We start from the raw sequence: 57,671 nt of genomic DNA on the forward strand, positions 1-57,671 counted from the left end.
GAAAAATGGACATGGCGTGACAACTGTCCCATTAGATTTTGGAGACTACACATTAGTAGAAACTAAAGCACCAGAAGGGTATGAATTAGATCCAACACCAATACCTGTAAGTGTGGTTGAGGGTAAAGAAAGTAATGTAATGACAGTAGATGTAGACAACCGACAATTACCAGGAGAACCTGTAATACCAGGGTTACCAGGAAAAGGAACAATTGAGGTTATCAAGCATGATTCTGTAGATAAAGAGAAGCTATTAGCGGGTGCAGGATTTGATATCATGGATAGCGAAGGTAATTTTATCGAGCATATTACAACTGACGTGACAGGACATGCAGTATCAACAACTCCCTTAGATTTTGGAGATTACACGTTAGTAGAAACAGAAGCACCAGAAGGGTATGAATTAGATTCAACACCAATACCTGTAAGTGTGGTTGAGGGTAAAGAAAGCAATGTGATTACAGTTAATGTTGATAATCGCAAATTACCAGGCGAACCAATTATTCCAATGATTCCGGGTAAAGGAACAATAGAAGTGATCAAACATGACTCAGAAAACTTAGAGAAATTATTATCTGGTGCAGAATTTGATGTTAAGGACGCTGAAGGAAAAGTTGTAGATCATATTGTTACTGGTGAAGATGGTCATGGCATGACAACTGTACCAGTAGATTTTGGAGACTACACATTAGTAGAAACTAAAGCACCGGATGGTTATGAACTAGATACAACACCAATCAAAGTGAGTGTAGTTGAAGGTGAAGAAGATAATGTGACAATAGTTGACGTATTGAATACAAAGCTGCCAGAAAAACCAACAGAACCAGGCAAACCAACAGAACCAGGCAAACCAACAGAACCAGGAAAACCGGGAAAACCAACAGAACCAGGAAAACCTAAAGTACCAGATACAACTAACCATAATAAACTGCCACAAACAAGTGAAGCTAATTCAAGTTATTTAACACTTATTGGTAGTGTATTATTAATTGGTTTAGCCTTTAGCCAAGTTCGACGTTTTAACTAATAAGAAAAGACGCTAATCATTATGATTAGCGTCTTTTTTAATTGACTCTATTAGAACTATCGTTAGTTGTGACAACATCGTAAACTGCATTTAAACCACCAGCAACTAAGTTTTCAACGGCTGTATCAGTATAGAATGCAATGTGTGGTGTAAAGATAACATCTTCTCGATTGACAAGTTCTTTAAAGGTTGCATCTTCAATTTCTTTTCCAGTAAAGTCCTTAGTAACATAAGGCATTTCGTTTTCATAAGTATCAAGTGCCGCACCTGCTAATTTACCACTATCAAGTGCTCTTAAAAGTGCAGCAGTATCGACAATCATGCCGCGCGCTGTATTAACTAAGAAAGAGCCATCTTTCATAAGACTGAATAAGTCGTCATTAAACAAATGATGGTTGTCTTTAGTTGCAGGCATATGAATTGAAATTAAGTCAGCTTCTTTTACAACATCTTCAACACTGTCTTTATAAGTTAAAAATTCTTTGGCGTCATCATTTTGATAAAGGTCGTATGCAATAATTTCAGCACCAAAGCCTTTTAAGATTTGAGCAGTGATACGTCCGATACGCCCAGTTCCAATGATACCAACTGTCATTGAACGGATTTCACGGCTAATCATATCTTTTGCCCATCTAAAATCTTGTTTAGCCATATTAGCTTGAATTTTATTTAGTTGACGTACAGTTGCTAACGCTGAAGTAACTGCAAATTCTGCAATAGCATTTGGTGAATATTCAGGAACATTTGTCACGATTAAACCTGCTTCAGTTGCGGCTTCTAAATCATACATATCATACCCAGCTGATCGAGTTGCGATTTGTTTTATCCCTAGGTCAGCAAGTTGTTGATACATTTCTTTTGGTAATCCCATAGTTTGTTGAAGCGCAATACCATCTTTTCCTTCTACTAAATGAAGTGTATCAGGACTTAAAAAGTCATTGGTAATTTCAAGATCTATTTTATTTTCTTTAGCCCATTTTTCAGCAAAAACACGTTCATCTTCTCTAGCACCCATCATAAGTAATTTCATTTTATATTCCTCCTAGAATTTTATTAGTTTTTATTAAAAGTAAAGACCTCAGGTTGATAAAGCTTAAAGACTTTTGTACATAAGAAATCAGCGATTAAAGCTGAAATCAGTGGAATAACAAAGAATGCAAGCCCCGCAATAATCAGGTTCATTGTTGGAGAGCCAGTCATAAATTTCATCGCATTAATGGGTCCAACTAACCCAGAGAACCCAAACCCTGCTGAAGCAGCGGTCCCTTGAATATTAAGTAATGATCCTGTAATACCTGTTAAAGTGGACGCAATAACAATTGGGATGGCGATGATAGGGTGTTTGATAAAGTTAGGCATCATCATCTTCATAGCACCTAGACCCACAGCCCATGTCACCCCAGATTTGTTAACTTTTCTAGAACTGACAACTAGTAACATAGCGCAAGCGCAAATACCTAAGTTAGCAGCACCAGATGCTAAACCATCAAGTCCAATTGCAGTAGCAATCGCTACGGTTGAAACAGGTGAAATGATAATAATACCAAAGGATATTGAAATTAAAATTGACATAATAACAGGTTGTAAATCAGTGAAACTATTAACCCCAGTTCCAATAGCAGCCGTAAACTGGCTAACAAAGGGTAAAGTCAGAACCCCAATCAGACCAGCACCACCAGCAGCAATTATTGGTAATAAAAGAATGGTCATAGATCCCAGTTTATCGTGAACTAAATAAATGATAATAATACAAATGGCAGCTGTTAACATCGTATTAATCAAATCACCAATGCCGACTAATACAAATTTACCATCAATAACTTTGTAAGCACCGGATGCTGCAAAGGCGGCACTACCAGTGATAATTGCTTCCATAGCAGTTAGTCCGAATTGAAGAGCAATAAGCACGCCTACAATAATAGGGACTGTAAATTGGATAGCTTGTACAATAACGAGAGGTGTTGTAAAAATATCATTTTTGGTGATTAAAAATTTAAACAATTCACCAAGTATAGCGTTAGGTATTAGTCCGACAACAATACCGACTGCAGTACCAGATAAAACTTTATTGAGAAATACTTTAGGGGTTAGGTCTTTTGGAAAGGCCTGGGAAAAAGTGTTTGCCATAATAGTTAGCTCCTTTTAAATCGTTATCAACTTTTTGTGTTATTATTCACAAGTTCGTTGTACCAGTAGATTATCATACTCATTTTGTGAAGTAAACTACTAAGTCTGTTTAAAAACGAGAGGGTCCTTATTTAAACAGGAATTCCTTTGATATACCAATATTTCCCAATTTTTGCCGAATGAACGCAATTTTTGACAGAGGATTTTCACAAACTGTAGAGAATGTGAAAAAGGATTAATTAATATAAGTATCTACGTGAATAAAGCCCAAATAAATGGAACTATTTGAGGTATAATAGAGGAGATATGATGATGTAAGAAGTAGGAGAGGAAAATAGAAATGAAAAATATAAAATTGACAATAGAGTATGATGGTAAACGTTATTTAGGGTGGCAACGATTAGGCGATTCTGATAAAACAATTCAGGGTAAAATTGAGGCGACATTAAGTAAAATGACGGGGGAAGAATTAGAAATAGTTGGATCGGGTCGTACGGACTCAGGTACACATGCTAGAGGTCAAGTTGCAAATTTTAAAACAATGTCAACGATGACACCTGAAAAGATGATGAACTATTTAAATAATACTTTACCGCGTGATATAGTTGTTACAAAAGTGGAAGAAGTACCAGAACGTTTCCATGCAAGATATAATGCAGCGGGTAAGCAGTACAGTTATTACGTTTGGAACAAAGAAACACCTTCAGCAATTGAACGTAATTTTAGCTATCACTGTTCTCAAAGTCTAGATATCAAAAAGATGCAAGCCGCTTGTGATAAATTAGTAGGAGAACATGATTTTATAGGTTTTTCGTCTCTTAAAAAGAATAAAAAATCAACAGTTAGAACACTAAATTCGATAACAATTGATAAAAAAGGAGACTTAATCCAATTTAAATTTATAGGAGAAGGTTTCTTATATAACATGGTTCGTATTATGATGGGAACGATACTTGCTATTGGATCGGGTGAGATGGAGTTAGAGGTTATTGATGAAGTATTTGATAAAAAAGTAAGACAAACTGCTGGGGAAACAGTTCCAGCTCATGGTTTATTTTTGGATGAAGTTTATTATAAGTAATAAAAAAGCATGATGTGTTGTAATCAACACATCATGCTTTTTTCTATTGATTTCGTTTAGAGAACATTCTGCTGAAAAATGATTTCTTTTCTGGATCTTCATGAGGTGCATCTTCTCTAGGAAATCTACCTAACTCACGTTCTTTTTCTTCTAATTTCTCTTGTAGTTCTTTTAATTCAAGAGAGTACTCATCATCTGTATAAGTTTCTTTTGTTTTAATAGGCTCTTCTTCGGGTTCGTCTTCGTGTTGTACAAAATCATCTTTAGATTGTGTAACATCCTCTTTATCAGGTTGTACGTCACCAGTTAATTGTAACTGCAACTGTTGAATTTGTTTGTTGCTTTGTAAGGTTAATTGTTGCTGTTGATTAAGAAGATTTTGATTTTCTTTTAGGCGCTCTTCTAATCCAGAAATAATACTGTATAAGTTTTGTTTATCACGGCGTAATTCTTCAACCACAGTGGCAGTTGACATGCCGTCAAGGGGTATCTCTATTGTCTCATTTTGAGAGGGTGAATCTTTTGGTGTATCTGCTTCAACTTCTTTTTTATCTTTAGTTTTTTCAGGCTTTACTTCTACCTCTTTTTCTTTGTATAAATTCTCAAAGCCTGTATCTAATTCATCTAAACAACCGTCAACTAACGACTTTTCAGTTGTAGGGTCAGGTTCGACATTAGTGTCAACTTTATTTTCATTAGGGTATTTTTCTTCCAAAAGTGCAACTGTTTCTGGAGAGATGACATATCTACCGTCCACTTTTTTTGGATGATTTTCTTTAGGTAGTGATTTGATTCTTTTTTGAATGGCTTGTCGGCTAATTCCCCATTCCTCTGATAATTCACGTACTGTCTTATAATTCATTCTATTCACCTCTAGGATTCTTTATATGATTTACTTTTATTAATGATTATGCGTTCTTTTGCAAAATGCAACCTTTTGATTAGTTGGTCATTTTATAGGTACACCAGTTTCAACAGGTCAGTTGAAGTTGATGATTTGAATAACTTGTGATAGCTACTTATTATTATACTAGATACCGCAAGTATTTCAATAACACGACGCACCTAAACTTGTGTTAGTAGGTAGCTTGGTATTTGAACATAGATAAGTATTCTTGAAATATTGTTAGTTGGGTAAGTTATGTATTTTATTAAGTCTAGCATAAAGAGGAGAACTATGGGTTCGAAGAGTGAGTAAGAAGCATTAATTAAATAAATTAAAGTTAACTGCAAATGATGATTTTCCATTTAGAAAGTAAAATTACATATAAAGTTTCGATTTTTTTTCTACTTAATTTAATAATTGGATTAAAAGGTTTACTTTGGAATATAAAATCATAAGAGATGTATTGTATTAAAATAAACTAGTGAATCTATTTGCTTATAAATATTAAAATATAATTAGCGGTTTCAAAAAGCGGCCATTAATGAAAACGTTGACAATCAGAGGATGCTTTTTTATACTTAAAGAACGTATTATGTTTAATGTGTCTATTTTATTTTTGTTAGGAGGAGATGGAAATAAAAAAAATAAAAAGACTTACGGTATGTTTAGTGAGCATTTGGTCATGGGGAATTTGTTTTAAGAGTGTCCTAGCGGATGAGATATTGGAACAAGAAGAAATAGTAACACTAACGTCAGAAATATTAAATGTCGAGAGTACGATAGAAATCGTTAATGATGATAGTAGTGAAGGAACAAGTACTGAGGAACTGAGATTAAGTGATTCAGAAGAGACATCCGTTTCGCAGGAAAGTATTGAAGTAAATCAGAGTGAATTTGAAAATACAACTCGTGATATAAAATATAATGAGCGTAAGGATAAAATTGATCATGAAAAACATCAATCTGGTTTAAAAGAGTTCGCTAAAAGTCTTGTTCATGAACCTTTAATAAATAACGAAGGTTCAAAAGAGTTAGTGTTTGGTGGATTGGAACCTTTCATGCAAACGCTACTTAATGATAAGAGAGTAGTATTTACTCCCCAAACAACTACGCAGCGATTTAGACTTCCAGAGAAGCTGAGCTATGACCTAGCTCGGCTCCAAACAGATTTACCTAAAAATAAATTTGGCGATGCCGGGCGCTTTACAATTCATCCATCCATGGGGAATATGTCCATTGTTATAGTGGGAGACAATAATTACCCAGATAACGAGAAGTTGGTTGTCGCTATTGATGACGAGGTCTTGGTTGGTGGGCATCCATTGATTATGAATCTGAGTGTTAATGGTGAAAATATCGGTTCAGCAAGTGAATATTTTGACCTAACAGTGTCACCTATTCAAGGTGATAGGACTCAATGTGAGTTCGCATTAACGATTAAAAAAGAAGGGTTAAAGCTTAAAGGTGACCAATTGAGTTTATCATTTGAGTTACCAACATACACTCGTTTTGATGCAACCTATTCAGGCAACCCTTTTTCTATAACAAAAGATAATTCTAAAGATATGGTGAGTTTGATAGTTCCTTTTCGAATCGATGCAGAAGAACCAATAGTTGAACTGGATAATGAGACACTAACTCATATTGTAGATTTGAAAACACCTGGAATAGACCGAACATCTGCGGTTGCATCTGGTGTTTCCAACTTGACACTAAAGAATGCTCAAACTGAAGGATATAAACTTGTCGTGAAGAGAAGTGCTGATGTAACTCCAACAACATTTATACCAGATAAGTTGTTCTATAAGGATAAGTTATTGACAACAAATAGTCTTCAAGAGGTCTATGAAACTGTCAATCGTCAATCAGTGGTAACTTTTCCACTTCATGAACTACTACAATTCCGTGAGTTGTCAAATGATGATTTGGTTACGATTTATGAAGGAAAAAATAGTGTCGCGCTGGATTGGATTATTCAGCCAAATACAGATAGTTTAACTTCTGTCGAGAGTTTATAAGGAGGATAAAGATGAGAAAATTAGCAATAGTATTAGGTTTGCTGTTTTTAATCAGTCTAAGCCCCTTAAAGGTATTTGGCTCGGCAATGACTTCAGTTAACAAAGTTGAAATCAATTTAGGGAAATGGGAGCCTAGTGAAGAGTATCCCCCTAGCGTTCCGAAACCTCCAGAAGGTGAAAGTGTGATTGAGACTATAGAACAAAAGAAGTTGCCCCAAACTGATGAAAAAGCAGGAATAGGCTATGTATTAGCCGGGTATATGGTGATAGTAGTGGCTAGTATAGCCATTTATTATAATAGAGTAAAATACAATAAGTTAACTTAAAAGGAGAATAATGATATGAAAAAGACAGTTTTAGGGATGGCATTGGTAGCCACAACAGTATTAGGAAATGTAGCGATGGCAGAGGAAAATGATTCATCGGCGTCTTCAACTAACACAGTAACAATCATCCCTGGAGATGGCGCGGCTAAGATTACAGCTGCACCAAGTTATAATTTTGGTGACATTAAACCAGAAGATATAAAAAAAGGTTTTAAAGACGTAACAGTAGAGGAATCGGCAGATGGCCAAACATTAGATTTTACAAATGATACATTTAAAGATATCACTATCTCAGTTACAGCAAGTGATTTAGTAAAAGATACAATGATAACAGAATTCGACGTTACTTATACAGGCGGGACAGAAGTAATTGACACGCCTTCAACTTTTACCAAAGGTAACGAAGTTTCAATAAGTGAGTTTAAAGTGGTATCAGATAGTAAGGTATCAACACCTTTAATCATTAAGAATCCTGCGGCTTTAGGCAATCACAAAATAGCATTTGCAAGTGCGACAGCTAATTTTAAATTTGATGAATCAAAAGCATCAGCTACTGCACAACGTGAGTTTACTCAAAAGGTAACATGGACATTGGGCGAAAATGGCGAACAAAAAGTAGCTGAAAATACGTTATAAAAAAAAGACTCCTAGGAGTCTTTTTTCATGTAAAGGAGAAGAGCAAATGAAACGATTAATAGCGGTAATGATAGGGGTATTTGGATTGTTAGGAAGTGTTTCAGAAGCTGCTGACTTTAACGTTCAATTGGTTCATCCATCTGAACAAAAAGACATAAGTGTAGGCTACCTGGATATTCCGGCCGTAAAAGGTGAAACAATCACCTATCAAGTTAAGGTGAAAAATAATGAAGAAGAACCTATCAAGCTGAGTGTGACATTAACGAATGCCAATAGTTCTACTAATGGCGTAATTGATTACGGGTTCAGCCGAGAAATTAGCCAGTCTAGGCAAGCACCATTTGATATAACGGAAGTCATTCATTCTGATTTAAAAGAAAAAGAGCTTAGACTAGAAGCTGGAGAAGAGCGTTTTATTAACTATACAGTTTCGGTACCAGAACCATTTAAAGGGGTTATGGCAGGGGGGATGAATGTAAAAGAATTGCCAGATGACACTCAAAAAGGAGTGGTCAATCTAATTCAACGAACCATTTCTATTTTCTTACATGGTGAAAAAATTGAAAACCGTAAAGAATTAACACTAGATAAAACAAGTGTGAGTATGGTTAATAGGGTGCCCGTTCTTTCTGTGACTTTAGATAATGCTAATGGTTTATTTATTAAATCATTTGATATGTCCGCAAAAATTACTTCAAAAGAGAATGATGTACAAGTAAAAAGTAATCCCTTAAAGGAAGAGAGTTTGTATAATATTGCGCCATACACCAAGACAACTTTAGAATTACCTTTAAATGAAGATGAGATGAAAAAATTAGAACAAGGAGATTATCCCGTCGATATAACGGTTAGGACTGAGAAAAACAAGTGGAAATTTAATTCTGAAGTAAAAATTAAGGATAACTTATCTAAAGAAATAGCTAGAGAAGAGAGCCTAAAAAATGTCAAAGAACCTTTGGATAAAAAAATATTAGTAATTATTGCTTTAGGTATAGTGGTAGTTTTATTAATAGTATTGCTAATTAAGGGAAGAGCTTCTAAGTAATAAGATGAAAATGATAATCTTTGAGATTGACTATATATTCCATGTATTTAGTTATGTTTTAATTTTATGAGTTAGTAATTTTCAAATATCATAATATGTTTACTGTAAACTCGTATTATGAGTGCCATTAAATTCTCAAGTTCGGTTAAAGAGTTAGTATCAGTAAAGGTGAATAACTCAAAATGTTCGGATAAATTATGGATATAATCGGTAGTAATAATATCAGCATCATAGGAGTTAAAGGTAAAGATAAGGACATCTTCAGAGAAAATCTGACGTAGGCTAGTGCGTAAAAATTCTTCAAAAGAAAGATTATAAATAAAGTCAAAACTTATGGAAACGGTAGTACTTCTGTAACGTCTAATAGCTGAGTATGTAGAATCAATAAATAAGTTTTTATTGGAAAGGACAGACAATTGACTTTGAAAGGTTAGATGAGAGAAATTATTGGGCATTTCGAAGTAGTTTTTTAATGCGAGATAGATAGGCTGTGTATTAGTTTTGCTGTAAAGTGATTCTTTGTCCGTTAGTTTGAATAGTGTTTTGAAATCTGTACCGAATAATCGAATATAAATTAAGTGGAGATGAGCACTATAAATAAATTCATAGTAATCATAAGTATTAACACTCATTGGGGAAATAAAATTTGAAATAAGATCGTCAACGAGACACTTCGCATCTTTTGCAAGTTTAGTTTCAGATTCAGCTAATAATAGTCCGATTTTATTTTTTATTTCGTTGTTTTCGAGGTGAGCTGAGTTGAGTCGAATGAGTAGGCTAACGAATAAACGCACATCAAGAGAAAGGGAGTACTCATCTGAGGCAGCTATGAATATGTCTGATTCTAAAAGCATGATAGTTAAACTAGCTATAAGTTCGGGATCGGTTATTTTTATGGTGTTCAAAGTGCTACTGCGTTTTTTTAATACATGATGTAGCTCATTTATACGATTGAGATGGATATCATTTAAATTGAGAGTATTGTAAACGTGGATGACTGTATTTTTTCCGGATAATGGAGGTATGTCTTGGTAATCAAGTATACCAATTTTACTTAAAAATTGACGAACTAAAAATTCAAAGTATACGATGTTAATTTCCTGACCTACTAAGTATATTTTTTTTCTTTTTTGACAGATTCGAACATTAGTAGAACAAAAATAATTATTGATTTGTTTGATAATTTTATTAAAGTAACTTTGTGAGATATTCAGCGATTCAATCAAAACATCTGTTTCTTGAATATTTTGAAGTAGCAATGCATTGATTGTTTGATAAGTAGTAGAGTCATGGAAATAGTTCATCACTATTTTATGAAAAAGTGTATGTGTAAAAGGGGTTGGAGCATCAGATAGAAATATTTTTTCTGATGTAGCGTTAATTATAATGGACTGATTAGAATCAAGTTCAATTAGTTCGGCATTAATATTTCTAATGTATCGATTTAAAGTAGACAATGTTATATGATGATCAGATTCAAGAGCCGACTTATTTATTTCTTGATTCTTTAAAAGAGCCTCCATGATAAGGAGTTGTTTGTATTCATTTTTTTTCAATAATAACTTTAACATAGATAAAACCTCCATTATTTATATAGTTTAATTCAATTATAGGTTGTCTGTAATTAAATTGAACTACCCAAAAATAAATACAAATATACAAAAATAGATCAATAAGTTGTTTTACTATGTAAAAAAATGACGAATGAGTATAGGGAGTTTATTTCAAGGGGATGACTGGCACTCAAGAATTGATAACGATGGAATTATTTAAGGTGTTTAGTTTTGTTTTAAAGAAGATAAGGGTAATATAACCCCTAAACTAAAATCGATTGATATGGATAGAATACCAGAAGATACTAAAGTATTAGGTCAATAATTTGTAGAGTCTATGGCTAAAACTAAGATAGCACAGTTGAAAACAACAGCAAATTAGTCATTAAAAGACAAAAAATGACATAAATGAGAAAAATTTAGGTATTGATGGAAGTTATCCGATAAAAAAAAGAGGGTAAGAATGTCATTATTGAAGTAGAGGCGCAAAAGTTATTTTTTGACGGCATGAACAAATGTAAAAACACTTATTTTACAAATGGAAATAAAAATGTTATGATAAAGACAATATTAAGAGGAGGTCATACATTATGACATTAGCAAGTTATTTAGATCACACAATTTTAGCAGCAGCAGCAACAGAGGCTGACGTAGACCGCGTTACAGCTGAAGCAAAAGAACATGGATTTGCGACAGTTATGGTTAATCCTTACTGGGTATCTCGCGTATCTAAAGCTTTGGAAGGTACGAATGTTAAACCTGCGTGTGTTATTGGTTTCCCTCTAGGAGCTAACACAACAGCAATCAAAGTAGCAGAAGCTAAACAAGCAATTGAAGATGGTGTTGAAGAATTAGATATGGTTATCAACATCGGAGAATTAAAAGGTAAAAACTACGAAGCTGTTCAAAATGATATCAATGCAGTAGTTGAAGTATCGCATGCTTCAAACAAATTAGTTAAAGTTATTATCGAAACAGCCTTACTTACAGACGAAGAAATTGCTAAAGCGAGTGAGTTAGTAATGAACTCAGGTGCAGAATTCGTTAAAACATCTACTGGTTTCTCAACAAGTGGTGCTAAATTAGAAGACGTTAAATTAATGAAAGCGACTGTTGGCGATAAAACAGAAGTAAAAGCTTCAGGTGGGATTCATAATGCTGAAGAAGCAAATGCCTTCATCGAAGCTGGTGCAACTCGTTTAGGTACAAGTGCAAGTATCAAAATTATTGGGAAATAGTTTGAAAGAGTGAGAGGCCTAGTGCCTCTCTTTTTTTTGGTTTAAGGGTTATATGATATAATAAAAACGAGAGAAATAGGAGGAGGGATCGTTTGACGAACGCATCTAAAAAGAAAATACAACAAGCGGTTCAAGTAGCCAAATATTATTACCAAAGTAATTTAGATCAAAGTGAGATAGCTAAAGAAATGTCATTATCAAGACCAACTGTCTCACGTTTATTACAATTTTCTAAAGACGAAGGATATGTTCAGATTAGCATTATGGATCCTTATAATGACTCCAAACAATTAGAAGAGCAATTACAAGAAAAATACGGTTTAAAAAAAGTTATAATTGCTTATAGCCATTCAACTAATGAAGGAAATATCCTTCAAAATATTGGCCAAAAAGCTGCGGAGTACATACAAGATATTGCCGAAAATGATGCGATTATTGGGATTGGTTTTGGTAAGACGATGTATGCTGTGGCAAAAGAGTTAAAGGAGTTTCCTTTAGAAAATACTAAAATTGTCCAATTAAAAGGTGGGGAATCACACGCCTCTGTTACTAATTATTCTCATGAAGTGATGAGTTTATTTACACAAGCATTTCATGCGAAATCTGAAATTTTGCCTCTACCTGTTATTTTTGAGCAACAGGAAACCAAAGAGTTGGTGATGAGTGAAAGCCATATTAAGTATTTGATGGATGAAGGCAGAAAAGCAAATGTAGCAATCTTTACAGTAGGAAGTGTGGAAAATAACGCGATGTTGTTTCAGTTGAATTATTTTGATGATCAAGAAGTAACGGCTATTCAATCAACGGCTGTTGGGGATATTTTGTCGCGTTTTATTACAGTAGATGGTAGTATTGCGAATGAAGAAATCAATAATAGAACGATAGGAATCGAACTATCGGAATTAAAAGATAAAAACGATACGATTTTAGTTGCAGGTGGGAAACATAAGGTAGCCCCAATTCATGCAGCGCTCGTAGGTGGATTGGCAAATACATTGGTAACAGATATTCACACAGCTACAAAATTAATAGAACGACAGAAATAATGAGAGATAAGGGTGGAGACTTAACTCGTTATAATTAGAAGTTTGATAGAATAGGGTAGCTTTACCATAAGGAGAACAGAAATGACGAAGAAAAAAATAACAATTAAAGATGTTGCCAAACATTCTGGAATGTCGATTGCGACAGTTTCTCAGATTTTAAATGGTAAAGAAAGCAGCTTTAATCCAGATACAGTTAAAAAAGTAATGGCATCTAGAGATGAATTGAATTATAAACCTAATTATTTTGCACAAAGTATGATTGGTAAGAAAAGTAAAACAATCGGTGTGTTAGTGCCAGATATAACAAACCCTTTCTTCTCTAATCTAATTAGAGGCATCGAGAGTGTCTTGTATGATAAAAATTTCATTACAATGCTCTGTAATGCCGATTTGGATGAAGAAAAAGAAAATGAATATCTAGAAGAATTAAGCAGACGTGGTGTTGATGGTTTTATTATTGCGAGTTCAGCTATTTCAAATAAGGCGATTAGAGAAAATTTAGAGATGAAAAATTTACCTTTTATCGTACTTGATCAGAAGAAAGCAGAAGGCTTTTCAGATGCTGTTTTTACTGATGATTTTTTAGGAGGCCAACTGGCTGCAAATCATCTTAAAGAGTTGGGGCACAAAAAAGTAGCCGTTGTAATGCCTGTGTGCACCACAGCGAATATTAAAAATCGTTTAGAAGGATTCCGCTCAGTTTATCAAACCAATTTAATTGTAGTAGATACGGAGTTATCAAAATCAGGTGGACGAGAGGCGGTAGATCGTATTCTAATGACCGATGCAACGGCAATATTTGCGATAAATGATGAGATAGCGTTCGGGATTTATTTTGGTTTGAGCGAAAAAGGAAAAAGAATACCAGAAGATTACAGTGTGATTGGCTATGATAATGTTGATATGTGTGAATACGTCTCACCGAAACTGACTACAATCGCGCAACCTATTGTAGAATTAGGAAAAGTGACAGCAGAAATTTTACTTGAGAGAATTGAAACACCAGGAAAAGATCGTGTTGAAAAAACACTACCTGTAAAATTAATAAAAAGATTTTCGACAACACACTTGAAATAGCTTTCATTGTGTGTTATCTTTTTATTGTCCTATTAAAACGTTTTAATAATAAATAAAAGCGTTTTATATATTTTTTAGGAAGAAATTAAAACGTTTTAATTTTTTTAATCTTAAATAAAAGCGTTTTATATATTTTTTTCAACCTGATTAAAACGTTTTAATAACAAAGAGAACATATAACTTATCAAAAAATATTAAGGAGTGGTTTAAATGAATACGATTACAATAATTGGAAGTATCAACCTAGACACAACATTACGAGTGAAAGATATGCCAAAACCTGGTGAAACAATCCACGCGATTGAACATTTCACAGCTGGTGGCGGAAAAGGGGCTAACCAAGCGGTAGCAGCTAAGCGTTCAGATGCTAACACTTTCTTTATCGGTGCTGTTGGTAATGATGGCGCAGGTTCTATGATGACAGATTTAATGTCTCAAGAAGAAATTGATATGACGGGTGTTGCGACTTTAGATAATGAATCAACAGGTCAAGCTTTTATCATGGTAGATAATCATGGTGAAAATAGTATCATGATTTACTCAGGTGCTAACAACACCTTTACGCCAGAACACGTTGAAAAAAGTAGCGATTTAATTAAAAAGAGTGACTTTGTCATTGCGCAATTTGAAAGTGCGATTGATAGCACGATTGAAGCATTCAAGATTGCACGTGCTAATGGCGTTAAAACAATTCTTAATCCAGCACCGGCTCTTGAAAATGTACCAGAAGAACTACTAAAAGTAACAGATATGATTATTCCTAATGAAACAGAAACAGAAATTTTAACAGGAATTGAAGTAACGGATGAAGCTTCATTGAAAGAAGCAGCGGATCATTTACATGGGTTAGGAATTGAAGCTGTTATCATTACGATTGGTAGCAAGGGTGCTTTCTTCGACGTAAATGGTAAAAATGGTATTGTACCAGCCTTTAAAGTTAAGGCAGTTGATACAACAGCAGCAGGTGATACATTCATCGGTACTATGAGCAGTATTTTAAAACCTGACTTCTCTAATTTAGAAGAAGCAATTCTTTACGGTAATAAAGCATCATCATTAACGGTTCAACGATTTGGTGCACAACCATCTATTCCATTCAAAAAAGAATTAGTTTAAATCACTTATAAAGGAGAAATTTAAAATGAAAAAAACAAAAGTAATCAATTCAGATATTTCACGCGTTATCTCACAAATGGGGCATTTCGATAAATTAAGTATTGGAGATGCTGGTATGCCAGTTCCAATGAACGTAGAAAAAATCGATTTAGCAGTGACACATGGTTTACCAACATTCATGGATGTTTTAAAGAACGTCTTAGAAGAATTAGAAGTACAACGTATTTTCTTAGCAGAAGAAATCAAAACAGCTAACCCAACGGTTTTAGCTGAAATTAAAGAAACATTACCAGATACAGAAATCGTCTTCTATCCTCATGAAGACATGAAAAAAGATTTAAATAACTGTCATGCCTTCATCAGAACAGGTGAAGTAACACCATATGCAAATATTGTGTTAGAAAGTAATGTTGTGTTCTAGATTCATTATTATAGAAGTAAGACGTCAATAAAATGAGAATTATAATAAAATATTAGGAGTGACATAGATGAACGTTACAGCGTTATTAATTGGCTTAGGGCCACTACTAGGTTGGGGTTTATACCCAACTATAGCTTCAAAAATTGGTGGAAGACCAGTTAACCAAATTTTAGGGTCAACATTAGGAACATTTATCTTTGCTTTAATTTTTGCAATGGTAAAAGGTATTGGTTTGGCAAGTGGTATGGATTTAGTTTTTGCTATTTTATCTGGTGTGGGTTGGGCATCTGCTCAAATCATCACCTTCAAATCATTCGGTATGATCGGGTCATCTCGTGCAATGCCAATCACAACAGCTTTCCAATTATTAGGAGCATCACTTTGGGGTGTTATTGCATTAGGTAACTGGCCTGGTGTGACTGCTAAAGTCCTTGGTGGTTTAGCATTAGTTTTAATCGTTATTGGTGCAGCTCTTACTGTATGGTCAGAAGAAAAGAGTGAAGAAAACGCATCTGTTCTTAAAAAAGCAGTTATTTACTTAGCAATTGGTGAGATTGGTTACTGGGCATACTCAGCAGCTCCTCAAGCGACAAACTTAGATGGGATGCAATCATTCTTACCACAAGCAATTGGTATGTTATTAGTAGCTATCATCTATGCAGCATTCTTATCAACAAAAGAGAAATCAGCATTTACTGAAGCTGTTTCATATAAACATATTTTTTCTGGATTCTTCTTTGCTTTTGCAGCATTAACATATTTAATTTCTGCACAACCAGATATGAACGGGTTAGCAACAGGATTTATCTTATCTCAAACATCTGTTATTTTAGCAACACTTACAGGTATTTGGTTCTTAGGTCAAAAGAAAACACCGAAAGAAATGCGTGTGACGATGTTAGGTTTAGTTTTAATTATCGTAGCAGCAACAGTTACTGTTTTAATATAATATATAGATAAAGCACTCGAGAAATCGGGTGCTTTTTTTATTTTAAAAAATAGAAAATACGGATAAATTAGAGATTTAAAATATGTTAAAAGCTTGAATATGACTTAAAAATGAATTTTTTCTTATTTTTTTATTTATTATATGATAACAAAAAAAAGAAAAAGCCTAATTTTCTGTTTTTTGATGATAAGGGTATATAGTTATTTTATAATTATTCACAAATTATTTATATGTCTTTTATAAATAGAGCTAAATATTTTTTTTTAGACGATACCGTCAGAAAGAGAATGAAAGACTTGCGATAATGGCTTTTTTATAGGGAATTCATACTATGTCTAAAATATACAAAAATATCAATCATGCTACAATGATGCTTGTTGGCCTAGTGAAGAGAACGTGTGATATATCAAGTGATTAATAATTTTATATAAAATTATATAGTAGATTATCATTGTAGTAGTAAGCACGTCTAATCAGGGGAGGTCAACAGGACTAAGTTTAGTCATAATTTTTTTAAGAAAGGAGTGAAGAAATGAAGAAATTTATGTGTTTACTGTCTGTAGGAATTGTAATGGGTGCACCGTTAAGTTCAGTAGCTGTAACGACTGTGGAAATATCAGAACAACATGCTACTCAAGGAAAAGAAAGTAGCAAAGAACATAAGACGTTTATGCTATTTACTTTGGACTATTTGATTAATTTAGAAGGAATTAAAGATGAACAAAAGGATTATGCTAATCGTGCTAAAATTATTTTAGAGAAACTATCACTTGAAGATAAAATAGCCATTGATGATTATTCTTCAAAATTTTCAATTTTGTTGGACGGTTTAACTAAAGAGCATCCGGATTTAGTGAAGACATTGAATCACTTGTATGAGGAAAAAAATAAAGCTCTCTACTCTGATCTGACAGCTAATACAGAAGGTACTGAGATGGAAGTGAAAGAAACAGAAGAACGCTCTACTTTATCAAGTACAGAAGAGATTATTGATACCGAAGAGAGTGAAATTTTAAATTCTGAATCTAGTGAATCAGAAGAAGGAATTATAGAAACGTTATCTTCTGAAAATTTATCGAGTAGTAGTTATTCATCTTCAGTTGAAGAAAAAATAGAAGATTCAATTGAAATCATTGAAGAAGAACCTGCCGTTATCACGGATAATGAAGATGATTTTCTATTGGATGGTGAACTTACAGAAGCTGGTCTTAAGGACTTAGCAACTGAAGGTGTCATTGATCAAGAAAATGATGAAAAAGAGTACTCACCAGAAGTTTTCAAAAAAACACCTGAAAAGCCAACTGATGAAATTATAAAAACAGCACCTAGAGGTATAGCTTTAGATGATATTTTCGCAGTAGAAGATAGGCAAGGCGATACCTATATTGAAAAAGTTGAAGATACTGATACGGATATTGTTTTTATAACGGATAAGGAAAAAAATAATGGAAAAGACCAAGTTGGTGCAATATGGTCAACAGATAATATGAAGATCGATTTGGAAAACGATTTTGAAGCAGAGATGAGTTTATATCTGGGTGGAAATGGTGCTGATGCAGGTGATGGTATGGCTTTTGTCCTACAAAATGATGAAGTTCAAGGGACTAAAGCAATTGGGCACGGTGGTGCAGGTTTAGGAGTATATGGCAACCCTAATGCAACTTTTGAAGAATTTAAAAAGGGATCTATACAAAATAGTTTTGTAGTTGAATTTGACACACATCATAATGGATCTACATTAGATAAACGTGTATCGAGACATAAGATAGAAACTAAAAATATGTTAGGTGCGCTATTATCTACGGGCTATAAAACTTACTATAACCGACAAAGTAAACAACATATAGGAGCGACCTATCCAGCATTTGATAGAAAAAATGGTTTAACAACGGAAGATCAAAATTTTTATCCAGATGTTCCTAAAATGAAGTATCCCGCAGGAAGTTCTAAAAATAGTGATCCAACTAAAAAGAATAAAAAAGACGGTATACTGGGAGAACGAAATTGGATTGCTAATCGATTTAAGAGTGATAGACGACCGCTTTTTTCTTATAAGAGTTGGTTCAAAAAATACCCGATTATTAATCATGACGTGATGTTTAGTTCTAAATCGCTATTTGATGGGACGAAGCAGAATCTATCGAATGGTAAATGGCATGATTTTAAAGTGAAATATCTGACACCTAGAAAACATCCTGATAAAAAGGATGCGGGAATGTTAGAGCTAACTTTTGATGGAAAAGTGGTCAAAACTGTTCGTCGTTTAGATTTAGAAGCTCTAAACATCGATGGTAATTCTAAGAAAAAAGAAATAAGATGGGGCTTTACAGGAGCTACTGGTAAAAAAGGTTCAACACAAGCTGTTGTTTTCAAACAGGTACCAGATTTAATCGAAGTAGAGCATGAGGAAGATATTTTAAATGAATCAGGACAATCTATCTATGAAGATGGCGATAAAACAAAGGTTCCAGAAGTTATACCGGGTAGTCAATTAATCTATCAAAATTCGGTTAAGTACGTATCGGGTAAGCAACAATGGTTAAATCCATCAATAATGTCTCCGATGACTGATTATTTTTCATATGTAAAAGATTCTTATGAGTTATCGTATGATGATGGGAAAACGTGGGAGAAATTCTCTGATAAGAAACTGATTTTGACACCATATCAACTTATAGCAAAACTACCAAAAACGATTACATCAGAAGGTCCAGATAAAGTAATATCTAGGTTTAAAGTAGATATAGAACCGACTGATACAGATGTACAAGTATCTTCTAAAACGATGTATTACGGTAATAATGCTAGTTTTGGTGGAGCTAAATTGGCATATAAAATTATGGCGAGTACGATGAAAGCTGATATGACAATTATCGGAGAGTTAACTGATTTAGATAGTGCTGAAAGTAGTCATAAAGTCAGTGGTGAAATCAATAATATAGAGGAACCGTATCAAAACCTTCCTTTAGAGATTAGGTTATCTGGTGATGAAGCGGTTGATGGACAAGTTGTAGAAGTAACTGATGGAAAAGATGGAACGAAGTTATTTGAGTTTATATCTAAGGATAAACGTTTTACAGCATCAAATAGAATTAGAGCAAAGCTAGTTCCGAAGGATGCAGATAAAGATAATATTATTGCAGTAGCTTCTAAGGAAGTATTAGATAAAACTGCGCCAACAGGTGAAGCCGAAAATTTGATTACAACCTTTGTAAGAACTTCTAAAGAAGTTGAATCAATGGAATTAGATCCTTATATGTTTGTAAATAATCTTGAAGATACTAATCCAACTGTTAAGTTAGATGATATTGTTGCGTCTTTTGTAGATGAAAAAGCACTAAAGAAAAATTTACAAAAAGTATCAGAAGGTGAGCCTTATAAAATTAAGTTGAAACTAGAGGATCCAGCTGGCAATATAAATGAATCTGTTGAAACTGAACTTAAAGTTGTTGACGAAGATGATCGTGTAGATTTACTAGCAGATGATGAAGTAACAGTTAAAAGTGTTGATATTGGGGATACGGACACTATTCAATTAAACCCTGATGAGTCCGTTATAACACAAGTATTAACAGAAGAAGGACATTGGGATGCTATATTCAGAGAAGAAGACTTAACAGAAACGTCAATCGCTGAATTTATACAACCAGATTATACTAAATTAGATTATTTACCAGGATCATATGATGTTAATTTGTCATTAGAGTATACAGAATCACAAGAAGGTGAAGAGGAAGAAGAAGATGGTCTTAGTCATGGAAATAGATGGGGGATGCATCTGAAATTCTTGAAACCTAAAGAAGCAGACCTTGCTAGGAAGCAAGGCCAAACTGTATATAAAAAAGAAAAAATGATTAAAGTTCATGTGAAAGATGGTGAGTTAACTCTTGATATTGAAGGAGACCTATCTTACAAAGGAACCCTTCAGTCTAAGTCTGAACAATTACCACCTCTGAATGATTTTTCTATTTCAGTTCAAGACGAACGTTATATTCAAAATGGGTGGGACCTAACTGTTAAAAATAGTAAGTTCTTAGAAAATGAGCAGCAAATAAAAGATGATTTACCATTGAATCTGTTGTTGGTCGATAAGGATGGCAATACACTTTCTAATCTAACAACATCAGAACAAACCATTAAAACAAGTAATGAAAAACAACTAGTCCTTCCTTTGGGTAAAGGTGAAGGTAATGAGCAGCGATTGGATACAGCTGTGGGAGCTTCTAGTCACTCTTGGGCAACAGAAAGCGATACATTTACTTCCGAGTTAACATGGAATATCAAGCCCGAAAATCAGATGTTAACTACGCTAGTGGAAAAACTTTCTGGAAAGAAAGGGGCTGACAATTCATGACAGTAAAAAGAGCAATTATGAGCTTAGTCATTTCTTGTTGTTTCTTTAGTGCAACTGTTCATGCCGCAACAACGGTTATTTCTACTGTAGACACTAAATCAGGTGTCAAATTTCATGGAGAAAATCCAAATAAATTGGAGCAAGGCAATGACGATACAGCGCATAAAGGGTCGTCTGAAGGCTCGAGTCAAAAAGGAAATCTCCCTCAAACAGGGGAAGTAAAGGCTTCGTTAGGTTATAAAATAAGTGGTAGTTTCATTTTAGCAAGTGGTTTAGTAGGTTACTTTTTTAATAAAAAAAACAATAAAAATAAGGATGTGTCATAGTATGAAAAAAATTCAATTTTTGGCAGTAGCTACATTAGTATCAACTATTTTAGGTGGAGTCGCAGTTTCAGCGGCTGAACCTGGTAAAGGACCACAAGATTTAGATACAACAACACATGTAAAATTTGTTCAAGATGATAATGGTGGAGAAGGTGGGGGAACAGTTGAACCGCCTAAAGGCCCAGAAGGTGGCGGAGAGGTTATTGTTCCTAGTCCAGGAGGAAACCAACCGTCAGAAAAAGCACCATTAATGATTAATTTTGCACCAAATTTTGAATTTGGAGAAGTTAAAATTCAATCTAAAACAATCGCTGTACCTGCTGAAAATCAAATTACTGATGTAGATGGAAAGGATGTCGCACATTTTGCAGAAGTATTAGATAACCGTGGGACACATGAAGGTTGGAACTTAACAGTAACAACGACTGATTTTAAAAGTGCTGAAGGAGAAGACGCTACAACATTAGACGATGCATCAATAAGCTTAACTAATGTAACAGCTAAAGGTGAATCTGAAGGAAAAGCTAATGTTGAATCAAATCAAACAATTAACTTCCCACAAACGGATGTTACCGTTATGACAGCTGAAGCAAAAGCTGGTGAGGGGTCATGGGCAGCTAACTTTGGATCGGCTGCAACTTTAATAGAAAAAGAAGATAAAATCGTTAATCCAGATGTTAAATTAAACATTTCAGCAAAAGACATGGCTAAAGTATCTGCTGTAGACTATACAGCAACATTAACATGGAACTTAACAGGTAATTCAGTATATGCAGTAGCAGCAACACCAGCAGTTTAAAAAATTATAAAATAGGAGGAATTAACAATGAAAAAAATTAATTTAGTAACACTAGCAGTTTTAGCATCGACAATGGTAGGTGGCGTAGTAGCATCAGCAGCGAATAAAGAACCAGATAAATTGGATACAACAGCTAAAGTTGAATTTGAAAAAGTTGAAACAGGAGGAGAAAATACAGAGAAACCAACACCACCAGGTGGCGGTGGGGAAATTGAACCAGGACCTGGTGGAGAGACTCCCGAAACAACTTCTGATTTGATGATTACATATGCACCTAATTTTGATTTTGGTACAGTTAAATTAGATGCTAAGGCAAAAGAAGTGTCAGCAAAAAATATTATTGAAAATGAAGCTGGAAAAGTGACTCATTTTGTACAGGTAAAAGATGTACGTGGAACACATACTGGTTGGTCATTGTCAGCGACTGCAACAGCTTTAGAAAATGGCGATAGCGTTTTAGATGGTGGAAGCTCAATTCAAATTAGCAGTTTCAATGTAAAAGGTGAAGAAGGAAACATGGCGACTACACCTACAAGTACTTTTAATGAAATTAAATTCGATGGTAATCAGACAGATGTTATGTTAGCAGGAGCAGAAGCAGGAGAAGGTGTTTGGTCAGGTATTATGGGTAAGAACAGTACTCAGACAGAAGAGTTGAATAATGATGTTAAATTAAACTTAACAGGTACGGATGCTGTTAAAGCTTCTCTTGGAGAATACACATCAACAATTACATGGAATTTAGTGGGAGCGCCAGGAGATGTTTTATCAGCAACACCTAAAGCATAAATAATTAACTAACTATAAAAGGGGAAATAGATATGAAAAAAATTAACTTATTAGTAGTAGCGACAATTTTAGGATCAATGACAGGATCATTAGTAGCAGGAGCAGCTAATGTTTCACCGACAAAGTTAGATACAGAAGGTCACGTTAAATTTCACCCAGGTAATGGCGGCGGTGAAGGTGGTGGTGAAAATGAAAAACCAACACCACCAGGTGGCGGTGGAGAAGGTGAAAATGAAAAACCTGAAGTTATTGTTCCCAATCCAGGAGGAAATACACCTGAAACTTCAGGACCACTAATGATTAACTTAGCACCTAACTTTGACTTTGGGGATCATGAAATTAAAGTTGGGGCTATGTCATTAGAAAACGAAAGTGTTATAAAATCGAAAGATGATGCGGTTAACTACACATCATACGTGCAAGTAACAGATGTACGTGGTGGTCAAAAAGGTTGGACGTTGAGTCTTGATACGACAGCTTTAGCATCAGGTGATGATAGTTTAGATGCAACATATATTAAAGTGAATGATAAACGTATTGTTTCTAATAATGAAGGCTTAGAAATTTTTGCGCCATCTTCATCAGTAGATAAAATTGAATTCAATAAAAAAGGTCAAGAGATTATGACTGCTGACGCTCAAAAAGGTGGCGGTACGTGGTCAATGGTATTTGGTAAAGAAGATATTCAATCAACTCAATCAAATAGTGGTGTAACATTAGAAATTCCTGCAACTGATAGTATTAAAGTTGCAGCTTCTGATTATACATCAACATTAACATGGAATCTAACAGGCGGTACATCATTTGCAAAAGCAGCAACACCAGCATAGTTATACAACGAAAGGCAGAAGGTGAAAACCTTCTGCCTTTCATTATTAAGGAGTGACATAAAAATGAAAAAAATGATTATATTTTTAACTATTACACTAGGGGCTATGGTATCTATACCTAATAGAAGTATGGCTGAAGGAAATAGTTTATCTGTTCAAATTGAACCTCATAAAAATGCTATTGATAAAAAAGATACCTCATCTTTTAATTTAAAAGTAATACCGAATGAAAATTATGATTTAAAAATTAAAGTAAGAAATGGTTCAAAGAGTAAAACATCAGCAGATATTTTTATTAATGATGCCTATACAACACCAGAGGGGGTTGTTGCTTATGGAGAGAATGACGTTGAGTTGGCAGAAAGTATGATTGATCCTATTTCTAAGTTGGTGACAACAAAAGAGAAATCAATTGATCTGGATCCCGAGGAGACGAAGGAAATTCTTTTTTCTTTGAAAGCTCCTAAAAAAGAATTTAAAGGGATTAAGTTAGGAGCAATTTATGTTTTAAATGCAGTATCTGATAGTGAAAAGGGAAAAATGTTTAAAAATCGTTTTTCTTATACAGTTCCCCTAATGCTTACTGAAAGTGAGGAACAAATCAAGCCTAATTTAGAGTTTATATCGTTAAAGAATATACAAGAAAATAAACGAAATTACTTACAAATAAAACTAGAAAATACAGAACGGAATATTTTATCACGTGGTATTTTTAAGCTTGAGTTATTTAAAGGGGAGAAGAGAATTGCTTCTCAGAGTAAGGAAGAGATGAGTATTGCTCCTAATTCATATTTGCCTTATCAAATGCAGTGGGGTGATAACAATGTAGTCTCTGGGACTTATACTGCGAAATTCTCATTTGATACACCATATGGGATGTGGAAGTGGGATAAAAGTTTTGATATTTCAAAAAAAGAAGCAAAAAATATGAACGATTCAGCTATTCATGTGACAGAACAAAAATCATATTTAGGTTACATACTAGGTGGGAGTCTTCTTCTATTTATTATTTTATTTATGATAATTTGGTATCTTTGGATGAAAAGACAAAAAGATAATGATAAAAATAAAATCAGCTAAATCTAGAGTACATACAGTTATTAAAAATGGCATTAAATGAGAAATTTCTGAAAATATAAAAAAACATTTGCAATTCCATCTTAGTTTGTTTTACAATCGATAAATGAACAAGAAGGGGAGAGATAGTATGGCAAAAAAAATTATTGCTGAAATTATTGGTACATTTGTTTTAGTTTTATTCGGTACAGGAACTGCAGTTTTAGGTGGAGGCGCTGATGGTGTTGGTATTTTAGGCGTATCAGTTGCTTTTGGTTTATCAATCGTTGCGATGGCATATACTATTGGTGTTGTGTCAGGATGTCACATCAATCCAGCTGTGACATTATCAATGATCGTTAACAAGCGTATGGATGTTAAAGAAGGATTAGTTTACATGGTAAGCCAAGTGGTAGGTGCTATTTTAGGATCTGCAACATTATTCTACTTTTTATCAACATCAAGTCTTGAAACAACTAATATGGGTCAAAATTCATTTGGAACATTAGGTGGTCTAGGTTCATTCATTGCTGAAGTTATTTTAACATTTGTATTTGTACTAGTTATTGTAACAGTAACCGGTAAACACGGTATTAACAAAATGGAAGGCTTAGTTATTGGATTTACATTAATCCTAATTCACTTATTAGGTATTCCAATGACAGGGACATCTGTTAATCCAGCTCGTAGTATTGGACCAGCTTTATTTGCTGGTGGAGAAGCATTATCACAATTATGGGTATTTATTGTAGCACCGATGGTTGGAGCTGCTTTAGCTGCAATAGTTGGTAAATTCGTTTTATCTTCAGAAGAAGCATAATAAACAAAAAAACACCAAGCGAAAGCTTGGTGTTTTTTTGTTTTCATTTGCTTTCAGTATAATAATTATACGTAAATAGCCACTTTTGTTAAAACTAAATTCAATTAGATAATAAATAGATGTGTCTAAAAAATGTCATAGTATAGTGAAGATAGTATTAAAAAAATCAGGAAATTCATCTGAAAAATGTGAGATTTTTATTCCAGTTTTTTTGAATTTTTTTAAAAAAAACTGGAATAAACGTTGATTTTAAAGGGTTTTTAGTAGGTGGATTATTTCTAGGTAAAAAAAAAATATAGAGTCGGTTTTTTGGGTTTTAATAGTTTCCGAAAAAATATATCCAAAAAAACAAATAGACGTTTTTTAGGTAAAAGTTCTTTAAAGGAACGTAAATGAACAAGAGGTGACATTTTTTTTTATAAAAGTGGGTTAAAAATGTTATTTTTTTTGTAAAAAAATAACAAGTTTTAAAAAAAAAATATAAAAAAAAAGTAAAATTTTATAGTATAATTTTCATTTTTGTGAAAAAAAGAAAAAAACGGATAGACCGTCATTTTTAAACGTGCTACAATGATTTACGGAAAGTTTAATATGTGTTTGGGGACGCAGGATATTCAATAAATACTCACTATTAAGCGGTAAGAATGGTGTGTTTAGACGTCTTATGAGTTTTATATTGTTATTTAGTTCAAATAACGTTAATTTATTAATCAAAGATAGTCGTTGTTGCGTATTCGTTCATTAAATGGACTTATTATACAATCAAAAATTGTATGGAAAAAGTTAAGAAAGGAGCAAAAAATGAAGAAATTTATTTGTTTAATGTCACTAGGTGTAATGTTAGGTTCACCAATCAGTTCTGTTGCAGTAGGCTATGTAGGTTCAGCTGAACATGAAAATATGTTAGAGAAATTTAAAGATAGCGAACGTAGAGAGTACATGTTATTCACATTAGATTATCTAAGTAATCTGAAAGAAATGAAGAAAGAGCTGAAAGAAGATGCAGTAAAAGCTAAAAAAATGTTAGAAGATATTTCTATCAAAGATAAAAAAGAATTTACTGAGTTTTCAGAGAAGTTCGCTGACTTGACTAAGGCTTTAGATAAAGAACATCCGAAATTAATCAAAATAATGGATGAGGCTTTTGCTAAAGAAACTAAAGAAGAGTTAGAAATACCAAATGAACTACCTGCTAATACTACAGAGAAAAAAGAAACAGTAACATCTGAAAGTAAAGATGAGAGAGAAGTATCCTCTAGCCAAACAGAAGAAACTGCGCTTAAATCTTCAGAAAGCTCAAAAAACTCAGAAAGTAAAGAAACTGAGAGTGAAGCTAAAACAGAGTTATCTGTAGAGACAGAAGGAACTAAGGAGGAGTCTTCAAAATCAGAAGAAAAAGACGTTTCTACTAATAAAGAAGGGTCTCAACTAACTGAGAAAGAAGAAAAACCATCTAAGGATAAAGAATCTAAAGATAAAGAATTAAGTACTGATCCAGATGACTTCATCGTTGATGGTGTTCTAACGGAATCCGGCCTTAAAGAATTAACAAAAAATGGAGATAAAGATGAAGCGAAAGACCTTGAGTCTTATGCTCCAGAAACGTTCAAAAAAACTCCTGAACAACCAACAGAGGATATTATTAGCAAAGCACCACGCGGTCTTGCTTTAAATGATATTTTTGCAACTAAAGATATCCAAGGTAATGCTTACATTACTAAAGAAAAAGTAACGAATACTGATATCGTGGTTATGACAGATAGCGAAAAGAATGCAGGTAAAGATCAAGTAAGTTCAATCTGGTCAACAGATGCAATGAAAATTGATTTAGAGCATGATTTTGAAGCTGAAATGAGTCTATACCTAGGTGGTAATGAAGCGGACGCTGCAGATGGTATGGCATTCGTTTTACAAAATGATTCAGTTCAAGGTACTAAAGCTATCGGTAAAGGTGGAGCTTCATTAGGTGTTTATGGCGACCCTGCTCATACAACTGATGTCTTCAAGAAAGAATCTATTCAAAATAGTTTCGCTGTTGAGTTCGATACTCATACAAATAGAGGAACACTTGATAAAAGAATGCCTCGTATGAAAGTCAGTCAAAAAAATGGTTGGACTGGTGGATTAATTCCTTTCCCAATTATTCGTACAGGTTATAAAACTTATTATAATCGTTCGGCTAAACAACATATTGCAGCAAGTTATCCAGCATATGATAATCCAGCAGGCAAAGGACTGCTTCCAGGCTACCAATTAGATTTCTACCCAGATACGCCTTACATGAAAGCACCAGCTGGTTATAAAGGTGGATGGCAGGGAGTAGAAAAAGTTCCAGCCAATACAGACCCTAATGCACTTTCTCCACGTGAAGGATTACTTAGCGATGGTAACTTCTACTACAATAAGAAGAAAACAGATGCGCTACCAATTATGTCATATTCAAGTTGGTTTAAAAATTATCCTGTAATTAACCATGACACTATGTTCTATTCACAATCATTATTCGATGGGTCTAAACAAAACCTTGCGAATGGTAAGTGGCATGACTTTACAGTGAAATACTTAGCGCCAAGTCAACATGATGATAAAAAAGACATGGGAACGATGGAGCTGAAATTTGATGGGAAAACAGTTAAAACGGTTAGAGCCCTAGATTTCCAAGCGTTAGGAATTGATCCTAAAGCTGATGTTAAAAATATTCGTTGGGGCTTTACAGCTGCAACAGGTAAAAAAGCATCAACACAAGCAGTTGTATTTAAACAAATTCCTGATTTAATCAATGTTAAACATGAAGAAGATATTTTAGATGAAGCAGGCCAATCAATCTATAAAGATGGCGATAAAACAAAAATTGCTGATGTAGATGCTGGAACTAAATTAACTTATCAAACATCAGTAGAATATATCTCAGGTAAACAAAGTTGGTTAAATCCAGAAATTATTTCTACAATTACACCGTATGGTCAATATGTTAATAACTCATATGAAGTATCATTTGATGAAGGGAAAACATGGGAAAAGTTAGACGATAATAATCCTGATGAAATCGTTCGTACTAAAAATGATATTACAGGTAAGTTAAATAAAACAATTTCTTTAGAGGGACCAACTAAAGTAATGACTCGTTTTAAAGTAGACATAGAGCCTACCGATGTAGACTTATTAGCTAAAGAAAATGTCCGCTACTATGGTAAAAATGACAGTTTCTTAAGTGATCTTTTACAGTACACAATCAAACAAACACCGATGAGTGCTGAAATGACTATTGAAAATATGTTAACAGATAGCGATATCGATGGAAATAATGACAAGGTTTTTGGGAATATTTCAAAAATTAAAGATCCTTATAAAGACATGAAGTTAAAAGTAATTCTGACAGGTGATGATGCAGTTGAAGGTGAAGTCGTACCAGTAACAGGTACAGGGGCTGAACGTTCGTATACATTCACACAAACTAATGGTAAGAAATTTACTGCCTCTAACCGTATTCGTGCGAAACTTGTCCCGGCTGATGCTGATAAACAGGACATTATTTCTGTAGCTTCTAAAGAAGTATTAGATAAAACTGCTCCTACAGGGACAAAAGAAGCACCAGTTACAACGTTTAAACGAACTAAAAAAGAAGCAGAATCAATTGAGGTTGATCCGATGTTATTCGTAACAGATATTGAAGATACGAACCCAACGGTTAACCCGGAAGACATCAAAGTTGAGCTAGTAGATGAGGATCTATTCCGTAAAAATCTACAACAATTAACAAACGGTGCTCCTCATAAAGTTAAAATTCATTTGGAGGATCCTTCAGGGAATGTTAATGAAACTATTGCAACTGAATTATACGTAGTAGATCCAAAAGATCGTATCGAGTTACGTGCTGAAGACGTTACAGTAATGAGCGGAGAAATCAAAGATCCGGAAGCTGAAAAATTACTTGAAAAAGAATTACTAACACAAGTATTAGTTGAAGCTGGTGGATGGGAAGGTATCTACCGCGAGGAAGATTTAACAGAAACTGATATTTCAGAGTTTATCGTTTCGGAGTACAAAGGATTAGATTATAAACCAGGAATTTACCCAACCTTATTAAAACTTCGTTACCAATTAGAAGTTGAGAAACCTGAAGAAGGTGAAGAATCAAGAAATGGGAAACCAGTCACACCTCTTAAATTCAAAGTTAAATTCTTAACAGATAAAGAATACAAAAAAGCTAAAGCTGAAGAAAATCCAAACCCAATTTATGAAGTTGAGAAACAAGTTAATGTAACGGTAATTGACGGTGATTTAGATGTGGATGTTGAAGGTGACTTATCTTACAAAGGTAAATTACAAGCAAAAGAAGCTCAATTAAAACCTGAAACAGACATGAAAGTTACTATTAAAGATGGTCGTACTTCAGAAAAAGGATGGGAACTATCAGTTAAAAACAGCCCGTTCACAGATAAAAACAATACACGAGCTGGTGAATTACCATTAAGTTTACTTGTAATGAATAAAGATGGTTCGATTGCTTTAAACTTAAATAGTTCAGAGCAAACAATTAAAACAGGCGATGAAAAATCATTAGAATTATCATTAGGTAAATCTAGTGAGGATCAACACTTTGAAACTAAAGTGGGTGCTTCAAGTCATACATGGGGAACTCCAGAGATGGAGTACACTTCAGAAATCACTTGGAATATCAAGCCCAAAAACGATACATTAAGTAAAATCACTGATAAACTTTCTGCAAAGAAAGGAGCTGACAAATAATGAAAAGAAAAGCAATGTTTGTTAGTTTGTTGTCAATGTTTCTTATGGCAACAGCCTCAGTAGAAGCCGCTAATACAGTTGTTTCAACCGTTGATACTAAATCAGGTGTGAGATTTCATGGCGAAAATCCAAATACTGGTAGTAACAATGGAGAAAATGGTGGGAATAGTGGTAATGGTGAAGGCAATGGCAACGGTGGAAACACGGGTGGCGGTTCTGGAAATGGCTGGTTAGGCGGAGGATCTGGTAACGGATCTGGAAGCGGCTCAAATAACTATCCAAATGGGGCGTACCCGGGTGGAAGTAATGGATCAGGTTCAACAGGGAATGGTAAATTACCACAAACTGGTGAAACTCAAAGCTCAGGAATTTATGTATTATTAGGTAGTTTAGTAACAGTAGGTGCAATGTTTGCCATTGCATTTAAATTTAAAACTAAAAAAAATGAAGGACGTGCAAAATAATGAAAAAATTAAACTTAGTAACAGTAGCAGTATTAGCATCAACAATGGTAGGAGGAGTTGTTGCATCAGCAGCAAATACAGCTCCAGATAAATTAGATACAAATGCTCACATTAAATTCGTACAAGATGATAACAATGGTGAAGGCGGCGGAGAAGTTGAGCCACCAGAACTTCCAGAGGGCGGCGGAGAAATTGAAGTACCAACTCCAGGAGGAAACCAACCTTCAGAGAAAGCACCATTAATGATTAACTTTGCACCTAACTTTGAGTTTGGTGAAGTAGCAATCAAAGCTAAAGATGTTTCAGTATCAGCAATTAACCAAATTAAAAATAAAGAAGGCAAAGATGTTGCTCATTTTGCTCAAGTATTAGATAACCGTGGAACACATAAAGGATGGAACTTATCATTAACAACTACTGAATTCGCCGCTAAAGATGGTTCGAAATTATCAGATGCTACTATTAGCCTAGCGAACGTTACTGCTAAAGGAACTTCAGAAGGTCAAGCAACAGCTGAAGCTAGCCAAACAATTAAATTCCCACAAACAGACGTTTCAGTTATGACAGCAGCTGAAAAAACTGGTGAAGGTTCATGGACTGCAAGCTTTGGTTCAGATGCTACATTAACAACTGAAAATGAAAAATCAGTTAATAAATCAGTTAAATTAAACGTATCAGCTAAAGATATGGCTAAAGTATCAGCTGATGATTACAACTCAACATTAACTTGGAACCTAACAGGAACTCCAACATTTGCTGCTTCAGCAACTCCAGCAGTTTAATAAGATTTGTCTTATAACATATAAAAAACTAAAACTAATAATCCTCAGGAGGAATATAAAATGAAAAAATTAAACTTAGTAACAGTAGCAGTATTAGCATCAACAATGGTAGGTGGCGTTGTTGCATCAGCAGCAAACGTAGCACCAGATAAATTAGATACAACAGCTAAAGTTGTCTTCGAAAAAGAAGAAACAGGTGGAGAAAATGGCGGAGAAGTTACACCACCAGGTGGCGGTGGAGAAATTACACCTCCAGGCGGCGGTGAAGGTGGAGAAACTCCAGAAACAACAGCTGATTTAATGTTAACATTTGCTCCAAACTTTGACTTCGGTACTATTAAATTAGATGCTAAAGCTAAAGAAGTTGCAGCTAAAAATATCATTGAAAACGACAAAGGGAAAGTAACTCACTTTGTTCAAGTTAAAGATATCCGTGGAACACATGCTGGATGGTCATTATCAGCAACAGCAACAGAACTTAAAAATGGCGAAAGCACTTTAGACGGTGGAAGCTCAATTGAAATCAAAGGTTTCAACATCATGGGAGAAGAAGGCGTTGAAGCAACAGCTCCAACTGGAACATTTGCATCAATCAAATTTGATGGTAGCCAAACTCCAGTAATGTCTGCAGCAGCTAATGCTGGTGAAGGAATCTGGTCAGGTATCATGGGTTCTGCTCCAACACAAACAGGTGATACAAATGAAGATGTTAAATTAAACCTTACTGCATCAGATGCTGTTAAAGCTTCTCAAGGTGAATACACTTCAACAATCACTTGGGATCTAGTTGGAACTCCAACATTTTCATCAGCAGCAACTCCACAAGTATAGTTTTTAAAATAACTATCGTTTTGCGAAAAAATAGTATATAATAAAGGGGAAATTTCAAAATGAAAAAATTAAACTTATTAGTAGCAGCAACAGTATTAGCTTCAATGACAGGTTCATTAGTTGCAGGAGCGGCTAACGTTTCACCAACTAAATTAGATACAGAAGGTCACGTTAAATTCCACGCTGGTAACGGCGGAGAAAATGGTGGCGAAGGCGAAAAACCAACACCTCCAGGTGGAGAAACAGAAGAAAAACCTGAAATTGAAAATCCAGAAAATCCAGGTGGAGAAACTCCAGAAACGTCTGGTCCATTAATGATTAACATTGCTCCAAACTTCGACTTCGGTGATCATGAAATCAAAGTTGGCGCTATGTCATTAGAAAATGAAAGTGTTATTACTTCTAAAGATGCTAACGTAAACTACACATCATATGTTCAAGTAACGGATGTTCGTGGTGGGCAAAAAGGATGGACGTTAAGTCTTGACACTACTGCTTTAACTGATGGTAAAGATTCATTAGATGGAACTTTCATCAAAGTTAACGAAAAACGTATTGTTGGTAATGTAGAAGGTCTTGAAGCTTCAGCACCAACTGCAATTGCAGAGCAAATTGAATTCAACAAAACTGGTCAAACTATCATGACTGCTGACGCTCAAAAAGGTGGCGGTACTTGGTCAATGGTATTTGGTAAAGAAGATATCCAAAAAACTGAAACAAACAGTGGCTTAACATTAGAAATCCCAGCTACTGATAGCGTGAAATTAGCAGAAGCTGATTACACTTCAACATTAACATGGAATTTAACTGGTAGCACTTCATTCGCTGAAGCTGCAACACCAGCAAAATAATAATAATTCGAACGGCAGAAGGATCAATCCTTCTGTCTTTCGTTGTAAGGAGTGAAAATAATTGAAACGTTTTTTAATGAGTTTAACAATGGTAGTGGGGTGCCTTGCAGTATTTCCAACTACAGGACTAGCAGAAGGGAATAGTTTATCTGTTCAACCTGAAGCGCATGAAAATGCAATTGACAAAAATGATACATCATCATTTAATTTAAAGGTGAAACCTAACAAGGACTACACACTAAAAGTTACGGTTAAAAATGGCTCTAAGAAAGAAACATCAGCTGATATTTTAATCAATGATGCGTATACAACGCCGGAAGGTGTGATTGCTTATGGTGAAGAAAAAGTTGACCTACCTGATAGTATGAAGGAACCTGTTTCAGGGCTTATTACAACTAAAGAAAAAAATGTTACATTAAAACCTGGCGAATCTAAAGTTGTTGAATTTAAATTAAAAACACCAAAAGAGAGCTTTAAAGGTATTAAATTAGGTGCAATTTATGTACTTAATGCTGTAGCAGATAGTGAAAAAGATAAAATGTTTAAAAATCGTTTCTCATATACTGTCCCAGTGATGTTAACTGAAAGTGATGAGCAAATTAAACCGAACTTAGAGTTCGTGTCTTTAGAGAATATTCAAGAAAATAAACGTAACTATTTACAAATTAAATTGGAAAATACTGAACGTAATATTTTATCGCGTGGTATTTTTAAATTAGATGTTTTTAAAGGTAATGAAAAAATTGCCTCTCAAAGTAAAGAGGAGATGAGTATTGCACCGAACTCTTACTTACCTTATCAAATGCAATGGGGAGACAATAATGTTGTTCCCGGAACATATACAGCTAAATTCTCTTTCGATACGCCATATGGTGTTTGGAAATGGGAAGAAAAATTTGAAATCTCTCGTGAAAAAGCTAAGAAATTAAATGATTCAGCAATTCACGTTAATGAAAAACCAAATAATATGCCTTATATTATTGGTGGAATTATAGCAGCCTTAGTTGCAGCAGGTATTGGTTTCTTCTTCTTTGCTAAAAAGAAAAAAGAAAAAGAACAAGAAAAAATTAAAGAATTAGAAAATGAATTTGATATGTAAAAAAAAGACAGAATAACTTAGTTATTCTGTCTTTTTTTATTTAACGTTCCGAAAATAGTGTATAATACCATTATAGAAAACGCATACAATTGGAGGATGTTATGACAAAACCTAATATTTTATTCATTTTAACAGATCAGCAGCGAAAAGATACATTATCAGCATACGGAGATTTACCGTGTTTCACACCAAATAGTGACCAATTTAGTGAAGAGAGTATCACGTTTGAAAACGCCTATACAGTTTGTCCTATTTGTACACCCGCCAGAGCTTCTCTTCAGACGGGATTATATCCTATTCACCATGGCATGATTACGAATTCTTATAATTACGGTAATATGGTTCAAGAACTACCTGATACACCAGAATTATTGAGTAGGAAATTATTAAAGGAAGACTATCAGGTAGGGTATACGGGGAAATGGCATTTAGGAACAGGTGTTGAGGCTGTAAAATCAGATGAATATATCCAAAAATATATGGGAACGATTGAATTTGCAGAACTAGCGCTAAAAAATGATGCAACACCAACAAGTGTTGGCTACAGTGGAGATGATTTTCCAGGTCATGGGTTTGGAGGACATTACTATCCAAAATTTAGAGAATACTTAGCTGAGAATAATAAGGAATTTAAAATTGAAAATATCATCAAAGGGTATTATGGTGACCATCAAGCTGGTGAGATTACAACTGGTGTGGCTTCTACAATTGAAAATTATCTTATAGAGAGAACAAAAAATATTATAAATGATTTTAACAAGAAAGATAAACCATGGTATTTTCAGCTGAACTTTTGGGGACCACATGAACCTTATTTTGTTCCTACAGAATTTCTAGATCTGTATGATGGCCTAACGATTCCTGAATGGTCTAATTTTAAGGATGGCAACGCCTTAAAACCGCGCATTCATGACGTGAAACGTGGAGACATTAAGGAATGGTCTGATATTGAACCCGCTGTGAAACATTACTTTGCCTGTACGTCTCATATTGATTATCAAATCGGACGTTTACTTGATTACTTAAAGGAAACTAATTTATATGATAATACACTAATTATCATGAGCTCAGACCATGGTGAATCATTAGGAATTCATGATGGGTTATGCGACAAAGCAATATTTATGTATGAGGAAACGTGTAGTATCCCTCTTATTATCAAGCCTCCAAAAGGGACGACTAAACAAAAATTGAATGAGTTTGTAAACAGTTGTGATATCTATTCGACTATATTAAATTATGCAGGATTATCTGAGGAAGAATGTCAGCGTGACGGGCGCTCATTTAAAGGACTAATCGAAGGCGCTAAAATCGAATGGCCTGATACAGTAGTAACAGAGTGTTCAGGAATAGGAAGTGTTTTATTTTCTCAGCGTATGATTCGAAAAGGTGAGTGGAAATATGTCTTTAATTGTGGTGATATTGATGAGTTGTATAATTTATCTAAAGATCCCCATGAATTGACTAACTTGATTGAAGAGAGTGAAAGTCAAGATTCTCTAGACGAAATGCGTGAGTCGCTTTATGACTGGATGTTAGAGCACAATGATAACTTAATTTTTGAATATAAACAGTTACGTATGAATAGAAAGTAGGAAGTTGTATGAAACAGATAGCTGTTCTAGTTAAACCCTCCTCATCATTATGTAATATTAGATGTCAGTACTGTTTTTATGCGGATGTTAGCTCAATGAGAGACGTGAAGTCTTTTGGTAAAATGACGTCAGAAACAACAGAAAAAATGATTGAGAATATATTTGTCGATTTAGAGGATGGCGATGACTTGTCTATTGCGTTCCAAGGAGGGGAACCGACGTTAGCCGGTTTAAAATTCTTTAACTATTTAGCTGAAGTTATTTCAGTTCAGTCTAAAAAGGTTACCGTGAACTATAGCATTCAGACGAATGGTCTATTGTTAAATGAAAAGTGGTGCGAGTTCTTTAAAGAACATAGATTTCTAGTGGGCCTATCGATTGACGGAACTAAATCAAGACATGATGCTTACCGAATAGATACTAAAGGAGAAGGAACATTTAACCGTGTACTAGGGGGGATGCATTTATTAAGGCGCTATGATATCCCCTTTAATATTCTTTGTGTAGTAAGTACTCAAATGGTCGGAGAAGCAAATGACGTTTATAATTTTTTACAAGAAGAGAAGATTGAGTATTGCCAATTTATTCCCTGTTTAGATGAGCTAAAGCCAAGTGGTGAGGACGAATTTTCTTTGAAACCAGAAGGCTTTTATGCGTTTTATAATGTTATTTTTAACCGTTGGTATGAGGAATTAAAGGAAGGTTCTTATCGCAGTATAAAATTATTTGACGACATCATTAATCTGTTGGTATTAAAAAAAATCACAGCATGTGGTATTGTTGGCAATTGCCAGATTCAGTATGTAATTGAAGCGGACGGTAGTGTCTATCCGTGTGATTTTTATGTGTTAGATGAGTACCGATTGGGCTATATTCAAGAGTCTTCTTTACGAGAGCTATTCAGTAAAGAGTGCGCAAAACAGTTTATATGCGAAAGAAAAGAACTGCCAGAGCTGTGTCTGACTTGTCCATTTAGGCAACAGTGTCATGGAGGTTGCAAACGAATGAAAGATGCGGTATATGTAGATAAGTCGGGACGGTTTTGTGGGTACCAAGAAATCTTAAAATTAATAGTACCTAAGTTACCAGAGCTCGTTACTTTGATAAATGATTCAGTGAAATGAAAAAGGAGATGATTTTTAAAATCATCTCCTTTTTATTATTTTGTATAGTTATCGAAATACCCTTTGATGTAGACAAAAGGTGTTCCTTTATCGCCACTACCCGATGTTAAATCAGATAATGAACCGATTAAGTCAGTTAAACGACGAGGTGTTGTTCCTTGTGCTTCCATAGCGCCGACTAAATCTTCATCTTTATTTTTGATGTAATCTGAGATAGCCGTTTTTAATTCGTCACCGCGTAGGTCAGCGAAGTTATTATCAGCTAAGTATTTTAGTTTAACTTCATTAGGCGTTCCTTCTAAACCAGCAGTGTAAGCTGGAGAAACGACAGGATCAGCAAGTTCCCAAATTTGGCCAACTGGATCTTTAAATGCACCGTCACCATAAACCATCACTTCAACATCTTTCCCAGTTTCTTCTTTAATTTTAGCTTGGATACCTTCTACTAAAGGTTGGCAATCGTTAGGGAATAATTTGATGCTAGTTTCTGTTGATTTATTTGAACCTAATAAGCCATATGCTTCATTAAATCCGCTACCGTTATTTGAAGCAGTTAAGATATCGCTCATAGCGTAAACTTTTTCAGCACCATTATTTTCTAAAATACGTTTTGTACGGAAACGAGTATGAATATCACAAGTTAGAACGTTTTTAGTGTAATCTAAGATTGTTTTAGCATTGTTAGAGAAGATGACTTCACATTCAGCGCCTTCTTCTTCGATTAATGATTTATAGTACTCGATGTAATCCACACCTGTAAATGTATGTTTTTTATAACCAAAGTGTTCGCGGAATTCAGCTTCTGTTAACACATCTGTCCAAGGGTTAATTCCTTTTTCATCTAATTCGTCGATATCTACTAAGTGATTACCTACTTCATCTGAAGGGTAGCTTAGCATTAAGACAACTTTTTTAAGACCACGTGCCATACCACGTAAACAAATTGAGAAACGGTTACGGCTTAAGATAGGGAAGATAATACCAACGGGTTCATCTCCAAATTTAGCGTTAACATCAGCAGCGATATCATCAACTGTTGCGTAGTTTCCTTGTGAACGAGCCACGATAGATTCTGTAATTGTAATGACATCTTGATCATCAATGCTGTAGTTTTCAGCTTTAGCAGAATTTAAAACGACATCAACCACGATTTTTTCAAGGTCGTCTCCTTGATTAATAATTGGGCCACGAAGACCACGGACTGTTGTACCAACTGTTCTTTCCAATTAGCTCTCTCCTTAGCGGTTGCTTATATCAGTTAATAAGCACCATGTATGATTTGTGTTCTTTACTTCTATACTATAGACTATAACTATGCTATAAGTAAACTTAATAATAGTTATATAGGGTATAAGGGGTGTTAATAGTGATTGGGAAATTAGATTTGTATCGTATTTTTCAGATAGTAAGCCAGCATAAGAGTTTTTCAAAAGCATCAGAAGAGCTTTACATGACACAGTCAGCTGTCAGTCAATCAATAGCAAAATTAGAACAAGAATTAGGTGTAACTTTATTTTATCGAACACCTAAAGGAATTATATTGACTAATGAGGGTAAAGTACTGGAGGAACATGTCAAAATTGCGCTTAAGCGTTTTGAATTAGCTGAAGATGATATTTTAAATTTTACTGAAATGAAGACAGGGGAATTACGAATTGGCGTTGGTGATACTATTTCTAGATATTTTTTGCTCCCTTATTTGGAGCAATTTTATGCCAATTATCCAGGGATTAACTTAAAGATTTTGAATGGGACGACAACTGAGATTGTTAGTTATTTAAAAGAAGGGGAAGCAGATGTAGGGGTCTGCCATTTGCCAGTTAGTGATAAACAAATTACAGTTCTACCCAAGAAAGTGATTCATGATGTTTTTGTTTGCACCCCTAATTATCGAGAGAAGTTGCCAAAGACCATGACTTACGAAGAATTATTAAAACAACCGTTAATATTTCTTGAAAAAGAAGCAAATTCAAGAGTATATGTTGAATCGTTTATAGAAAAAAAAGGGCTGATGTTAAAGCCTGTTTTTGAATTAGGGTCATACGATCTAGTATTGGATTTTGCTAAGATTAATTTAGGGATTTCTTGTGTGGTTAGAGAATTTTCAACTCACTATTTAAATGATGGGAGTCTGGTTGAATTAGAATTAGAATTAGAAGAAGAGATACCCTCTCGTCATGTAGGAATCATTTACTTAAAAAATTATCCATTGTCAAAAGCGGCACAAAAATTTGTGGACAGTATAAGCCTTTAATCTATAGTTTTAAATGAGAATAAATAGGGTTTAAAAAGAATCAAAATAGCTTGATAATGATAATCGTTTTCGAAAATAGATGATAATTTTGAGTTATTTTTTCATACTTGTTATACTTATCACGAGTCTTAAATTACTAAGGAGGAATAGATTATGTGTGAAGAAAAAGAAATTTTATCATTACCACGAATTGGTTCACCTGCACCAGATTTTACGGCTGAAACGACTAAAGGAGAAATCTCTTTGTCAGATTATAAAGGAAAATGGGTAGTATTGTTCTCACATCCATCTGATTTTACGCCAGTATGTACAACGGAATTTGTTGGTTTTCAAGGGATTAAAGAGGATTTAGCTGCAATTAATACTGAATTAATTGGATTAAGTATCGATAGCGTGCATTCTCATATTGCATGGGTAAGAAATATTGAGCAAAATTTTGATGTTAAAATTACTTTCCCTGTGATTGCTGATTTATCAATGGATGTGGCTAAAAAATATGGCATGATTATGCCGGGTGAAAGTGACACGGCTACGTCACGTGCTGTATTTGTGATTGATGACAAGCAAGTAGTCAGAACTATAATTTATTACCCCTCATCAAACGGGCGTAACATTCCTGAAGTTTTAAGAATTGTTCAAGCGCTACAAGCATCTGATAAATATGATATTGCAACGCCGGCTAACTGGGAACCAGGTGACCGTGTAATCGTTCCACCGGCAAAAAATCAAGATGAAGCTGCTAAACGTATGACAGATGAAACAATGGAGTGTAAAGACTTTTACTTCTGCACAAAAGAATTAGACAGTTAAACGTGGAAAGGCAATGAAGTATTAACTTCATTGCCTTTTTTTTGAAATATGACATTTCACTAAACGGTTAATTAATATCTGGCCGAAGCCGATACTACTAGAATTTAGGCCTTTTTTTTGCTACAATGAATAAGTATTCAGATAAGAATAACTTAAATTTAGTTTTTATAAAAAGGAGAAATACAATATGATCGCAATTAGTGATTTAAAAGCAGGTATGACATTTGAACAAGATGGTAAATTAATCCGTGTTATGGAAGCTAGCCACCATAAACCAGGTAAAGGTAATACCGTTATGCGTATGAAATTGAAAGATGTTCGTACTGGTTCAACTACGGATACTACAATGAGACCTGATGATAAAGTTAAAAAAGCGTTCTTAGAATTAAAAGCTGTTCAATATTTATATAGCCAAGAAGATATGTCAATCTTCATGGATTTAGAAACTTATGAACAATACGAATTACCAACTGATTCTATTGAAGATGAGTTGAAATACATGTTAGAAAATATGGAAGTTAAAATTCAATTTTTCGGTGAAGAAGTTATAGGTATTACATTACCAACAACTGTTATTTTAGAGGTTGCTGAAACACAACCTTCAATTAAAGGTGCGACAGTTTCTGGTTCAGGAAAACCAGCTAAAATGGAAACAGGCGTTGTTGTAAACGTACCAGATTTCATCGAGGCAGGCGAGAAATTAGAAATCAATACGCAAGAGGGCACATACTTAAAACGTGCAGCTAAATAATAAAAAAAACACCTCTATAAAATGAGGTGTTTTTTTTTATTGCAAAAAAATTAAAAATACGAACATTATATAAAATAAAACTTGATTATTTTTATAGAATATTGACATTTCATACAAAAAAAACTACAATTAAACCTTGTTCATGTAGGAATTAATGTTATTTATTTAGTTAACTTTCAAGTTGTAACCGCTTTTTAGTAAAACCTTTTACTATTTACGGTTTTATCGGATGTTTTTTAAAACGATAATAATAGTTCTTTATGATTAAAATAGTTTAAAAGGAGTGTCAGTTTTGAGTATTTTGATTAGTATTATTGGTATCATTATTTTTATTGGATTAGCATATGCATCAAGTAGTGACCGTAGTAAGATTAAAAAGAGACCGATTATTCAATTATTAGTTCTACAATTTGTATTTGGTTATATTTTACTTAATACAAGTTTTGGGAATATTTTAATAGGCGGGATTGCAAACGGTTTTACAAAAATTTTAGATTATGCAGGTGAAGGTGTTGAGTTTGTATTTGGTGGTTTAGCTAATGAAGGTGCAGCACCATTCTTCTTAACCGTTTTAATGCCTATCATCTTTATTTCTGTATTGATTGGTATTCTACAATTCTTTGGTATTTTACCATTTATCATTAAATATTTAGGTAAAGCGATGAGTAAAGTAAATGGTATGGGGCAATTAGAGTCGTATAACGGTATTGCTTCTATTATATTAGGTCAATCAGAAGTATTCATTTCAGTTAAAAACCAATTAGGTGGCTTATCTGAAAAACGTTTATACACATTATGTGCCTCAGCGATGTCTACAGTTTCAATGTCAATTGTTGGAGCATACATGACTTTATTAGAACCGAAATATGTTGTAACAGCAATCGTTTTAAATTTATTTGGTGGATTTATCATAACATCGATCATCAATCCCTATGAAGTTGAGGATGAAGATGAATTAGAAGTTGTTCAAACTAAACAATCTTTCTTCGAAATGTTAGTAGAATACATCATGGATGGTTTCCAAGTAGCGGTAACAGTTGGGGCGATGTTAATCGGATTTGTTGCGATTATTGCGATGATTAACGGCATCTTCAATGCTATCTTTGGAATTAGCTTTCAAGAAATCTTAGGTTATATCTTCTCACCAGCGGCTGTTTTAATGGGTGTTCCTATGGCAGATGCAGTTGATGCAGGAAGTGTTATGGCAACTAAATTAGTATCGAATGAATTTGTTGCAATGGAAACATTGAAACATGGCTCATTTGAATTTAGTGCAAGAACAGAAGCGATTGTTTCTATTTTCTTAGTGTCATTTGCTAACTTTACATCGATTGGAGTAATATCTGGTGCAGTTAACGGACTTAACAAACGTCAAGGTAAAGTTGTTGCTAAAATGGGCTTACGTTTATTATGGGGAGCGACATTAGTGAGTTTCTTATCAGCTACAATTGTAGGTTTAATTTTCTTTAACTAGATTTTTTTAAAGGTCACACTTCAGGTGTGGCCTTTTTTTGTTAAGAGTATTAGAAAAAAGAGCAAACTTGTTCTATAATGAACATGTAAGAAAACGAAGGAGGGCTACATATGAAAGAGGTTGCTATTACAAGTACAATTGATTTAACAAACGGTGGCTGTAATGCTTGTGGGACTGTAGAAAGTGTTATATTTTCGTTAGATTTAGACGGAAAAGAAATCGTACTAGATGGATTAACTGTGTCTTCGATGGTGATGGGATTAGTTTTGAACGAAGGTTGGAGTCAAGAGTATAAAGTGATGATGATGGACGAATATACTGTTTTCAGTAAAAGTGGAAAAGAAGTAAAATTGGTTGAAGAATACGATCAGTTGACATACAGTTCAGCCGAAAAATCAATTTCTAGTAAGAATGTTATATCAGACAATGATGAACTTTTTTCAAAAGTAAATGGTATCTTACAAGAGTTATTTGAGAGTGAAGGGTATACATTCACAATGTAATCGTATGTTAATGAAAAGAGATGATTTTATATGCTTAAGTTAATTAGAGAATTAGAAGAAAGACGACCTGATTTATTTGTATTTGCTCCATGTGGTAATATTCAACCACTGCAAGTAATTGTTGACTTTAAAACAGCTAAAGGTGAGTTAACAGCAGTTTGTTGGGTTCCAGATACGGTTATAGAAAGAGTAACTTTGTATCAAGGGGAAACTAAACTATCAAGTTACTTACTTGATACAGAGTCAGAGCAATTAGCTCATTATTTGTTGGAAAATGGCTATCTTGAGTTGGAAATCAGTCGTATAAAAAAAACAACTCGAAATTTTACTTACGAATTATAAAAAAAGAAGTTCAAAAGAAAGAGCAAATTGCTCTCTTTTGAACTTCTTTTTAATTAGGCCACAGGTCTATTTTCGAATTGATCAAAATATTGTTGTCCTGGATAGAACTCTTGAATAAGGTCATCAAGAGAAACAAAGCTGTAACCTTGCTTAGTTAATTCGTTGATGATAATTGGTACAGATTTTATTGATTCTTTATGAATATCATGGATAAGAATGATTGACCCTGGATAAGTGTTAGAAACAACACTTTTCGCAATTTTCTTAGCATCTTTAAGCACCCAGTCTTGAGAGTCAATATTCCATTGAATAATTGGCATTTGTAGCAAATCAGAAGCATCTTTATTAATGTCGCCATAAGGTGGGCGATATTTTGTTGGTAATGTGCCAGTTGCTTTGTAGATTGCTTTTTCATTTTCAATTTCATAATCAATAACTTGTTGAGGTCCTATAGCTGAGGCGGCATCATGCACAAGACTGTGGCTAGCTACTTCAAATCCTTCATCATAGACAAGTTTAGCTGTTTTGGGATACGTATTAACGCTCGTTCCTAACATAAAGAATGTAGCTGGAACGTTATATTTTTTTAATGTTTCTAGTAATTCAGGTGTCGTATCTGATTTTGGACCATCATCAAAGGTTAATGTGACAAGCTTATCAGTTTTTGGTTGTGCATAATTTTTAGTACTCGTTATTTTTCCAACCTCTTGATAATCTAAAACTGTAGATTTCTTGGACAGAGTTTTAATTGTAGTTGGGAAATGTAAGCCTTGACTGGTGAAAGTTACATTGCTGAAATCAATTGAGAACTCACGTGAAAAGATTTTATCCATCATTTTTTCATTATCTTTGTTGATACGTAATGCATTTGTTTTTACTTCCAATGCGATACGATTAAGTTGGCGTTTTGAAAATTTGAAATCGTCAAATGAAATTTCATGACCTGTCTTTTCAGAAATAACAATATCATTATGAGAAGTTTTCTTCTTTTTCCAACCGAAGAGACCTGGACGATAGTCATTTTTTATGATGGAATAGCTAATAATACTATTTGTAAATCGTGTTGTTTCAAATGTGACAAGTTCACGTGGTTTTTTAAATCTATTTTTTACCAAGATAGCAGATTGTCCGAAAAAACCACTTGATTTAGTTGAAGCTTCTTTAGGGACTTTACCAATTTGTTTGCCATTATCGGCTAAAGGGACGAGTGTGTTTCCTCCATCTTTTTGGTTAACCAATGTTAGGAAAGGTAATTTTTGTTGTTGAAGATGTGTTTGTTCGTCGCTCAACAAAGTTAACCATTGGGTATTTAAAGCATAGCTATAGAACATAAACAGAGCTATGAGAATAAATAAAGTAGAGTAAAAAATGTAATAGATGGAGTGAGTGCGTTGTTTTTTCATAGATAATCTCCTTACTAAAATGAGTCATAACTATCATAATGCGTTACCTTTATTTATATCAAAAAAGGCTTATAAAGTCAATTTAATGGGGGATAACAAAAAAAGAGAGACATATCTAAATGAAATGTTTTTTTTCTTTTTTTATAAATGTATACAGTACGAAAATGAATATAATGTATATAAAAAAACAAGTTTTTTTGAGCATGTAGTAAGCATGAGATTTATAATAAAAAAAAATAGACATACAATATAGGTTGACTTTTTTTTTGAAAACGGTTTATATTTAAAAAGATAGTAAATGAAATTAATTGGAGAACTATAATGAAAAGAGTTGTAGAAAAAAAAAATCAGTATATGTTTAAACAAATTCTTAATACACAAATGATAATATCTGGAGTTGTTTTATTTGTTCTTGGCCTATTTTCTACTATTGTAATAGGACAAATTAGTTTGAAGCAAGAAAGTGAGAGATTAGACCGTGATATATCAAAGCTTTCAAATTTTATTAATGCGAGGTCAGAATCAAGTAGGAGTTCTACATATAGTATACAAAGAAATAATAGAATCAAAGAGGATTTCATTTATTTTACAACGCATACTAATATGGAGTACGTGAGGCATCGGTTAGAAGATTATGGTAAATCGGATGCGTTTATGCTTCAAGATTTCTTTGGTTTTATGGATGATTGGTTTGGTAATGACGATACATTAGAAGGTGTTTTAATTTATACATATGAAACCGGGCAATTGAGAGAAGTAGACAGATTAGGTAATATAACGGTTTATGATAATATACTTGCATCAGATGTGAGAACTACAAAAGATTTTATATCAACTATTGAAGGGAAGAAAACAACGGACATATATCATTATGCGACCCCAATCGTTGATTTTGATGGTCAAGAGCTGGGTATTTTAGCCTATGCTTATAGCTTAGGTAAGGTAAAAGAGACTGTGACGAATGAAAAGTTTTCTGGAATTAGTGTGGAGAGACCAGAAGGAATCCAAATTTTAGCTTCAGGACTTATATCAGATAAAAAAAAGGAACTATATCAAAATAAAAGAGATTTGGGTTATGGTATAGCGGAATTTTTAAATCATGATGTACCGCAAGTTATAATAAGAGGTTTTTTGGATAGAAAATTAATTATTATAAGTAAACTTCCAGCTATTTTATTAGTCTGGGGTCTTCTTTTTTTACTATGGTACTTGATATACACAGTACTCCAGCGTAAAGTGGAAGTATTTAACGAAAGATTATATCTCATTCTAAAAAAAATGGCCTTAGTAGGTGAGGGGAAATTTGATGAATCAATAGTGATTTCAGAAAAGGGTGATGAATTAAATTTGATTGCAAGCCATTTTCAAGAAATGAGTAAAGAGCTGCAACAAATGATAGAAGATAATTATACATTGCGGGTCAATAGAAGTGAGGCTGAATTAAAAGCGCTTCAAGCTAAAATGGACCCACATTTTATCAATAATACGATCGAGATGATTCGTATGCAGGCGGAAATAGATGACAATATCGAAGTAAGTGAAATGTTATTTAAACTATCTGTTTTAATGCGAGATAACTATCGTGATGGTGATTATTGGACGATTGATAAGGAGTTGAAATATGTTTCTTCTTATTTAGATTTAATGTGCTTTAGATTTGAAGAAACACTTTCATATAGTATCAAAACATTGGATACACAAGGAAGTTTTGAAATTCCAAAGCTAGTCATTCAGCCAATTGTTGAAAATGCAATTAAGTATGGAATGCCTTCTAATGGTAAAGCTTTATTTATTGATATTGAGGTCAACTCAGATGATCGATACATAGTTGTGAAAGTATTTAATAACGGTTGTCCTTTTACAAAAGAGAAATTAAGAGAAGTTAGAACTGTTTTAAGCACTCGGAATTACTTTCAGTCGAATGAATCAATAGGCTTAAAAAATAGTCAAGAACGTATAAAGCGTCAATACGGAGAAGCGAGCTATTTGTCTATTGAATCAAATGCTGAACAAACTTGTGTTAGCTTAGTGATTTTCAAGGGGGAAGAAAGATGCACTTATTAATAGTTGATGACGAAAAAAGGATACGTTTAGGATTAAAAAAAATCATTGAAAAATCACAACCAGAAATTACTGCCATTAGCTTAGCTTCTAATGGGGAAGAAGCACTAGAAATTTTACAAAAACAATCAGATATAAAGTTATTAATCACAGATATTAGAATGAGCCCTATAGATGGTTTAGAGTTATTAACAGAATTAAATGCTCAGGATAGAAAAATACGTTCAATAATTTTGAGTGCGTATAACGAGTTTAGTTATGCTAAGAAAGCACTAACACTTGGTGTAGAGAATTACTTATTAAAACCAATTGATAAGGAAGAATTAGAGAATTCCCTTGGTGTCATGATTGAAAAAGAGCTTGAGAATACACCGAATTCTCAAGAGATTAATTTTAAAGAAGCAATGGGGTATAGATGGATATCTAATAAGATTGGTGATAATGAATTTGCCGAGAAGAACCAGTGGCTTGATATTCCCGAAGGTTTAAATTATTATCAAGTTATTTTGTTAGAAGGTATTTCCAGAAATAAGTTGCTAACGTTAAGGGGGAGAATAAACAATAAAGTTGCTTATATATTAGTCGGTGCAGTGACAGCAGAGATATCTTACTTAGTAGTAGGCTACAAAGAGAAAAATGAATCGGAAGAAGTTTTTTTTGAAATCCAAAAATTTTGTAAAGTGCAATCTATTTATGGAAGTTGGGGGGGCATTGTTTCTGATCAACAATATTTATTTAAATCATTTGAGGAGTCTTTATCATTATTTGAGTGGAAGATGGTACGACCCAAAGCTACTCTATTATTCAAAGAAGAACAAGTATTGGAATCTGTTAGTGTAACGGATGAGACAGTCGAAAAATTATGTAGGGCTTTTAATAAAGGTGTAGCAGAATGGACGGAGATTTTTAGTGAAAATTTAAAAGAGTATCAAAAAGCTTATCGTTTAACACCTCAGCAACTAAAAGACTATTTTGAACTTCTTTATTTAAGGTGTGGAAAACAGCTTATCAAGAGAGAAGGTCATGGTGAATTATCTATATTAAAACAAGAGATGCAAAAAAACACCCTCACATTTAAATCGTGGAAACAAGTTGAGCAAGTAATAAGGGAACTAGCTGAGCAACTTCAGAATGAGTTAGAAAGAGAAATTCAGTTAGATCCGAGATTACGAGAAATGAAAAGAGAAGTTGAAGAGAACTATAAGCAGCCCAAGCAACTAGCTGATTTTGCTAAAGACTATTTGGTTTCAACTGCTTATATAGGAAAGTTATTCAGAGCAGCATTTTCTGTTGGTTATTCGAGTTATATTAATCAAGTACGTTTAAAAAAAGCTTATCAGTTGATTAGGGAGACGAATATACCGATTGTAGATATATCTGTGCAGGTTGGCTTTACAGATATAAGTTATTTTTATAGAAAGTTCAAGGAACAGTATGGAGTAGCACCAGGTAAGATAAAAGACTAAATCAACAAATAAAGACATGGTTATTTTAACCATGTCTTTATTTGTCTCAAAAAGTCCAATATAAGTAAAAAAAGTCCAATTGTTTTACTAAAATTTTAGTGATATTCTTGTTTTATTGATTGACAGCGTTTTCAAACGAAGGAGGAGAGAGATGAGACTATATTATCCCGGTATGAATAATATTAGGAATTACCGAATCCCTTCGCTACTAACAACTGCTAAGGGAACCGTTATCGCAGGGGCCGATGCGCGTGTTATCACATCAAGTGATAATCCCAATGAAATTCATATAGTAGTGAGGCGAAGTGAGGATAAAGGTGAGACTTTTTCAGAGCCAATTTTAGTTGCCAAATATCCTGGTAAGGGCTTGAATGGAGCAGCAGCACTGGATTCGTGTCTACTAGAAGATAAAAAACATCACCGTATTTGGTTGTTATTTACACATACTCCAGGAGGCGTAGGTTTGTTTAATAGTCAAGCTGGTATAGGGTTTGATAAGGGAAGAAAGATTCTTCAAAAAGAGGATGGAACACGTTATTTTATAGATGCAACTAAACTAGTATCTGAAGAAGACGAGACGTGCTTGGATGTTCCAGATGAGTGGGGCTATTTCAAAAATGGTCTAGATATTTATTCTAAAAGAAAAACTCCAGAAGAGTTGAAGGAATATCCAACCTCTTTTCTTCAGATCGTCTACAGTGAAGATGAAGGTATCACTTGGTCAAATCCAGAAGATTTAAATGAACAAGTTAAAGAGGACTGGATGACTTTTATAGGTGCAGGTCCTGGAAGAGGTATCCAAGTTGAACAAGGCGATAATTGCAATAGAATAATTTTCCCCATTTATATTGGCAATAAACATGGTTTACTATCAAGTAGTTTGATTTATAGTGATGATTTTGGGGCGACTTGGGTGAGAGGGGTTAGCCCTAACGATGATAGGAAAGTGGATGGTAACGTGATACACAGTGAGTTGAAAGCTGCCCTCGAGTACTGTTTAACCGAATCACAGCTAGTTTCATTAAGTGATGGACGTATTAAGTGGTATTTAAGAAATCATTTGCCAAATAAATGTTATGTATCAGCTGTAAGCAATAATGGTGGGGATACATTTGATCAACTTAAATTAGAAAAAGAGTTAGTTGATCCAACATCACAAGCAAGTGTAATTTCATTTGAGTCAAATGGTAAGCGTGGTTTAATGTTTTCGAATGCATTTGACCCAAATATTCGACAAAATGGTACTGTGAAAATCAGTTGGGATGATGGTGACTCCTGGTCAGAGAGTTACTGTATTCACCCTAACGGTTTTGGTTACTCTTGTTTGACACAATTGACGAAAGATACATTCGGAATACTCTATGAAAACATAATGGATCAAAATCAGTGGATTGATATGGAATTAGAATTCAAACGGTTTACGTTAGATGATTTTAAGTAAGGAAGGGAAGAATATGAGTAAATCAACAGGAATTAAGGTTTTTTTTCATAAGAAATTGCGAACATTCAGTAAGAATAAATTACTTTTAGTATTTTGTTTGCCAGCTTTTACAATTTATTTTTTATTAAGTTATCTCCCGATGTTTGGAGCACTGGTTGCCTTTAAACAATATACTATCTCGCCAGATGGTGGTTTTTTTAAAAGTTTAATGGATAGTCCGTGGATTGGGTTTAAAAATTTTGAATTTTTATTTAAAAGTTCAAATGCATTTGTGATTGTTAGAAATACACTAGCATATAATATTTTATTTATCATTTTAGGAATCATTATTCCTTTAACTGTGGCACTATTACTACATGAATTATTAAACAAATTTGCAGCAAAATTTTATCAAACCGTGATGTTTTTACCTTATTTTCTATCATGGGTAATCGTATCGTATTGCTTATTTGCTTTCATTAGTCCAGATAAGGGATTAATTAATAATATCTTGCAGTCGTTAGGCTTTGATAAGGTTTCTTGGTATACTAATCCAAAATATTGGCCACAAATTATTATTTTCTTCAATCAATGGAAAGGTTTAGGGTATGGGACAGTTATTTATCTAGCCGCAATCACAGGGATTGATAAAACGTATTATGAAGCAGCAGTGCTTGATGGAGCATCTAAATGGCGTCAAATGAAAGAAATTACAATACCTATGTTACGACCAGTAATAACTATTTTATTCATTCTTGCGGTAGGTGGTATTTTTAGAGCTGATTTTGGCTTGTTCTATCAATTACCAATGAACTCAGGGCCCTTATTTGGTGTAACAGATGTCATTGATACTTATGTATACCGTGCGTTAATGGAAACAGGAGATATCGGAATGTCTTCAGCAGCGGGGTTGTTCCAGTCATTAGTTGGCGCAGTACTAATTATCACGGCAAATAAAATTGTTAAGAAATTTGACCCAGGTCAAGAGTTATATTAGGAGGCTGTCATGAGAAAATCAAAAGATCCATTAGCAATATCTAAATCAAGTAATATTCTATTTAATATTTTATTAGCTGTGTTGGCAGCATTAGCAGTATTACCTTTTCTATTCGTTATTATAATCAGTTTAACGAATGAGGATTCTCTGGCTAAAAATGGTTATAGTTTCTTTCCAAAAGAATGGTCATTTGATGCCTACCGATATATTTTAACATCAGGTAGTGAAATAATGAATGCTTATGGTGTCAGTATTTTTGTAACAGTTGTAGGGGTAATTTTAGGTTTACTAGCGACTGCCTTATATGCGTATGCACTTTCAAGAGATGAATTTGCCTACCGTAATTTCTTTAACATGGTGACAATTATCCCGATGTTTATTGGGGGAGGGTTAGTGGCTACCTATTTAATCATGACACAATTTTTAGGACTAAAAAATTCTATTTGGGCGTTAATTATCCCTGGAATGATTAATACCTTTCATATTATAGTTATGCGAACATTCTTTAAGACCACGATACCTAATGCTTTAATTGAATCTGCAAAGATAGATGGGGCGAATGAATGGCAAATATTTTCAAAAATCGTTGTGCCGATATCATTACCTGGTTTAGCCACAATCGCGCTATTTTTAACTCTAGGTTATTGGAATGATTGGATGCATGCGATGTTATATATTTCAAAAGATAATTTGATTCCACTACAATATCTATTGGTAAGAATTCAAAATAATATGGACTTCTTAAATAGTAGTGGTTCAAGTATGGGGATGTCTGCATCTGTAGTAGCAAACTCATTACCTAAAGAATCCGCACGTATGGCAATAGTTGTTATAACAACGCTACCAATTGCGTGTGCATACCCATTTTTCCAAAAGTATTTTGTACAGGGATTAACAGTGGGAGCTGTTAAAGAATAAATTAATATGAGAAAAAGGAGTGTTTGGTTTGAAAAAAAGAAGCAAGTGGATAGGTGCAGTTACAATTTTAGCTTTATCAACAATTGTTTTAGGTGCATGTGGTACTAGTAAGAGCTCAAAAGAAAAAGATCCAACTTTAATTTGGTATTTAGCTAATACACCTCAAAAAGGAACAAAAGACGTTAATGATAAACTAAATGAAGTTCTTAAAGAAAAAAAAGCTGGCTATCAGGTATCGATGGAATTTATCGATGTTGGAGATTATGATAAAAAATTAAATATCATCAATAATTCAGGGGAAGAATTTGATATTGCCTTCACTTCAGGATGGGCAGGTAATTTTGCTAAAATTGGAACATATAAAGATGTAACCGACTTATTACCCAAATTTGCACCTGAAACAAATGAGTTACTATCTGAAGAAACAATAAAAGGAACGTCACAAAATGGGAAATTATATGCGGTTCCTGGGGTGAATGGACAAGGGTATAAAACAAATGCTCATTATTTAATCTTTAATAAAGAATTAGTAGAAAAATATGATATTCCTTATGAAAAAATACATTCTTTAGCGGATGCAGAACCTTATTTAGAAATGATCAAAGAGAAAGAGCCAGAGTATATTCCTTTAAATTACGACAAAGCGACGAGTGTTTACATTCCATATGAAATTATTCAAAGACCATATGCTGTGAATTATGAAAAAGGTTCTACAGAAGTTGTTAATATTTATGAACAAAAAGATACTATTGAACAACTAAAATTATTAAGGAAATATTACCAAGCAGGTTATATCCCTGAAGATGCCGCTGTTAAGTCTCCTGATCCTAAAGCAAAATTCTTCGCAACAACAGGAGAAGGTTTCCCAGGTGCAGATGTGGTTTGGACAAATGGATTTGGTACAGAAGTGGTCTCTACACCAATTTTGAAACCGTTAGTAAGTAATGCTTCTTCAAGAGGATCAATGTTATCAATCTCAGCTAGATCAAAACATCCAGAAGAATCAATGAAATTTATTAACTTGATTAATACAGACAAAGAAATTAGAAATCTAGTTGGATATGGTATTGAAGGTACTGATTATAAAAAAGCTGATGATAATGAAATTGAAATTTTACCAGATGCAAAATATGAAGTAGCTCAGTTCAACTTTGGTTCAAATGTTGTAGCCTATAATCTAAAAGGGGCATTAGATTACAGTACACCTGAATTCAAGGAAATTATTTCAGATTACAATAAAACAGCTGTAACATCACCGATTTTAGGGTTTACATATGATTCATCTAAATTAGGGACCGAATCAGCAGGTATTTCAAGTGTATTAAATGAATATCAGTTTGCTTTAAATGTGGGTTCAGTAGATGTCGATAAACAATTAGAACAAATGAATAAAAAATTCAAAGAGGCTGGCGGAGATAGGGTTAAAGAAGAAATTCAAAGCCAAATCGATGACTGGAAAAAAACTCAAAAATAATATTAAATGACATGTGGTATGACTACCCACATGTCATTTATAAATTGGAAAGGTGTCAGAGATGATAATGAATAAGGGGTTATACTATTACTTTTATAAGTTATGGTCATTTATAAAAATTGGATTAATAACATTTATCGCAGTGATTCCGTTTGGATTATTATACTTTGGAGCAGGTCGTTCATTTTTTCAAACAGTTAGCCTTATGTTTATAAGTAATAGTTGTTTATATTTTGCAATATTAGCTATGATGACAAGTATGAGAAATTTAAGTGAAAAAGGGGAAGAATTAACTTTTAAAGGTTTCTTTTCTAGATATGTAAAAGTAACAAAATCTGAAATTACTTGTGGTTTGATTATTAGTTTATTATTTTCAATTTTACCCTATCTCATTTCAACATTGAATACAGTACCAGCAATTAGTTGGATGAGTTTTATCGTATTAAGTTGGTATTTTTTTATTGCATTAGTCATACCGTACTTGTTTACCTTACAAACTTATTTTTATTGGGACTTGATTAGCTTATTTAAAACGGCAAGTAAATTAGTTTTTCTGAAATTAAAGGAAACGTTTATATTTTTTGCGATGACAATTATATTAGTTTTTTTCTTTTTGAGACTACCTCTTATAGCCCTGTTTTCAGCAATTCCTTTTTATTGCTATTTTCTAGTGAAGCTATTCCAACCAATTATCAAATTTTTAAAAGCTATATAAAAAGACACCTTCGAAGGGTGTCTTTTTTTACAATAATTTTTCTTTTTCTAAGAGAGAAATAAGATTAACTTTACTATCAGCTACGACCTTCCTAATCTCTAACTCAATGCCTTCATTTGCTAAATATTTAAACGTGTCAATGTCCTTTTGATCAACAGCTACAGCATTAGTAATCATTTTTTTACCATGAGAAAAACTCATGCCACCTATGTTAATAGTATCGAAAAAAATACCACCACTGACGAGTCGTTTAACATCATGGGGATTAGTAAATAACAGCATGGCTTTAATGTCATTAAATCGATTATCAGGAAAAATATCAATCATTTTTTTGACAGTAATAACATTTACTTTAACGCCTGGTGGTGCAGCTTGAATAAGTAATTGTTTTCTTAAGTGGTCATAAGCAACAGTATCACTTACAACGATGATACGATTTATGTTGAATGCTTTTGTCCAAACTGTTGCAACTTGCCCATGGATAAGTCGATCATCAATTCTGGCTAAGCTAATGGTCATACTCATAAGGTTCTCCTTTTTGTTTAAAATTCGATATCATCATTAGTGGTTGTATGTACATCTGTTAAGTCTTTTGTCAATTCATTTAATACGATTTGATTGATAAAATAACGTTCTTCAGTAGGGAGCTTAAGATGAAGTATAGATTCTAATTTATCGATTGCTTTCGTTATTTCTTCAGCATGTGGCAGTTGATTCATCTCGTGTTCTTGGCTAGTTGTCAATGTCAATGTATCTTGAGTCATAACACGTTGAATAGCTCCAGCTGTATGCATAACGAGATTAATTCTAAAGTGATGTAAGTTGTCAGAGTCAGGCAAAAGAGTACTTAACTGTTTTGAAAAGGTCCATAGCGGCTCAATTAATTTAGTTGGATTAATAAAACTAAAGCTATCTGACATATAAGTTTCACAGGCAAGTTTTGCTTGATTTTCTGATAAGGTTACAGTCTGGTAGTCTGATTTATTTAATAATTTTTCAATAATGACGCTGGTCTCTCCAATAAAGAAATTCTCCATTGAAATGAATGGGACAGCGAGTTTAGGATCTGTAATCCCTGTAGATGCAATCACATCATAGTTCTCTTGTATAGTACTTATGTTTGATTGAACATCAGCAATAGATATAGGAATAACACGCAGCTGTGTTCTGTTTTCTTCTGATACAGTGGATTCTATTAACTCTTTCATACGTTCTGCCGTTCCAATACCTGAGGCACAGATAGCAATAATCGCTTTTTCTTTAGGTGTTGAAGATGAGGGATGGCTGTAACTCATATCATAGCCTTGAAATTTCTTTAATGAATCATATAAATCATCTAATCTAGTGTCAATGAGCGCTGTTTTGCGAGCGGTCTCTAAAACAATAGGTGTGGAAACCATATCTACTGTTTTAATAGGTATAGAGGTTTGACGCATAATTTCTTCAGAAAAAGTTGCAAGCGAACCCATGTCAACGAGTAAAAGGACACCGTTACCTTCATTTACCTCTTTTACGGCGGTAATAATGGCGGTTAAGGCTTCAGAAGGTGCCATTTCCAATGGCATATCAACCGCACGTAAATTATCGACATTAAGAAGTTGAGTGACAACTTGTACCATGCTGGTTGCAGTACTTTTTCCGTGTGCAGCGACAACAATACCTATTCGCCCAATCATTTTATTTTCTTTTAATGAAATTAAAAGAACGGCTAAATAAAACACCTCAGACTCAGGTAAACCTTGCTTAAATTCGTCTTCTATTAAAGCTTTTATTTCTTTAGCAACTTTAAATTCGTCTGGATGGTCAAGTACCATGGTTTTTATGTTTTCATTGACAGTATAATCACGTTCTTTTCCCGAATGACTACGTTTAATAAATGAGCTTAGGTGTAAGCTAACTGCATAAATAAAATTAGATTGGAAATGGTAGCCAAGTTGCTCTTGCGCAAATCGGTAAATTTGTTTTGTAAGTTCTAGGACACGCTTATCAACCAATTCAACGAGCTTGTTGTCACTGTCGAATGTAAACCCATGATTTTTATAAAATGATTTCAAGTGGACGTTGATATCGGTTTTAATAAAATGAGTAATGGCTTCTTTGTCTAAACCATCATGTTCTAAAAGAGTAGCCTTGTCACCGATTATTTCATAAAGGTTGTAAGGGAGCTCATAAGAATCTGATTGAATAGCAACCGCTGGTTCGTTAGGTGAGACAACCATAACAGGTTCCAAGACTTTGGATAGTTCATTAAGCGAATCACGGTTGTTAGCAAGTTGTAGCATGCCATCTTTGATATTCTCTGTAAGTTCTTCTAGTTCAATGTGCAACTCATCTTGTTCCATTTGGTTTAAAAAGGCACGAGCGGTTACCAGTTGTACATTTGATTTTAGTTGTCCAACATTACCGTAAGAGACACTTCCAATTAACGCCTTGACAACATCTTCTGATAATGAAATTTTTCGTTTGATACGTGACGCTTCTATGGATGTCATTGTGCGTAATAAATCTACTTTTTCCTTAGCTGGCCTATCTTCAAAATTAGGTAGTTGAATAACAATTGGAATTCGTCTAACAAAGGTATTAAGCAAAGCTGAGGTCGGATTTTCGGTCGTAGCACATATAACTCTTACATCAGCTTTATGGGTTTTACCAGATTCACCTAGACGTGAATAGGTACCGTGATCGAGAAAATAAAAGACCATTTCTTGTCCTTCAGGAGGTAAACGATGAACTTCATCTAGAAACAGAATACTTCCATCCGCTTCATGAATAATCCCATTTTTATCTTTGGTTGCACCTGTAAATGCCCCGGCAGCATATCCAAATAGATGGGACATCAATAGTTCAGGATTATGAGCGTAGTCTGCACAGTTAAAGACAATGAGGTCTTTATCTTCAGGAATGAGTTTATTTAACTTTGCAAACCGAAAAATAGCGTGAGCAAAATAAGTTTTCCCTGATCCAGTAGGACCTGTAATCAGACAGTTAAGACCTTTGGGAGGATAGAGAATAGCTGCTTTTGCTTGTTCAACAGAATTTTTCATACTGCCTGTTACGCCAATCATTTGACTGAAAATATCGCGAGATGACGGCGTATTTCTAGAAGGTAGAGTAGTGTTTATCTGAGTATTGGTTTCACTCATTTCATTTTTATCTTGCAAATAGCTAGTAACAGGTTTAGAGAATGGCTGATGGCGTAAAACACCTATGTCAACGTATTTGACAGGTCGACCCTCTATTTTTCCTAATCGACCTTGACGTACAAGCTCATTTAAATCCTTACTTGTATTAGTTCTTTGAATGCCTAGAGCTTCTGATATTACTTTAGTAGTTAAGCCATAACCAAGATGGAGTTGATCAGGTGTTAAATGTTGTGTTTGCTTTAGAACATGTTGATAAATACGGTCAATTCGTCTCATAAGTGGCTCCTTTTATATAGTATTCAAAAAATATTAAGAAATATAATAATCTCATATGATAACGTTGGTTTAGCAAGGTGTATACAAGTGTATTATATAGTGTATTGTTAAAATAGTATACTATCATGGTTAATAAGTGTTGACAAATAACACCAATATTGTCAGAATAAAAAAGACGTCTGGACGGTTTTTAAGGAGGAGTGGACTGATGAAGAAAACAGAGATTAAAAAACAACGTATATTTGATGCGACCGAATCACTGATAAATGAACGTGGTGGAGATTTTTCTTTAGAAATGGTAGCAAAAAAAGCTGAGGTGAGTAAGGGTGGCTTACTTTATTATTTTCCGACTAAAGAGAGTTTGCTAGCTGCACTTGCTCTGGCTATCCATGAAGAGTTTACAGCAGGATTGATTGACAAGGCAGAGCAATCAGAAGAAGCAGGCAGATGGACGAGGGCGTTAGTTGATTCGTTGATAGAAGATATGAACAGTGGCATGAAATTAAATGTTGCTGTTAGAGCGAATATGATGATTGATAATCAACTGATAGAAAAAGTTCAATCTGATTATGAAAAGATTCAAATGCGTGTTGAAAATGATGGGATTGACCCAATAAATGGCACTATTGTTAGATTGACGATGCAAGGG

The 57,671-nt window shown here is 34.0% G+C and carries 49 protein-coding genes (1 of these 49 running past the window's edge); 41 read left to right on the forward strand and 8 right to left on the reverse strand.

The window, feature by feature from the left end; translation table 11 throughout:
- Window positions 1–1,027, forward strand: a 1,027-nt coding sequence (locus OL233_RS02665; RefSeq protein WP_275470835.1) for a SpaA isopeptide-forming pilin-related protein, incomplete at its 5' end; no start/stop codon positions are given.
- Window positions 1,028–1,064: 37 nt separating this feature from the next.
- Here OL233_RS02665 and OL233_RS02670 read toward each other — a convergent pair.
- Window positions 1,065–2,057 carry a D-2-hydroxyacid dehydrogenase gene (locus OL233_RS02670; RefSeq protein ID WP_275470836.1) on the reverse strand — a complete coding sequence of 331 codons (993 nt, stop codon included), beginning with the start codon at window positions 2,055–2,057 and terminating at the stop codon, window positions 1,065–1,067.
- Window positions 2,058–2,080: 23 nt separating this feature from the next.
- Window positions 2,081–3,154, reverse strand: a complete 1,074-nt coding sequence (locus OL233_RS02675; RefSeq protein WP_275470837.1) for a PTS sugar transporter subunit IIC — start codon at window positions 3,152–3,154, stop codon at window positions 2,081–2,083.
- A gap of 340 nt (window positions 3,155–3,494) precedes the next feature.
- Here OL233_RS02675 and truA point away from each other — a divergent pair, with 340 nt between their 5' ends.
- Window positions 3,495–4,235: a tRNA pseudouridine(38-40) synthase TruA gene (truA, locus tag OL233_RS02680; RefSeq protein WP_275470838.1), complete on the forward strand. Its 741-nt coding sequence runs from the start codon at window positions 3,495–3,497 to the stop codon at window positions 4,233–4,235.
- Between the two features lie 43 nt (window positions 4,236–4,278).
- Here truA and OL233_RS02685 read toward each other — a convergent pair whose 3' ends face one another.
- Window positions 4,279–5,097, reverse strand: a complete 819-nt coding sequence (locus tag OL233_RS02685) for a MarR family transcriptional regulator (RefSeq protein WP_275470839.1) — start codon at window positions 5,095–5,097, stop codon at window positions 4,279–4,281.
- A 653-nt stretch (window positions 5,098–5,750) separates the two neighbouring features.
- Here OL233_RS02685 and OL233_RS02690 point away from each other — a divergent pair.
- The 4 genes from OL233_RS02690 to OL233_RS02705 are packed head-to-tail and all read left to right on the forward strand — an operon-like array spanning window position 5,751 to window position 9,146.
- On the forward strand, window positions 5,751–7,139 hold the full coding sequence (locus OL233_RS02690; protein WP_275470840.1) for a hypothetical protein: 1,389 nt from the start codon (window positions 5,751–5,753) through the stop codon (window positions 7,137–7,139).
- A gap of 11 nt (window positions 7,140–7,150) precedes the next feature.
- Window positions 7,151–7,465, forward strand: a complete 315-nt coding sequence (locus OL233_RS02695) for a hypothetical protein (RefSeq protein ID WP_275470841.1) — start codon at window positions 7,151–7,153, stop codon at window positions 7,463–7,465.
- A gap of 15 nt (window positions 7,466–7,480) precedes the next feature.
- Window positions 7,481–8,101 (forward strand): hypothetical protein, encoded by a 621-nt coding sequence (locus tag OL233_RS02700; RefSeq protein WP_275470842.1) that lies wholly within the window; start codon window positions 7,481–7,483, stop codon window positions 8,099–8,101.
- Between the two features lie 46 nt (window positions 8,102–8,147).
- The gene (locus OL233_RS02705) at window positions 8,148–9,146 is read left to right on the forward strand and encodes a WxL protein peptidoglycan domain-containing protein (protein WP_275470843.1); all 999 of its coding nucleotides are present in this window, start codon (window positions 8,148–8,150) and stop codon (window positions 9,144–9,146) included.
- Between the two features lie 71 nt (window positions 9,147–9,217).
- Here OL233_RS02705 and OL233_RS02710 read toward each other — a convergent pair whose 3' ends face one another.
- On the reverse strand, window positions 9,218–10,717 hold the full coding sequence (locus OL233_RS02710) for a helix-turn-helix domain-containing protein (protein ID WP_275470844.1): 1,500 nt from the start codon (window positions 10,715–10,717) through the stop codon (window positions 9,218–9,220).
- 572 nt (window positions 10,718–11,289) lie between these two features.
- On the opposite strand from OL233_RS02710, the gene deoC reads away from it, so the two are divergent.
- From deoC to OL233_RS02815, 21 genes are all read left to right on the forward strand, one after another.
- Window positions 11,290–11,937: a deoxyribose-phosphate aldolase gene (gene deoC, locus OL233_RS02715; RefSeq protein WP_275470845.1), complete on the forward strand. Its 648-nt coding sequence runs from the start codon at window positions 11,290–11,292 to the stop codon at window positions 11,935–11,937.
- A gap of 92 nt (window positions 11,938–12,029) precedes the next feature.
- The gene (locus OL233_RS02720; RefSeq protein WP_275470846.1) at window positions 12,030–12,983 is read left to right on the forward strand and encodes a sugar-binding transcriptional regulator; all 954 of its coding nucleotides are present in this window, start codon (window positions 12,030–12,032) and stop codon (window positions 12,981–12,983) included.
- 81 nt (window positions 12,984–13,064) lie between these two features.
- Window positions 13,065–14,060, forward strand: coding sequence for a ribose utilization transcriptional repressor RbsR (rbsR, locus tag OL233_RS02725; RefSeq protein WP_275470847.1), 996 nt, complete (start codon window positions 13,065–13,067; stop codon window positions 14,058–14,060).
- Window positions 14,061–14,270: 210 nt separating this feature from the next.
- Complete coding sequence (gene rbsK / locus OL233_RS02730; RefSeq protein ID WP_275470848.1) at window positions 14,271–15,176, forward strand: ribokinase; 906 nt, start codon at window positions 14,271–14,273, stop codon at window positions 15,174–15,176.
- A gap of 25 nt (window positions 15,177–15,201) precedes the next feature.
- Entirely contained in the window at window positions 15,202–15,597 is a 396-nt protein-coding gene (rbsD, locus tag OL233_RS02735) for a D-ribose pyranase (RefSeq protein WP_126831607.1), read from the forward strand.
- A gap of 67 nt (window positions 15,598–15,664) precedes the next feature.
- On the forward strand, window positions 15,665–16,546 hold the full coding sequence (gene rbsU / locus OL233_RS02740; RefSeq protein ID WP_275470849.1) for a ribose/proton symporter RbsU: 882 nt from the start codon (window positions 15,665–15,667) through the stop codon (window positions 16,544–16,546).
- Between the two features lie 532 nt (window positions 16,547–17,078).
- On the forward strand, window positions 17,079–20,900 hold the full coding sequence (locus OL233_RS02745; protein WP_275470850.1) for a lectin-like domain-containing protein: 3,822 nt from the start codon (window positions 17,079–17,081) through the stop codon (window positions 20,898–20,900).
- On the forward strand, window positions 20,897–21,226 hold the full coding sequence (locus OL233_RS02750) for an LPXTG cell wall anchor domain-containing protein (RefSeq protein ID WP_275470851.1): 330 nt from the start codon (window positions 20,897–20,899) through the stop codon (window positions 21,224–21,226). Before OL233_RS02745 ends, OL233_RS02750 begins: the two co-directional genes overlap by 4 nt.
- A gap of 1 nt (window position 21,227) precedes the next feature.
- Window positions 21,228–22,025, forward strand: a complete 798-nt coding sequence (locus tag OL233_RS02755; protein WP_275470852.1) for a WxL domain-containing protein — start codon at window positions 21,228–21,230, stop codon at window positions 22,023–22,025.
- 27 nt (window positions 22,026–22,052) lie between these two features.
- Window positions 22,053–22,814: a WxL domain-containing protein gene (locus OL233_RS02760; protein WP_275470853.1), complete on the forward strand. Its 762-nt coding sequence runs from the start codon at window positions 22,053–22,055 to the stop codon at window positions 22,812–22,814.
- A gap of 32 nt (window positions 22,815–22,846) precedes the next feature.
- Window positions 22,847–23,644, forward strand: coding sequence for a WxL domain-containing protein (locus OL233_RS02765; protein ID WP_275470854.1), 798 nt, complete (start codon window positions 22,847–22,849; stop codon window positions 23,642–23,644).
- A 63-nt stretch (window positions 23,645–23,707) separates the two neighbouring features.
- The gene (locus OL233_RS02770; protein WP_275470855.1) at window positions 23,708–24,724 is read left to right on the forward strand and encodes a WxLIP family cell surface protein; all 1,017 of its coding nucleotides are present in this window, start codon (window positions 23,708–23,710) and stop codon (window positions 24,722–24,724) included.
- A gap of 127 nt (window positions 24,725–24,851) precedes the next feature.
- Window positions 24,852–25,520, forward strand: coding sequence for an aquaporin (locus OL233_RS02775; protein ID WP_275470856.1), 669 nt, complete (start codon window positions 24,852–24,854; stop codon window positions 25,518–25,520).
- Window positions 25,521–26,321: 801 nt separating this feature from the next.
- Window positions 26,322–30,269: a lectin-like domain-containing protein gene (locus tag OL233_RS02780; protein WP_275470857.1), complete on the forward strand. Its 3,948-nt coding sequence runs from the start codon at window positions 26,322–26,324 to the stop codon at window positions 30,267–30,269.
- On the forward strand, window positions 30,269–30,733 hold the full coding sequence (locus OL233_RS02785; RefSeq protein WP_275470858.1) for an LPXTG cell wall anchor domain-containing protein: 465 nt from the start codon (window positions 30,269–30,271) through the stop codon (window positions 30,731–30,733). The genes OL233_RS02780 and OL233_RS02785 overlap by 1 nt, the downstream gene beginning before the upstream one ends.
- The gene (locus OL233_RS02790; protein ID WP_275470859.1) at window positions 30,733–31,515 is read left to right on the forward strand and encodes a WxL domain-containing protein; all 783 of its coding nucleotides are present in this window, start codon (window positions 30,733–30,735) and stop codon (window positions 31,513–31,515) included. Before OL233_RS02785 ends, OL233_RS02790 begins: the two co-directional genes overlap by 1 nt.
- A gap of 60 nt (window positions 31,516–31,575) precedes the next feature.
- A complete protein-coding gene (locus OL233_RS02795; protein WP_275470860.1) occupies window positions 31,576–32,346 on the forward strand; it encodes a WxL domain-containing protein in 771 nt (256 codons plus the stop codon).
- Between the two features lie 59 nt (window positions 32,347–32,405).
- Window positions 32,406–33,197, forward strand: a complete 792-nt coding sequence (locus tag OL233_RS02800) for a WxL domain-containing protein (RefSeq protein ID WP_275470861.1) — start codon at window positions 32,406–32,408, stop codon at window positions 33,195–33,197.
- 61 nt (window positions 33,198–33,258) lie between these two features.
- The gene (locus OL233_RS02805) at window positions 33,259–34,296 is read left to right on the forward strand and encodes a WxLIP family cell surface protein (protein ID WP_275470862.1); all 1,038 of its coding nucleotides are present in this window, start codon (window positions 33,259–33,261) and stop codon (window positions 34,294–34,296) included.
- 101 nt (window positions 34,297–34,397) lie between these two features.
- On the forward strand, window positions 34,398–35,891 hold the full coding sequence (locus OL233_RS02810) for a sulfatase family protein (protein WP_275470863.1): 1,494 nt from the start codon (window positions 34,398–34,400) through the stop codon (window positions 35,889–35,891).
- Window positions 35,892–35,899: 8 nt separating this feature from the next.
- Window positions 35,900–37,015 carry an anaerobic sulfatase maturase gene (locus tag OL233_RS02815; protein ID WP_275470864.1) on the forward strand — a complete coding sequence of 372 codons (1,116 nt, stop codon included), beginning with the start codon at window positions 35,900–35,902 and terminating at the stop codon, window positions 37,013–37,015.
- Window positions 37,016–37,050: 35 nt separating this feature from the next.
- Here the strand turns inward: OL233_RS02815 and OL233_RS02820 are convergent, their stop codons facing one another.
- Complete coding sequence (locus OL233_RS02820) at window positions 37,051–38,241, reverse strand: coenzyme F420-0:L-glutamate ligase (RefSeq protein WP_275470865.1); 1,191 nt, start codon at window positions 38,239–38,241, stop codon at window positions 37,051–37,053.
- 140 nt (window positions 38,242–38,381) lie between these two features.
- Here OL233_RS02820 and OL233_RS02825 point away from each other — a divergent pair, with 140 nt between their 5' ends.
- From OL233_RS02825 to OL233_RS02850, 6 genes are all read left to right on the forward strand, one after another.
- The gene (locus tag OL233_RS02825) at window positions 38,382–39,269 is read left to right on the forward strand and encodes a LysR family transcriptional regulator (RefSeq protein ID WP_275470866.1); all 888 of its coding nucleotides are present in this window, start codon (window positions 38,382–38,384) and stop codon (window positions 39,267–39,269) included.
- Between the two features lie 153 nt (window positions 39,270–39,422).
- Complete coding sequence (locus OL233_RS02830) at window positions 39,423–40,079, forward strand: peroxiredoxin (RefSeq protein WP_275470867.1); 657 nt, start codon at window positions 39,423–39,425, stop codon at window positions 40,077–40,079.
- Window positions 40,080–40,266: 187 nt separating this feature from the next.
- A complete protein-coding gene (efp, locus tag OL233_RS02835) occupies window positions 40,267–40,830 on the forward strand; it encodes an elongation factor P (protein WP_126831589.1) in 564 nt (187 codons plus the stop codon).
- A 292-nt stretch (window positions 40,831–41,122) separates the two neighbouring features.
- The gene (locus OL233_RS02840; RefSeq protein ID WP_275470868.1) at window positions 41,123–42,304 is read left to right on the forward strand and encodes a NupC/NupG family nucleoside CNT transporter; all 1,182 of its coding nucleotides are present in this window, start codon (window positions 41,123–41,125) and stop codon (window positions 42,302–42,304) included.
- Between the two features lie 110 nt (window positions 42,305–42,414).
- Window positions 42,415–42,807: a DUF4809 family protein gene (locus OL233_RS02845; protein WP_275470869.1), complete on the forward strand. Its 393-nt coding sequence runs from the start codon at window positions 42,415–42,417 to the stop codon at window positions 42,805–42,807.
- A gap of 30 nt (window positions 42,808–42,837) precedes the next feature.
- The gene (locus OL233_RS02850; protein WP_275470870.1) at window positions 42,838–43,149 is read left to right on the forward strand and encodes a hypothetical protein; all 312 of its coding nucleotides are present in this window, start codon (window positions 42,838–42,840) and stop codon (window positions 43,147–43,149) included.
- A gap of 53 nt (window positions 43,150–43,202) precedes the next feature.
- On the opposite strand, the gene OL233_RS02855 is transcribed toward OL233_RS02850, so the two are convergent.
- Entirely contained in the window at window positions 43,203–44,552 is a 1,350-nt protein-coding gene (locus OL233_RS02855; protein WP_275470871.1) for a polysaccharide deacetylase family protein, read from the reverse strand.
- A gap of 321 nt (window positions 44,553–44,873) precedes the next feature.
- On the opposite strand from OL233_RS02855, the gene OL233_RS02860 reads away from it, so the two are divergent.
- The 7 genes from OL233_RS02860 (at window position 44,874) to OL233_RS02890 (ending at window position 53,603) form a co-directional block, all read left to right on the forward strand.
- The gene (locus OL233_RS02860; RefSeq protein ID WP_275470872.1) at window positions 44,874–46,616 is read left to right on the forward strand and encodes a sensor histidine kinase; all 1,743 of its coding nucleotides are present in this window, start codon (window positions 44,874–44,876) and stop codon (window positions 46,614–46,616) included.
- Entirely contained in the window at window positions 46,604–48,079 is a 1,476-nt protein-coding gene (locus tag OL233_RS02865) for a response regulator (protein WP_275470873.1), read from the forward strand. The genes OL233_RS02860 and OL233_RS02865 overlap by 13 nt, the downstream gene beginning before the upstream one ends.
- A gap of 151 nt (window positions 48,080–48,230) precedes the next feature.
- Complete coding sequence (locus OL233_RS02870) at window positions 48,231–49,520, forward strand: sialidase family protein (RefSeq protein WP_275470874.1); 1,290 nt, start codon at window positions 48,231–48,233, stop codon at window positions 49,518–49,520.
- Between the two features lie 13 nt (window positions 49,521–49,533).
- Entirely contained in the window at window positions 49,534–50,496 is a 963-nt protein-coding gene (locus tag OL233_RS02875) for an ABC transporter permease (RefSeq protein ID WP_275470875.1), read from the forward strand.
- 9 nt (window positions 50,497–50,505) lie between these two features.
- Entirely contained in the window at window positions 50,506–51,414 is a 909-nt protein-coding gene (locus OL233_RS02880) for a carbohydrate ABC transporter permease (RefSeq protein WP_275470876.1), read from the forward strand.
- Window positions 51,415–51,442: 28 nt separating this feature from the next.
- Window positions 51,443–52,888 (forward strand): ABC transporter substrate-binding protein, encoded by a 1,446-nt coding sequence (locus OL233_RS02885; RefSeq protein WP_275470877.1) that lies wholly within the window; start codon window positions 51,443–51,445, stop codon window positions 52,886–52,888.
- Window positions 52,889–52,955: 67 nt separating this feature from the next.
- Entirely contained in the window at window positions 52,956–53,603 is a 648-nt protein-coding gene (locus OL233_RS02890) for a hypothetical protein (RefSeq protein ID WP_275470878.1), read from the forward strand.
- Window positions 53,604–53,630: 27 nt separating this feature from the next.
- On the opposite strand, the gene OL233_RS02895 is transcribed toward OL233_RS02890, so the two are convergent.
- Both OL233_RS02895 and OL233_RS02900 read right to left on the reverse strand, forming a co-directional pair.
- The gene (locus OL233_RS02895; protein WP_275470879.1) at window positions 53,631–54,128 is read right to left on the reverse strand and encodes a mannose/fructose/sorbose PTS transporter subunit IIB; all 498 of its coding nucleotides are present in this window, start codon (window positions 54,126–54,128) and stop codon (window positions 53,631–53,633) included.
- A 17-nt stretch (window positions 54,129–54,145) separates the two neighbouring features.
- A complete protein-coding gene (locus OL233_RS02900) occupies window positions 54,146–57,022 on the reverse strand; it encodes a sigma-54-dependent transcriptional regulator (RefSeq protein WP_275470880.1) in 2,877 nt (958 codons plus the stop codon).
- 208 nt (window positions 57,023–57,230) lie between these two features.
- Between OL233_RS02900 and OL233_RS02905 the strand changes: the two genes are divergently transcribed.
- Window positions 57,231–57,671 carry the 5' portion of a TetR/AcrR family transcriptional regulator gene (locus OL233_RS02905; protein ID WP_275470881.1) on the forward strand. It continues 90 nt past the right edge of the window, so the window shows 441 of its 531 coding nt (coding positions 1–441); it begins with the start codon at window positions 57,231–57,233; its stop codon lies beyond the right edge, outside the window.

This window comes from Vagococcus proximus, from assembly GCF_029143285.1.
Classification (GTDB): domain Bacteria; phylum Bacillota; class Bacilli; order Lactobacillales; family Vagococcaceae; genus Vagococcus_D; species Vagococcus_D proximus.

Bases quoted from the DNA above. Each gene is read 5' to 3' on its own strand.
- OL233_RS02670 (WP_275470836.1), bottom strand. From the start codon at position 2,057: ATGAAATTACTTATGATGGGTGCTAGAGAAGATGAACGTGTTTTTGCT.
- OL233_RS02755 (WP_275470852.1), top strand. From the start codon at position 21,228: ATGAAAAAAATTCAATTTTTGGCAGTAGCTACATTAGTATCAACTATT.
- OL233_RS02810 (WP_275470863.1), top strand. From the start codon at position 34,398: ATGACAAAACCTAATATTTTATTCATTTTAACAGATCAGCAGCGAAAA.
- OL233_RS02855 (WP_275470871.1), bottom strand. From the start codon at position 44,552: ATGAAAAAACAACGCACTCACTCCATCTATTACATTTTTTACTCTACT.
- OL233_RS02745 (WP_275470850.1), top strand. From the start codon at position 17,079: ATGAAGAAATTTATGTGTTTACTGTCTGTAGGAATTGTAATGGGTGCA.
- OL233_RS02795 (WP_275470860.1), top strand. From the start codon at position 31,576: ATGAAAAAATTAAACTTAGTAACAGTAGCAGTATTAGCATCAACAATG.
- OL233_RS02710 (WP_275470844.1), bottom strand. From the start codon at position 10,717: ATGTTAAAGTTATTATTGAAAAAAAATGAATACAAACAACTCCTTATC.
- OL233_RS02870 (WP_275470874.1), top strand. From the start codon at position 48,231: ATGAGACTATATTATCCCGGTATGAATAATATTAGGAATTACCGAATC.
- OL233_RS02845 (WP_275470869.1), top strand. From the start codon at position 42,415: ATGAAAGAGGTTGCTATTACAAGTACAATTGATTTAACAAACGGTGGC.
- OL233_RS02705 (WP_275470843.1), top strand. From the start codon at position 8,148: ATGAAACGATTAATAGCGGTAATGATAGGGGTATTTGGATTGTTAGGA.
- OL233_RS02695 (WP_275470841.1), top strand. From the start codon at position 7,151: ATGAGAAAATTAGCAATAGTATTAGGTTTGCTGTTTTTAATCAGTCTA.
- OL233_RS02860 (WP_275470872.1), top strand. From the start codon at position 44,874: ATGAAAAGAGTTGTAGAAAAAAAAAATCAGTATATGTTTAAACAAATT.
- OL233_RS02830 (WP_275470867.1), top strand. From the start codon at position 39,423: ATGTGTGAAGAAAAAGAAATTTTATCATTACCACGAATTGGTTCACCT.
- OL233_RS02690 (WP_275470840.1), top strand. From the start codon at position 5,751: ATGGAAATAAAAAAAATAAAAAGACTTACGGTATGTTTAGTGAGCATT.
- OL233_RS02675 (WP_275470837.1), bottom strand. From the start codon at position 3,154: ATGGCAAACACTTTTTCCCAGGCCTTTCCAAAAGACCTAACCCCTAAA.
- OL233_RS02895 (WP_275470879.1), bottom strand. From the start codon at position 54,128: ATGAGTATGACCATTAGCTTAGCCAGAATTGATGATCGACTTATCCAT.
- OL233_RS02800 (WP_275470861.1), top strand. From the start codon at position 32,406: ATGAAAAAATTAAACTTATTAGTAGCAGCAACAGTATTAGCTTCAATG.
- rbsR (WP_275470847.1), top strand. From the start codon at position 13,065: ATGACGAAGAAAAAAATAACAATTAAAGATGTTGCCAAACATTCTGGA.
- OL233_RS02880 (WP_275470876.1), top strand. From the start codon at position 50,506: ATGAGAAAATCAAAAGATCCATTAGCAATATCTAAATCAAGTAATATT.
- OL233_RS02700 (WP_275470842.1), top strand. From the start codon at position 7,481: ATGAAAAAGACAGTTTTAGGGATGGCATTGGTAGCCACAACAGTATTA.
- OL233_RS02815 (WP_275470864.1), top strand. From the start codon at position 35,900: ATGAAACAGATAGCTGTTCTAGTTAAACCCTCCTCATCATTATGTAAT.
- OL233_RS02850 (WP_275470870.1), top strand. From the start codon at position 42,838: ATGCTTAAGTTAATTAGAGAATTAGAAGAAAGACGACCTGATTTATTT.
- OL233_RS02900 (WP_275470880.1), bottom strand. From the start codon at position 57,022: ATGAGACGAATTGACCGTATTTATCAACATGTTCTAAAGCAAACACAA.
- OL233_RS02760 (WP_275470853.1), top strand. From the start codon at position 22,053: ATGAAAAAAATTAATTTAGTAACACTAGCAGTTTTAGCATCGACAATG.
- truA (WP_275470838.1), top strand. From the start codon at position 3,495: ATGAAAAATATAAAATTGACAATAGAGTATGATGGTAAACGTTATTTA.
- efp (WP_126831589.1), top strand. From the start codon at position 40,267: ATGATCGCAATTAGTGATTTAAAAGCAGGTATGACATTTGAACAAGAT.
- OL233_RS02790 (WP_275470859.1), top strand. From the start codon at position 30,733: ATGAAAAAATTAAACTTAGTAACAGTAGCAGTATTAGCATCAACAATG.
- rbsK (WP_275470848.1), top strand. From the start codon at position 14,271: ATGAATACGATTACAATAATTGGAAGTATCAACCTAGACACAACATTA.
- OL233_RS02865 (WP_275470873.1), top strand. From the start codon at position 46,604: ATGCACTTATTAATAGTTGATGACGAAAAAAGGATACGTTTAGGATTA.
- OL233_RS02770 (WP_275470855.1), top strand. From the start codon at position 23,708: ATGAAAAAAATGATTATATTTTTAACTATTACACTAGGGGCTATGGTA.
- OL233_RS02765 (WP_275470854.1), top strand. From the start codon at position 22,847: ATGAAAAAAATTAACTTATTAGTAGTAGCGACAATTTTAGGATCAATG.
- OL233_RS02780 (WP_275470857.1), top strand. From the start codon at position 26,322: ATGAAGAAATTTATTTGTTTAATGTCACTAGGTGTAATGTTAGGTTCA.
- deoC (WP_275470845.1), top strand. From the start codon at position 11,290: ATGACATTAGCAAGTTATTTAGATCACACAATTTTAGCAGCAGCAGCA.
- OL233_RS02890 (WP_275470878.1), top strand. From the start codon at position 52,956: ATGAATAAGGGGTTATACTATTACTTTTATAAGTTATGGTCATTTATA.
- rbsU (WP_275470849.1), top strand. From the start codon at position 15,665: ATGAACGTTACAGCGTTATTAATTGGCTTAGGGCCACTACTAGGTTGG.
- OL233_RS02785 (WP_275470858.1), top strand. From the start codon at position 30,269: ATGAAAAGAAAAGCAATGTTTGTTAGTTTGTTGTCAATGTTTCTTATG.
- OL233_RS02875 (WP_275470875.1), top strand. From the start codon at position 49,534: ATGAGTAAATCAACAGGAATTAAGGTTTTTTTTCATAAGAAATTGCGA.
- OL233_RS02685 (WP_275470839.1), bottom strand. From the start codon at position 5,097: ATGAATTATAAGACAGTACGTGAATTATCAGAGGAATGGGGAATTAGC.
- rbsD (WP_126831607.1), top strand. From the start codon at position 15,202: ATGAAAAAAACAAAAGTAATCAATTCAGATATTTCACGCGTTATCTCA.
- OL233_RS02750 (WP_275470851.1), top strand. From the start codon at position 20,897: ATGACAGTAAAAAGAGCAATTATGAGCTTAGTCATTTCTTGTTGTTTC.
- OL233_RS02775 (WP_275470856.1), top strand. From the start codon at position 24,852: ATGGCAAAAAAAATTATTGCTGAAATTATTGGTACATTTGTTTTAGTT.